General features: G+C 28.3%; 54 protein-coding genes and 1 other annotated feature (1 of these 55 running past the window's edge). Of the genes, 39 read left to right on the top strand and 15 right to left on the bottom strand.

All coding sequences use genetic code 11. From position 1 onward, the window contains the following. From QK892_RS09320 to QK892_RS09295, 6 genes are all read left to right on the top strand, one after another. Positions 1 to 484, top strand: partial view of a response regulator transcription factor gene (locus tag QK892_RS09320; protein WP_317273274.1) — the final stretch only. It extends 1,106 nt beyond the left edge of the window; only the last 484 of its 1,590 coding nucleotides appear in the window; its start codon lies beyond the left edge, outside the window; it ends in the stop codon at positions 482 to 484. 160 nt (positions 485 to 644) lie between these two features. Further along, a complete protein-coding gene (locus tag QK892_RS09315; protein ID WP_317273273.1) occupies positions 645 to 1,958 on the top strand; it encodes an extracellular solute-binding protein in 1,314 nt (437 codons plus the stop codon). Positions 1,959 to 2,066: 108 nt separating this feature from the next. Then, complete coding sequence (locus QK892_RS09310) at positions 2,067 to 2,969, top strand: carbohydrate ABC transporter permease (RefSeq protein WP_317273272.1); 903 nt, start codon at positions 2,067 to 2,069, stop codon at positions 2,967 to 2,969. A 5-nt stretch (positions 2,970 to 2,974) separates the two neighbouring features. Further along, positions 2,975 to 3,817 (top strand): carbohydrate ABC transporter permease, encoded by an 843-nt coding sequence (locus QK892_RS09305; RefSeq protein ID WP_317273292.1) that lies wholly within the window; start codon positions 2,975 to 2,977, stop codon positions 3,815 to 3,817. Positions 3,818 to 3,847: 30 nt separating this feature from the next. Then, positions 3,848 to 5,608: a sensor histidine kinase gene (locus QK892_RS09300; RefSeq protein WP_317273271.1), complete on the top strand. Its 1,761-nt coding sequence runs from the start codon at positions 3,848 to 3,850 to the stop codon at positions 5,606 to 5,608. Between the two features lie 7 nt (positions 5,609 to 5,615). After that, positions 5,616 to 7,187 (top strand): response regulator transcription factor, encoded by a 1,572-nt coding sequence (locus tag QK892_RS09295; RefSeq protein WP_317273270.1) that lies wholly within the window; start codon positions 5,616 to 5,618, stop codon positions 7,185 to 7,187. A 393-nt stretch (positions 7,188 to 7,580) separates the two neighbouring features. On the opposite strand, the gene QK892_RS09290 is transcribed toward QK892_RS09295, so the two are convergent. After that, entirely contained in the window at positions 7,581 to 9,485 is a 1,905-nt protein-coding gene (locus QK892_RS09290) for an NAD(+) synthase (RefSeq protein ID WP_317273269.1), read from the bottom strand. 280 nt (positions 9,486 to 9,765) lie between these two features. Between QK892_RS09290 and QK892_RS09285 the strand changes: the two genes are divergently transcribed. From QK892_RS09285 to QK892_RS09270, 4 genes are all read left to right on the top strand, one after another. Then, positions 9,766 to 10,197: an NfeD family protein gene (locus QK892_RS09285; RefSeq protein ID WP_317273268.1), complete on the top strand. Its 432-nt coding sequence runs from the start codon at positions 9,766 to 9,768 to the stop codon at positions 10,195 to 10,197. Continuing rightward, complete coding sequence (locus QK892_RS09280) at positions 10,198 to 11,148, top strand: SPFH domain-containing protein (RefSeq protein ID WP_394855016.1); 951 nt, start codon at positions 10,198 to 10,200, stop codon at positions 11,146 to 11,148. Positions 11,149 to 11,441: 293 nt separating this feature from the next. Then, positions 11,442 to 12,374, top strand: a complete 933-nt coding sequence (locus QK892_RS09275) for an amidase domain-containing protein (RefSeq protein ID WP_317273267.1) — start codon at positions 11,442 to 11,444, stop codon at positions 12,372 to 12,374. 351 nt (positions 12,375 to 12,725) lie between these two features. Then, complete coding sequence (locus QK892_RS09270; protein WP_317273266.1) at positions 12,726 to 12,881, top strand: zinc-ribbon domain-containing protein; 156 nt, start codon at positions 12,726 to 12,728, stop codon at positions 12,879 to 12,881. A 231-nt stretch (positions 12,882 to 13,112) separates the two neighbouring features. Here QK892_RS09270 and QK892_RS09265 read toward each other — a convergent pair whose 3' ends face one another. Next, on the bottom strand, positions 13,113 to 13,304 hold the full coding sequence (locus QK892_RS09265) for a hypothetical protein (RefSeq protein WP_317273265.1): 192 nt from the start codon (positions 13,302 to 13,304) through the stop codon (positions 13,113 to 13,115). 14 nt (positions 13,305 to 13,318) lie between these two features. Then, the gene (locus QK892_RS09260; protein ID WP_317273264.1) at positions 13,319 to 13,507 is read right to left on the bottom strand and encodes a hypothetical protein; all 189 of its coding nucleotides are present in this window, start codon (positions 13,505 to 13,507) and stop codon (positions 13,319 to 13,321) included. A gap of 300 nt (positions 13,508 to 13,807) precedes the next feature. Between QK892_RS09260 and QK892_RS09255 the strand changes: the two genes are divergently transcribed. From QK892_RS09255 to QK892_RS09195, 13 genes are all read left to right on the top strand, one after another. Then, positions 13,808 to 17,548 (top strand): phosphoribosylformylglycinamidine synthase, encoded by a 3,741-nt coding sequence (locus QK892_RS09255; RefSeq protein WP_317273262.1) that lies wholly within the window; start codon positions 13,808 to 13,810, stop codon positions 17,546 to 17,548. Between the two features lie 355 nt (positions 17,549 to 17,903). Beyond that, entirely contained in the window at positions 17,904 to 18,383 is a 480-nt protein-coding gene (gene purE, locus QK892_RS09250) for a 5-(carboxyamino)imidazole ribonucleotide mutase (protein ID WP_317273261.1), read from the top strand. Beyond that, positions 18,383 to 19,087 carry a phosphoribosylaminoimidazolesuccinocarboxamide synthase gene (purC, locus tag QK892_RS09245; RefSeq protein WP_317273260.1) on the top strand — a complete coding sequence of 235 codons (705 nt, stop codon included), beginning with the start codon at positions 18,383 to 18,385 and terminating at the stop codon, positions 19,085 to 19,087. Before purE ends, purC begins: the two co-directional genes overlap by 1 nt. 147 nt (positions 19,088 to 19,234) lie before the next feature. Then, a complete protein-coding gene (purF, locus tag QK892_RS09240; protein WP_394855015.1) occupies positions 19,235 to 20,641 on the top strand; it encodes an amidophosphoribosyltransferase in 1,407 nt (468 codons plus the stop codon). A gap of 21 nt (positions 20,642 to 20,662) precedes the next feature. Further along, a complete protein-coding gene (gene purM, locus QK892_RS09235; protein WP_317273258.1) occupies positions 20,663 to 21,664 on the top strand; it encodes a phosphoribosylformylglycinamidine cyclo-ligase in 1,002 nt (333 codons plus the stop codon). Then, a complete protein-coding gene (gene purN / locus QK892_RS09230; protein ID WP_317273257.1) occupies positions 21,652 to 22,260 on the top strand; it encodes a phosphoribosylglycinamide formyltransferase in 609 nt (202 codons plus the stop codon). Before purM ends, purN begins: the two co-directional genes overlap by 13 nt. A 111-nt stretch (positions 22,261 to 22,371) precedes the next feature. After that, positions 22,372 to 23,874, top strand: a complete 1,503-nt coding sequence (gene purH, locus QK892_RS09225; protein ID WP_317273256.1) for a bifunctional phosphoribosylaminoimidazolecarboxamide formyltransferase/IMP cyclohydrolase — start codon at positions 22,372 to 22,374, stop codon at positions 23,872 to 23,874. 160 nt (positions 23,875 to 24,034) lie between these two features. Continuing rightward, on the top strand, positions 24,035 to 25,288 hold the full coding sequence (gene purD, locus QK892_RS09220; protein ID WP_317273255.1) for a phosphoribosylamine--glycine ligase: 1,254 nt from the start codon (positions 24,035 to 24,037) through the stop codon (positions 25,286 to 25,288). Between the two features lie 160 nt (positions 25,289 to 25,448). Next, a complete protein-coding gene (locus QK892_RS09215; RefSeq protein ID WP_317273254.1) occupies positions 25,449 to 25,598 on the top strand; it encodes a hypothetical protein in 150 nt (49 codons plus the stop codon). A gap of 199 nt (positions 25,599 to 25,797) precedes the next feature. Next, on the top strand, positions 25,798 to 26,763 hold the full coding sequence (locus QK892_RS09210) for a tRNA dihydrouridine synthase (protein ID WP_317273253.1): 966 nt from the start codon (positions 25,798 to 25,800) through the stop codon (positions 26,761 to 26,763). A 465-nt stretch (positions 26,764 to 27,228) separates the two neighbouring features. Next, complete coding sequence (locus QK892_RS09205) at positions 27,229 to 29,133, top strand: acyl-CoA dehydrogenase family protein (RefSeq protein ID WP_317273252.1); 1,905 nt, start codon at positions 27,229 to 27,231, stop codon at positions 29,131 to 29,133. Between the two features lie 47 nt (positions 29,134 to 29,180). Beyond that, positions 29,181 to 30,386: an FprA family A-type flavoprotein gene (locus tag QK892_RS09200; RefSeq protein WP_317273251.1), complete on the top strand. Its 1,206-nt coding sequence runs from the start codon at positions 29,181 to 29,183 to the stop codon at positions 30,384 to 30,386. Between the two features lie 149 nt (positions 30,387 to 30,535). Then, complete coding sequence (locus tag QK892_RS09195) at positions 30,536 to 31,552, top strand: oxidoreductase (RefSeq protein ID WP_317273250.1); 1,017 nt, start codon at positions 30,536 to 30,538, stop codon at positions 31,550 to 31,552. 64 nt (positions 31,553 to 31,616) lie between these two features. Here the strand turns inward: QK892_RS09195 and QK892_RS09190 are convergent, their stop codons facing one another. Next, positions 31,617 to 32,081 carry a GreA/GreB family elongation factor gene (locus tag QK892_RS09190; protein ID WP_317273249.1) on the bottom strand — a complete coding sequence of 155 codons (465 nt, stop codon included), beginning with the start codon at positions 32,079 to 32,081 and terminating at the stop codon, positions 31,617 to 31,619. An 81-nt stretch (positions 32,082 to 32,162) separates the two neighbouring features. Further along, positions 32,163 to 32,546 carry a VOC family protein gene (locus QK892_RS09185; protein ID WP_317273248.1) on the bottom strand — a complete coding sequence of 128 codons (384 nt, stop codon included), beginning with the start codon at positions 32,544 to 32,546 and terminating at the stop codon, positions 32,163 to 32,165. Positions 32,547 to 32,684: 138 nt separating this feature from the next. Between QK892_RS09185 and QK892_RS09180 the strand changes: the two genes are divergently transcribed. From QK892_RS09180 to QK892_RS09150, 7 genes are all read left to right on the top strand, one after another. Beyond that, positions 32,685 to 33,239 (top strand): cysteine hydrolase family protein, encoded by a 555-nt coding sequence (locus QK892_RS09180; RefSeq protein WP_317273247.1) that lies wholly within the window; start codon positions 32,685 to 32,687, stop codon positions 33,237 to 33,239. A gap of 134 nt (positions 33,240 to 33,373) precedes the next feature. Continuing rightward, complete coding sequence (locus tag QK892_RS09175; RefSeq protein WP_317273246.1) at positions 33,374 to 33,715, top strand: zinc ribbon domain-containing protein YjdM; 342 nt, start codon at positions 33,374 to 33,376, stop codon at positions 33,713 to 33,715. A gap of 53 nt (positions 33,716 to 33,768) precedes the next feature. Continuing rightward, positions 33,769 to 34,026: a binding site (T-box leader), on the top strand. Between the two features lie 76 nt (positions 34,027 to 34,102). Next, positions 34,103 to 35,452 carry a branched-chain amino acid transport system II carrier protein gene (gene brnQ / locus QK892_RS09170; RefSeq protein ID WP_317273245.1) on the top strand — a complete coding sequence of 450 codons (1,350 nt, stop codon included), beginning with the start codon at positions 34,103 to 34,105 and terminating at the stop codon, positions 35,450 to 35,452. A gap of 303 nt (positions 35,453 to 35,755) precedes the next feature. Beyond that, a complete protein-coding gene (locus tag QK892_RS09165; protein ID WP_317273289.1) occupies positions 35,756 to 36,220 on the top strand; it encodes a GNAT family N-acetyltransferase in 465 nt (154 codons plus the stop codon). Between the two features lie 148 nt (positions 36,221 to 36,368). Then, positions 36,369 to 37,340: a YbgA family protein gene (locus QK892_RS09160; RefSeq protein WP_317273244.1), complete on the top strand. Its 972-nt coding sequence runs from the start codon at positions 36,369 to 36,371 to the stop codon at positions 37,338 to 37,340. 98 nt (positions 37,341 to 37,438) lie between these two features. Beyond that, a complete protein-coding gene (gene tlp, locus QK892_RS09155) occupies positions 37,439 to 37,693 on the top strand; it encodes a small acid-soluble spore protein Tlp (RefSeq protein ID WP_317273243.1) in 255 nt (84 codons plus the stop codon). A gap of 155 nt (positions 37,694 to 37,848) precedes the next feature. Beyond that, on the top strand, positions 37,849 to 38,268 hold the full coding sequence (locus tag QK892_RS09150; protein WP_317273242.1) for a PPC domain-containing DNA-binding protein: 420 nt from the start codon (positions 37,849 to 37,851) through the stop codon (positions 38,266 to 38,268). A 232-nt stretch (positions 38,269 to 38,500) separates the two neighbouring features. Here the strand turns inward: QK892_RS09150 and QK892_RS09145 are convergent, their stop codons facing one another. Beyond that, positions 38,501 to 39,235, bottom strand: a complete 735-nt coding sequence (locus QK892_RS09145; RefSeq protein ID WP_317273241.1) for a GntR family transcriptional regulator — start codon at positions 39,233 to 39,235, stop codon at positions 38,501 to 38,503. Positions 39,236 to 39,550: 315 nt separating this feature from the next. Between QK892_RS09145 and QK892_RS09140 the strand changes: the two genes are divergently transcribed. Further along, entirely contained in the window at positions 39,551 to 40,741 is a 1,191-nt protein-coding gene (locus tag QK892_RS09140; RefSeq protein ID WP_317273240.1) for a phosphopentomutase, read from the top strand. 44 nt (positions 40,742 to 40,785) lie between these two features. Here the strand turns inward: QK892_RS09140 and QK892_RS09135 are convergent, their stop codons facing one another. The 3 genes from QK892_RS09135 to QK892_RS09125 all read right to left on the bottom strand — a co-directional run bounded on the left by QK892_RS09135 (position 40,786) and on the right by QK892_RS09125 (position 43,477). Continuing rightward, positions 40,786 to 41,295 carry a flavin reductase gene (locus QK892_RS09135; protein WP_317273239.1) on the bottom strand — a complete coding sequence of 170 codons (510 nt, stop codon included), beginning with the start codon at positions 41,293 to 41,295 and terminating at the stop codon, positions 40,786 to 40,788. A 67-nt stretch (positions 41,296 to 41,362) separates the two neighbouring features. Then, positions 41,363 to 42,403, bottom strand: coding sequence for a tRNA dihydrouridine(20/20a) synthase DusA (dusA, locus tag QK892_RS09130; RefSeq protein ID WP_317273238.1), 1,041 nt, complete (start codon positions 42,401 to 42,403; stop codon positions 41,363 to 41,365). A gap of 219 nt (positions 42,404 to 42,622) precedes the next feature. Then, positions 42,623 to 43,477, bottom strand: coding sequence for a GNAT family N-acetyltransferase (locus tag QK892_RS09125; protein ID WP_317273237.1), 855 nt, complete (start codon positions 43,475 to 43,477; stop codon positions 42,623 to 42,625). Positions 43,478 to 43,795: 318 nt separating this feature from the next. On the opposite strand from QK892_RS09125, the gene QK892_RS09120 reads away from it, so the two are divergent. The 6 genes from QK892_RS09120 to QK892_RS09100 all read left to right on the top strand — a co-directional run bounded on the left by QK892_RS09120 (position 43,796) and on the right by QK892_RS09100 (position 50,558). After that, a complete protein-coding gene (locus tag QK892_RS09120; RefSeq protein WP_317273236.1) occupies positions 43,796 to 44,554 on the top strand; it encodes an SDR family oxidoreductase in 759 nt (252 codons plus the stop codon). A 201-nt stretch (positions 44,555 to 44,755) separates the two neighbouring features. Next, on the top strand, positions 44,756 to 44,863 hold the full coding sequence (locus QK892_RS18425) for an NUDIX domain-containing protein (protein WP_394855017.1): 108 nt from the start codon (positions 44,756 to 44,758) through the stop codon (positions 44,861 to 44,863). 316 nt (positions 44,864 to 45,179) lie between these two features. Continuing rightward, positions 45,180 to 45,365 (top strand): DUF6440 family protein, encoded by a 186-nt coding sequence (locus QK892_RS09115; protein ID WP_317273235.1) that lies wholly within the window; start codon positions 45,180 to 45,182, stop codon positions 45,363 to 45,365. A 242-nt stretch (positions 45,366 to 45,607) separates the two neighbouring features. Then, positions 45,608 to 47,032, top strand: a complete 1,425-nt coding sequence (locus QK892_RS09110) for a 6-phospho-beta-glucosidase (RefSeq protein ID WP_317273234.1) — start codon at positions 45,608 to 45,610, stop codon at positions 47,030 to 47,032. Between the two features lie 128 nt (positions 47,033 to 47,160). Continuing rightward, positions 47,161 to 49,167 (top strand): molybdopterin-dependent oxidoreductase, encoded by a 2,007-nt coding sequence (locus QK892_RS09105; protein WP_317273233.1) that lies wholly within the window; start codon positions 47,161 to 47,163, stop codon positions 49,165 to 49,167. Between the two features lie 20 nt (positions 49,168 to 49,187). After that, positions 49,188 to 50,558, top strand: a complete 1,371-nt coding sequence (locus tag QK892_RS09100; protein ID WP_317273232.1) for an MATE family efflux transporter — start codon at positions 49,188 to 49,190, stop codon at positions 50,556 to 50,558. Positions 50,559 to 50,648: 90 nt separating this feature from the next. Here QK892_RS09100 and QK892_RS09095 read toward each other — a convergent pair whose 3' ends face one another. From QK892_RS09095 to QK892_RS09070, 6 genes are all read right to left on the bottom strand, one after another. Further along, on the bottom strand, positions 50,649 to 51,353 hold the full coding sequence (locus QK892_RS09095) for an ABC transporter ATP-binding protein (protein WP_317273231.1): 705 nt from the start codon (positions 51,351 to 51,353) through the stop codon (positions 50,649 to 50,651). A 3-nt stretch (positions 51,354 to 51,356) separates the two neighbouring features. Next, the gene (locus tag QK892_RS09090) at positions 51,357 to 52,115 is read right to left on the bottom strand and encodes an ABC transporter ATP-binding protein (RefSeq protein ID WP_317273230.1); all 759 of its coding nucleotides are present in this window, start codon (positions 52,113 to 52,115) and stop codon (positions 51,357 to 51,359) included. A 3-nt stretch (positions 52,116 to 52,118) separates the two neighbouring features. After that, complete coding sequence (locus QK892_RS09085; RefSeq protein ID WP_317273229.1) at positions 52,119 to 53,066, bottom strand: branched-chain amino acid ABC transporter permease; 948 nt, start codon at positions 53,064 to 53,066, stop codon at positions 52,119 to 52,121. 9 nt (positions 53,067 to 53,075) lie between these two features. After that, positions 53,076 to 53,951, bottom strand: a complete 876-nt coding sequence (locus tag QK892_RS09080; protein ID WP_317273228.1) for a branched-chain amino acid ABC transporter permease — start codon at positions 53,949 to 53,951, stop codon at positions 53,076 to 53,078. Positions 53,952 to 53,976: 25 nt separating this feature from the next. Next, entirely contained in the window at positions 53,977 to 55,119 is a 1,143-nt protein-coding gene (locus QK892_RS09075; RefSeq protein WP_317273227.1) for an ABC transporter substrate-binding protein, read from the bottom strand. Between the two features lie 305 nt (positions 55,120 to 55,424). Beyond that, the gene (locus QK892_RS09070) at positions 55,425 to 55,865 is read right to left on the bottom strand and encodes a GNAT family N-acetyltransferase (RefSeq protein WP_317273226.1); all 441 of its coding nucleotides are present in this window, start codon (positions 55,863 to 55,865) and stop codon (positions 55,425 to 55,427) included. Positions 55,866 to 56,037: 172 nt separating this feature from the next. Here QK892_RS09070 and QK892_RS09065 point away from each other — a divergent pair, with 172 nt between their 5' ends. Together QK892_RS09065 and QK892_RS09060 are read left to right on the top strand one after the other, a co-directional pair. Then, positions 56,038 to 56,934 (top strand): hypothetical protein, encoded by an 897-nt coding sequence (locus QK892_RS09065; RefSeq protein WP_317273225.1) that lies wholly within the window; start codon positions 56,038 to 56,040, stop codon positions 56,932 to 56,934. A gap of 1 nt (position 56,935) precedes the next feature. Next, positions 56,936 to 57,520 (top strand): hypothetical protein, encoded by a 585-nt coding sequence (locus QK892_RS09060; protein ID WP_317273224.1) that lies wholly within the window; start codon positions 56,936 to 56,938, stop codon positions 57,518 to 57,520. The last annotated feature ends 151 nt before the right edge of the window (positions 57,521 to 57,671 follow it).

The following is a 57,671-nucleotide window of genomic DNA, read 5'->3' as shown; positions in this document are numbered from 1 at the left end:
TATAGCTAAAAATATAGATGAAAATGTGGATCAGCAAAAAATAGTACAAGATATAAGCCTAGGAATATTCAAAGAACATATAAGTAGAGGAAGTTCTAAGCATCTAAAGAAGTTTTCTTTAGAGTTCTCAAATTATTTGGCTCAAATTAGACAAAGTAATTCTCAAGGGATTTTACATCATATAGATAAAGAAATATCGGAACATTATATGGAAAAGTTAAGTTTAAAGTCCTTGGGAGAGAAGTATTACATTAATAGTGCTTATTTAGGACAAGTATTTAAAAAACAGTATAATATGTCATTTAAAGATTATTTAAATTCTTATAGAGTGGATAGAGCGGAAGAGTTACTTATTAATAGTGATGAAAAGATATATAAAATTGCAGAATTAGTTGGTTATAATAACACAGATTATTTTATTAATAAATTTGTGCAACTTAAAGGAAAGACACCACTGCAATATAGAAAAAAATTAAAAGTATAAAAGTAATAAATTTTAATTTTATAAATATACCCCATCAGTAAATGTTTACAAAAACATAAAAAATTATATATAAAAGATAGAATTTTAAATTTCTATATAAAGTTTATAATGTTAATATATGTAAGTAGAATAAATTATAAGTTTATGGGGGTATTTGTAAATGAATAAAAATTTAAAGAAAATGCTATCCGCTGTAGCAAGTCTTTTTATTGTTTCAACCTTAATGGTGGGATGCAATAAGCCTGGAGATTCAACAACAGGCGGGGGAGAAACTGAAAAAACAAAACTTACATTATGGCAAATCCAAACTGCAGAAGCTAAAAATGTTATACATCGTGCTGTAGATAGATTTACTAAAGAAAATCCTCAATATGAAGTAGAAATAGTTGATATGAGCAATGATTCTTACAAACAAAAGTTAGCTATGGCTATGAGTTCTAATCAAATTCCAGATATATTTATTAACTGGGGTGGAGCAACATTAATAGATTATGTGGATTCTAATTTAGTTGCAGATTTAACTGAGTATATGAATAAGGACAACTATAAAGATAAATTCCTTAATGCAGCTATCGAGCAATGTTCTGTTAACGGAAAGATATATGCAGTTCCAGTTGAAGGAGTATCAGTAGCAGGATTCTACTATAATAAAGAAATTTTCCAAAAGTATGGATTAGAAGAACCTAAGACATTAAGTGATCTAGAAGCTATATGTGATAAGTTAAAGGAAAATGGAGTAACTCCTTTTGCACTAGCTAATGCAACTAAATGGACAGGCTCCATGTATTATATGTACTTAGCAACTAGATATGGTGGATTAGAACCTTTTGCAGATGCTGTTTCAGGAAAAGGAACTTTTGAGAATGAAGCATTTGAATTTACTGGTAATAAGATTCAAGAATGGGTTAATAAGGGATACTTTAATAATGGATTTAATGGAATGGATGATGACAGTGGACAAGCTAGACAGCTATTATATAAGGGTGAAGCAGGTATGGAATTAATGGGTTCATGGTTTACATCTACTGTTTTAGGAGAAAATCCAGAATTTAAAGATAAACTAGGATTTTTTGCTTTCCCAGCTGTAGAAGAATCAAAAGCTGATCAAACAATTATGGCAGGAATAATTGGTGATAACTTATATTCAGTATCACAAAATTGTAAAGATAAAGAAGGCGCATTTAAAGTTATTCAAGCTTTACTAGATGATGAAGCGGTACAAGATCGTAAGGATTTAGGAAGAATTGGAGTATTTAAAGATTTTAAACCTGAAGATCCATTAACTCAAAAGATTTTTGATGAAGTACAAAAATCAGCAGGGGTTCAATTATGGTATGATCAATATTTACCAGCAGAAGTTGCAGAAGTTCATAAGTCAACTTCACAAGAAGTATTTGGATTAACAAAGACACCAGAAGAAGCTAATAAAGAATTACAAGCAGCTATGAAGGCATATAACGAAAAAAATAAATAATCATATTAGTAATAAGGCTATTATAAATACATTGTATTTTGCAAATGATTTGATAAAATAATATGTTTTTGTAATAGCCTAAAAATTAATATAAAGGAGAGAAATAGCATGCAAATTAAAACTATTAGCTTAGCTAAAAAACGTGATTTAGAGGTGAAAAAGGCAACAATTATATTTTTAGTACCAGCATTTATATTTCTTCTAGTATTTATAGTGTATCCAATATTCTATTCCATTAGGTTGAGTACCTATGAGTGGAATGGAATTGGTCAAAATAAGTTATTTATAGGATTAGAAAACTGGAAAGAGCTTTTAAATGATACTATTTTTAGAAAGGCTTTATTAAATAATATAACAATAATGGTGTTGTCCATATTAGTTCAATTACCAATTGGAATGCTTCTTGCAACATTCCTAGATTTTGGTGGGAAAAAGTTAAATGTATTTAAAGTAATTTGGTTTATACCAATGTTAATGTCTTCAGTTGCTATTGGATATTTATTTAGATATGCATTGGATGCTAATACTGGAATCATTACTGGAATTTCGAAGTTTTTCGGGGGGAATTCTATAGATTTGTTAGGAAACCCTAAAACTGCTCTCGTAACCATAACAGTTGCTATATGTTGGCAATTTATACCTTTTTATATGGTTTATTTTTTAGCAGCATATACTAATATTCCTTCAGAGTTATATGAAGCAGCAATTATTGATGGTGCTACAAAAAATCAATATTTTTGGAAGGTAGCTTTACCTTTGCTAAGGCCAGCTATAAAAAGTGCAATTATATTATCAATGGTTGGATCCTTAAAGTATTTTGACTTGATATATGTTATGACAGGAGGGGGACCGGGATCTGCCTCTGAATTGATGGCAACATATATGTACAAAAATGCATTTGCATCACAAAGAATGGGATATGGATCAGCAATTGCAACAGGGATGTTTATCATTATAACAATAATATCACTATTTACAATTAAAATATTAAATAGAGAGGAAGAATTGTGATTGCTATGAAAAAGAATATATCTATAAAAAGTATTTCAATTAAATGTTTTGTTGGATTGTTAGCAACATCATGGCTGATAATTACTATTGTTCCCTTTATTTTTATGTTATTAGCAGGATTTAAGGAACAATTTGAATTACTTATGGGAAGTGTTTTTGATTTACCCAAAAGTCTATATTTAAATAATTATATTGAAGTATTTAAAGGCAATATACTAGTTTATTTTAAAAATAGTGTAATAGTATTAGTAGTTTCTCTCGTGATTTTACTTGTATTAAGTGCATGTGCTTCATATCCGCTATCAAGATTTAAATTTAAATTTAGAAAGCCGATTTATTCAGTAATAGTTGCATTAATGTCAGTTCCTATACATGTAACACTATTACCAATATTTATTATGACAACAAAAATAGGTTTATATGATAGCATTTGGGCATTAGTTGGACCATACGTAGCTTTTAATTTACCTATTTCAATTTTTATTTTAGTCACATTTATGAATGAAATTCCTAAGGAGTTAGAAGAAGCAGCAGAAATAGATGGATGTAGCAAATATAAAATATTTATTTATATAATTTTTCCTTTGATAAAACCAGGACTAGCTACCTTAGCAATTTATAATGGAGTTAGTATATGGAATGAGTTTAGCTTTGCTTTGACTTTAACTCAATCATTACAGAATAGGACTTTGCCTTTGTCCATATGGGAGTATCAAGGGCAGTACACTATGAATGTACCTATGATAATGTCTGTTCTTACAATTTCCATGTTACCAATGATAATTGCATTTGTATTTGGAAAGGATAAGTTAATTAAAGGTATGATGGCAGGAGCAGTTAAGGGATAATAGTATCAATAACTAAGAGAGGATAAAAATATGAATAAATTAATTATGAAATTTATGAATAAATTATATTCTAAAAAGTTTAATTATAAAGTAACTATGTTTTTTATTTTCTCGATTTTAGTTACTAATACTTTATTGATTTTTACTGTTTATCAACTTGCAGGAAAAGAAATTACAAAAAAGTCAAGTGCATTTGTTAAAGGACAATTTGAAAAAATAACAGAAAATTTAGATATAACATTAAATAACTTTATAGAGATATCAAATATAATTTCCTCAGATAGTAGTGCTAAGGATTTTGTTACAAATTTCGATGAAACATCTCCTAAATATAATAATGATGCAAGTGAGGTTTATAGTTTAATAAGATATATTTTAGATTCAAATGGCTATATTGATTATATAGGTTTAATTAAGTTAAATGGTAAGGGAATAGTTTATGTAGGTGAACAATGGACAAATGATAGTTTTAGAGAAAAGATAATAGAAGGATTTAATAAATCTATAAGCAGTAATTTTTATAACTGTTATATTAATATAGAAAAAAATGTTTTTAATGAAGATAAACATGTTTTAAATATTTATCAACCGGTGTATGAAAAATATATTTTTAATAAATATGCAGGTATTCTTGTAATTGGGATAGGTGAAGATCATATTAATGAATTTTATTCTAATCTAGATAAGGAACTATCAGTCAGTACTTATTTAACATATAAGAATGGAAATATAATATCTAGTGAATATAAAGATTTAATTGGATTAAATAGTCAATATAAGGATATTTTAAAAGAAGATAATGGCGAAAAAAGTGTAAATAACAAGGTAGTTATATATAAGGAAATTGATGACTGGGATTGGTATATGGTTGGTGAGATACCTAAAGAAGCCTTATTAAAAGATACTAATGATGTAATATTGATAATTATTCTATGGGTGTTAATTACGAACTTAATAATAGGAATAGCTTTTTATAAATTTAGTAAAAAGCTGTATAAACCAATGGATTTAATTATAAAGAAGATGGAAGAGGTATCTACTGGAAATCTTAATGCCAGAATAAATGAAGAGTGGCAAGGTGAAGATTTTAAACAACTATCAAATGGATTTAACATTATGATAGAAGAAATTAATATGCTTATGGATAGAGTGAAGAAAGAGCAAGAAGAAATTAAGCAAATTGAACTAAATAAACTACAATCACAAATACAGCCACATTTCTTATATAATACTTTAGAATGTATACATTGGCAGGCACTATCAGATGGGAATCAAATTGTATCACGTATGGTAAAAGCACTTGCAAATTATTATCGCCTATCTTTAAGTAAAGGAAGAGATTTAGTTACTATTTCAGAAGAATTATCTAACATAGAAAACTACTTAATTATTCAAAATACTAGGTATAGTAATATTATTGAATTAGAAATAGATATTGATAACAAAATAAGAGGAATTTTAATACCTAAAATAACACTACAACCACTAGTTGAAAATTCTATATATCACGGAATAAGAGTCAAAAATAATACTAAAGGGAAAATTATTATAAGTGCATTTGAGGAAAATAATAAGATAGTCATATCTGTTATTGATAATGGAATTGGTATGAATGAAGAGAAAATTAATAACATAAATAAATCTATATCTAAATTAGATGAAGATATTGGATATGGCATTAAAAATGTTAATAAAAGAATAGAAATGATGTTTGGCATGGAATATGGGTTAGTCTATAAGCAAAATAAATATGGTGGAACTACAGTAGATATTGTTTTACCAAAGGGGTGAATATATAATGTATAAAGCTCTAGTTGTTGATGATGAAGAGATGATACGAAATGGAATATGTAAATATATTAAGCTTAGTGAATTAAAAATAAGTGAAGTTAAAATGGCATCATCAGGAATTGAAGCATTAAGATTAATGGAAAAAGAAAAGTTTGATATTATGATAACTGATATTTGTATGGGTGAAATGGATGGATTATCTTTGGTGAAAAGGGTAAATTCATTAAATGAAAAAACTAGAATAATAGTTTTAACTGGTTATGATAATTTTGAATATGCTCAAAAATGCTGCAAAATGCAAGTAGATGACTATATATTAAAACCTGTAGATGAAATAGAATTAAAAAATACAATAATTAAATTAATAGAAGATTTAGATGGTGAGAGAAAAGAGTATTTCAATGAAAAAATAAATAATAGAATAAAGGGAGTAGCAGAGCAATTAAAGATTGAACAAACTATGCAAAATATTATTTATGAAAAAGTAAAGATAGACAATGGAATAGAACTACTAGAATATTGTAATTTAGAAGAAAAAGTACAAGTTGCAATAGTAGTCCCATTTATAGATGATAATCCAATGTGGAAACAACATTTTGAATTATTAAATTTATCATTAAAAAATGCATGTATAGAATTTTTTGATTCTAATAAAGAAGGAATAACCTTTGAAGATAAAAATAAAAATATAGTAATTGCCATGTTCTTAGGAGATAACATAAAAAAAGCAAGTGAAAAAATAGAAAGCTTAGGTGAGTATTTAAAAAATGAGTATAATATTAAGCTTAAAATAATACTCGGGAGTATAGTAAAGGGTTTAAGTAAAATTAATATATCTTATAATGATGCATTTTTATTATTAAATAAAGAAAAGTCAATTAATTTAGATGAACATATTGAGAAAGGTTTAAACTTATTTAATAATAAGATACAAAAAATTAAGAATACAATAATGGAAAATATAGATAACTTAGAGAAGGTAATGGATACTTTTCAAGCTTATATAGATATAGTTAAAATCTATAATTTATCTAATTCATTAGTGAAGAAAACATGCTTCGATATCGGATGTGGAGTATATTTTTCTTGTATAAGTAAGAATATAGAAATTAAAGATAATATCTTTAATTCATTTTTAATATCTCTTCAGAATTGTAATATAGATGATGAAGTGAAAATAACAAGAGATTTTATTTTAAATCTTCTCAAAGCAGATATAGGAGCAAGTCATGAGATAATACGAAAGGCTAAATTGTATATTAATGTACACTTAAATGAAGAAATTTCAGTTTATAGTATTGCAGAAATGCTTTATTTAACTCCAACATATTTTTCAAAGTTATTCAAGAATATAACAGGAGAAGGTTGTAATAGTTATATTATACGTAAGCGTACAGAAAAGGCAAAATCACTATTAAATACGACTGGTATGAAGACAAGAGAAATCGCGTCTTTAGTTGGATATAAAGATACTAATTATTTTTCTCTAGCATTTAAAAAACAAACTGGAATGTCCCCAACTGAGTACAGAGATAACCTAGTGAAAAATCAAAAATTCACTTTAAATAAATTATATTAAAAATTACCATTGTTTGAGCGAATGCGAGTTATGGTAATTTAGGGATTTTCAATAACCTAATTATTAAAAATTAGATTTCATTTAACTCAATTTAAAGATATAAAAAATCACATTATGAGAAGGTACTCATTATTACAAGGTATTAGAGTTTTATAACTTATTTAATTATAATGATGACATTTAACTCAGTTGATATAAAAAAGAAAGAGATTTTATGGAGAGTAGTATTATCATAAACTGTTGGAGTTTTATAATTCTATGTTTCAAAAGACCGTTAAGAATTACCATTGTTTGAGTGAAACGAGTTATGGTAATTTAGGGATTTTGAATAAATAGAATTATAAAAACTCCCAGTGAAATGATACTAACTACTTGAAATACAATCTCTTTCTTTTATTTAAATGAGTTAAATGAAGCATCAGAAGGCATTCGCCAATCACCACGTGGACTCAATGAGATACTACCAACCTTTGGACCATCAGGTAATGCACTTCTCTTAAATTGTTGAGTAAAGAATCTATAAATAAATTTATCTAACCATTTTTGTATTTCTTCTTTACTATAGTCATTTTTAAAGGCTTCTTCTGCTAAGAATTGAATTCTTTCCTTAGAAGAACCATGTTTAATAAAATGATATAAGAAAAAGTCATGTAATTCATAAGGACCAATTATATCTTCTGTTTTTTGAGCTATTTCTCCTTTATCATCTTTAGGAAGCAATTCTGGACTAACAGGAGTATCTAGTATATCTAATAATGTTTCAGATACTTCTTTAGTTGATTCCTTTTCAGCTACATATCTAACTAAGTATCTAACTAAAGTTTTTGGAATAGATGGATTAACAGAATACATACTCATATGATCTCCATTATAAGTACACCATCCAAGAGCAAGTTCTGAAAGGTCTCCAGTACCAATTAATAGTCCACCTTCCTTATTAGCTATATCCATAAGGATTTGAGTTCTTTCTCTTGCTTGAACATTTTCGTAAGTAACATCATGAATATCTTTATCATGACCTATATCTTCAAAATGTTGTAATGCCGCTTTTACTATATTTATTTCTCTTAAATCGCAACCAAGTTCTTTACATAGTGTCAAAGCATTATTGTAGGTTCTATCAGTTGTTCCAAATCCAGGCATTGTAATGGTAATGATATTTTTGTTATCTATACCTAAAAGTTTAAAGGTTTTTACAACTACAAGTAGTGCTAAGGTAGAATCAAGTCCACCAGATATACCTATAACAGCTTTTTTCAAATTAGTATGTTCCATTCTCTTTGCTAGTGCAGAAGCTTGAATACTAAATATTTCTTTGCATCTTTCTTCTCTTTGTTTTGCATTAGAAGGCACAAATGGATGCTTATCTATATATCTATCAAAATTATCTATCGTATTTTCGTTATAATTAAAGTTAATTATTTTGGCATCAAAAGGTGTAATCCTTGAAGCATCTCTATAACTTATGTTTTTAAGTCTTTCACTATTTAATTTAAATATATCTATATATGAATAAATAACTTCATTATCTCTTTGGAATCTTTCATTTTCCTTAAGCATTGTTCCGTTTTCAGCAATAAGTAGATGACCACTAAATAGTAAATCTGTGGTTGATTCATGAACTCCAGCTGAAGAGTAAATATATGCAGACATACATCTAGCACTTTGATTTGAAATTAAAGATTCTCTATAATCTTTTTTACTTACTAGCTCATTAGAAGCAGATAAATTTCCTATAATATTTGCTCCTAAAAGTGAAAGATAAGAACTAGGAGGAATAGTAACCCAAAGATCTTCACAAACTTCAAATCCAAATGTGTACTTACAAGAATTAAAGATTAAGTTAGTTCCAAAAGGTACATCTTTTTGAAAATCAAAATCAACTTTTTCATCAATTATGCCAAGACCTTCACTAAACCAACGTTTTTCATAAAATTCACTATAATTTGGAATATATGATTTTGGAACAATTCCAAGTAATTTTCCATTAAATATTATGTAGGCACAATTAAATAATACATTTTTAAAGTTTAGAGGAGCTCCTACAGCTATTAACATATCTAAGTTAGAACTTTTTTCAATTATTTTATTAATAGCTAAATTTGCTTTTTCTAAAAGGCTATATTGCATAAATAAATCACCACAGCTATATGAAGTAACGCATAATTCTGGGAAAACTATGGCTTTTGCTTTATTTTTAGATGCTTCCTCTAAGCATAAAAGTATATTTTCTAAATTATATTCAATATCTGCTACACGAGTAATAGGACATGCAGCAGCAACTTTTATAAAATTCATAAAATCTCTCCAATCTAAATAGTAATAATAATATTTTAACTCTTTTAAGATAATAAATTCAAAACTACTATTTAAATAATAAAAGGAAAACTATAGAAAATCAATGATAATAGAAGAAAAGAGATAAAAAACTAAATAATAAGGTTTAAAATACTATATAATAAGATAAAATAAATATTGAAAAAGGTTTTAAAATATAATATAATAAATTTATAAAATAAAGGAATTTCAAGTTTTTTCTAAAAATGATATAATATAAATATATAAAAGGAGGGGGAATATGGGCATAGTAATTTTATGGATTATCATAGCAGCAGTAGCAATTCTAATAGATATTGCAACAAGTAGCTTTTTATTTGTTTGGTTTACTGTAGGAGCAATTGCAGCTATGATAGCAGAAGTGTTAGGGATATCATTTGGTGTTCAGGTTATTATTTTCTTAGTAGTAAATTTAATTACAGTTTCACTTGGATATCCTTGGGCTAAGAAAAAGTTTAAAACATCAGTTAAAAGAACACCTTTAATGGAGGAAACCTATATCGGAAGAGTTATGAAAGCTGAAGATGATATAGAGAAAAGAGCAAAAGTTAAAGTTGACGGAATTTATTGGACTGTACAAAATACAGGTGCAGAAATTAAAGCTGGAGATAACTTTAAGATTATAGGAATAGATGGCATAAAATTAATTATAGAGAAAGAGGAGGAAATTTAAATGGATAGTATAATTGGATTAGTTATTTTGGGAGTGATAATACTTTTTATTCTAGTTACAATTTTATCATCAATAAAGATAGTAAATACAGGATACTTATATGTAGTAGAAAGATTTGGTCAATATCATAAGACATTAGAACCAGGATGGCATTTCATGATTCCTTTTGCAGACTTTGTAAGAAAAAAGGTTTCAACAAAGCAACAAATATTAGATGTTCCACCACAATCAGTTATTACTAAGGATAACGTTAAAATATCAGTTGATAATGTTATTTTCTATAAACTTTTAAATGCAAAAGATGCAGTATATAATATAGAAGATTTTAGATCAGGTATAGTATATTCAGCAACAACTAATATGAGAAATATCTTAGGTAATATGTCCTTAGATGAAATTTTATCAGGTAGAGATAAAATTAACCAAGATCTTTTAAGTATAATAGATGAAGTTACAGATGCATATGGTATAAAAATTCTTTCAGTTGAAATTAAGAATATTATTCCACCTGGAGAAATACAAGAGGCTATGGAAAAGCAAATGAAGGCTGAAAGAAATAAGAGAGCAATGATTCTTGAAGCTGAAGGGCAAAGACAATCTCAAATAGAAAAGGCTGAAGGGGAAAAGCAAGCTAAGATTCTTGCAGCTGAAGCTGAAAAACAAGCAAATATTAGAAGAGCTGAAGGTTTAAAAGAATCTCAATTACTTGAAGCAGAAGGTAAAGCTAAAGCTATAGAAGAAATATCCATAGCAGAAGCAGAAGCTATAAGGAAGGTAAATAAGGCAATTATAGAATCAGGTACTAACGAAACAATTATTGCCTTAAAGCAAGTTGAAGCTCTTAAAGAAATGGCTAATAATCCTGCTAATAAGCTTATATTACCAAATGAAACATTATCTTCACTTGGAAGTATTGCTGCAATCGGAGAAATGTTAAAAGGAAATAATTAAGTTTTTAACTTTTAAATTAATAATAAGAATTTACGATGAATTTTATTCTTAAGTATAAAATTAGCTAAAGACTCCTATTAATAGGAGTCTTTTTTTAAAATTAAGATAGTATATGTATATTTATTTTTTATAAAAGGGAGAAGAGGGTATGTATCTATATAATGAAACACCTATCATTAATAATCGCAATTTTTCTTGGTATTTTTGGTTTCATTAAAATAAATTATTTGTAATAATTTTATTTTTATTTCAAAAGATATAATAGAATATGAATTTATCTGGAGAAATAAATTATGAAAAGTTTTATAAAAAATAAAAAAATAAAATCCTTATTATTAGTATTAATTATAGTATTAGTATTAGTGAATACAAGTATTTATAATAAGTTTATATTAGTTGAAGCTAAAAAGAATAGTAATAATTATAATAGGGAGTTAGCTAGAGAATATGCAATTAAATGGGCTATGTCAGTTAATAAAAAATATTATAATTATATAAATGACGGTGGAGATTGTACTAATTTTGTATCTCAAGTTTTAAGAGCTGGAGGTATGGAGTTTGTAGGTACTAAGAAAAATGCTACAAGCATTAATTCTTGGTTTTACTATTCGTCTGATTTACCCAATAGAACTTCTACATGGACTTCTGCTAATGCATTTAACTTACATTTTGGTAAGGAAGGGAAAAGAGTATATAAATATAGAGAGTATAAAATTGAAGATGCTTTAAAAAAATGGGATGATATTTATTCAAGCATATATGCTGGAGATATTGTTCAATATTCAAGGCCTAATAATATAGCATTTCATTCTCAAGCAATTACTGATGTAATAGATAATGATACAATATATTTTAGCCAGCATTCCAATTCAATAGAAAATTTCTATAAGAATGGTAATTTAAAATACTATTTATTAGGAAAACCAAATGATTATAATTTATTAGTATATAATATTAAAGAAGAAAAAAGTTTAAATAATGGAATGAGAAATAAGGCTTTAGAAACTGAAAAAAATTATAATAAAGAGCTAAAAGAAGCTATTGAAATAATCAGAATAAGTATAGAAGATACAAGATTTGATAATAAAGATTATAAAAATGAAGAAACGGATGAATTCATAAATAAAATGGAAAAAAGAGTTGAAGATATTGAATTACAAATGAATATGCGTTCAAGATCATCAAAAGAATTATTGGAATCATTAATGGATAGAAATGGACTCTAAGTAAAATAAAAAAAATATAAGTTTTAAGAATATAAAATAAGGAAATTGACAAAAATAAAGATGACCTTAAGGGGTTACGTAGGTTTCTTTGCCGGTGGTATATGCTGCCGGTATTTTTTATGAAATTATACATAGGATTGCCATGTGAGTAAGCTTTTTTAATTCCTAAATTCACTATTTTTATTCAAAATAAATTTAAATTTATGTAGATTTCTTTTGGCAAATATGATATTATATTTACGTAGTCAATGTGACTAAAAAATAATTGTTTAAAGATTTTGATAGATAATGATATTCTCCGTTATAGAGATTAATATTACTATAATAGTCTTTAAAATGGAGGGTTTAAAAATGGAAGATAAGAAAATATTATGTAAAGATTGCGGAAACGAATTTGTGTTCACAGTTGGAGAACAAGAATTCTACAAAGAAAAAGGATTCGATAACGAACCAGTAAGATGTCCAGCTTGTAGAAAAGCTAGAAAAGCTCAAAACAATAGAAGATAGTTAGTTAGACTGTAGGGTTACCTACAGTCTTTTTTGATTTTATAGAGATTTACGTATATGAGTTATTTCATATCTAAATTAGTAGGTATAAAAATATTATCCTATGAATAGTCTTCATAATTCCGAATGAAATGAGGAATTATTACCTTCAGTATAGAAGGAGATAAATATTATATGACGGTGACTTGGAACGAAGTGACGGAATAAGGAATATAATATTTATCTCCTTTTTTATTTATAGCCATAAGTTGAGGTTCTAGTAGCATTTAGAGCCTTATTTACATTAGCCAAAGTATCTTGAATTAATTGTTTATTATTATCTTTTTCTACAGTGTCAATTGCATCATGTAATAGTTCTTGAGCATGTGTAATACTAGTCAGTGCTAGTTTTAATTCATCTTTAGCATTAGGTTTATGTCCCATAAAAAACACTCCTTTTACTCTTTATAATTTCTTAAAGCTTCTTGAGTAGAATCAACAGCGCTACTTACAGCTTTAAGAGCCTCATGAATCTCATTTCTATTATAAGATTCTTCAGCATTTAAGTAGGCAGTATTTAAATGATTTTCACAATTACAAAGCTCTTCTAAAGTTAATTTTAAATTATCTTTTGCGTTTCTTTTCATAATATAACACCACCTTTTTAATGTCTTTATTAGTATTCCTAGAAAATAAAAATAAATGACAGGTATTAAATAAATTTTGTAGCTAAAAGTGGAATGAAAAGGATGTTAGATTCTGACTAAAATACTAAATGAAAAGTCTAATGTTCGGATAAGGTAGATTTAATTATAAAAAAATTGAGGCAAAAGTTGACAATGATATGATAAGGTGTTAATCTTAAGATATAAATACGAAAGAATATTTTAAAATATAAAATAATGTTCGGATTCAATCGTATGACTTTGGAGGTGTGAAGATTCACAATGAAATGTATATTTGTAGAAAAAAAGAAGGGTTATGATATAGAAGGGAAAAGTTTACTAGATGATTTTAGAATTAATCTAGAAATAAGTTCATTAAATTCAGTAAGGATAATTAATAAATATACATTAGGAGAAGTTGAAGAAAAAGATTATAAAAAAGCTATATATACAATTTTTTCAGAAAAAACATCGGATATATTATATGAAAATAGCTTTAATATTAAAAAAGATGAAATTGCTTTTGGTGTTGAGTATATACCAGGGCAGTATGATCAAAGAGCGGATTCAGCCTCTGAATGTTACCAAATATTAACTTCAGGTGAAAAGATTGAGGTTAAGTGGACAAAAATAATAGTTCTAGGTGGAGAAATTACTAAAGAAGAAGTTGAAAAAGTCAAGAGATACTATATAAATCCTGTTGATTCAAGAGAAGTAAGTATAAATGATTTAGAATTATCATCTAAACCGCCTAAACCCAAAAATGTAGGCGTTGTAAAGGGATTTATTAATAAAACAGATGAAGAAATAAATGAGTTACATAGAAAAATGGGATTAGCCATGAGTTTAGATGATATTAAGCTTATTAGGAATTATTTTAAAAGTGAACAAAGAGATCCAAGTATTACAGAGATAAAGGTTATAGATACTTATTGGTCAGATCACTGTAGACATACTACTTTTTCAACAGCAATAGAAAATGTGAGTATTGAAGAAGGAATTTATACAAATCCAATAATGAAGTCCTACAATGCATATTTAAAATCAAGAGATTTTGTATATGAAGATAAAGATAAAGACAAAACACTTATGGATATTGCTGTTATTACTATGAAAGAAATGAGAAAAAGAGGACTTTTACACGATTTAGATGTATCAGATGAAATTAATGCATGCTCAATAAAGGTTAACATTGAAACTAATATGGGGAATCAAGAGTATTTAGTAATGTTCAAGAATGAAACACATAATCATCCTACCGAAATTGAACCTTTTGGAGGAGCAGCTACCTGTCTTGGTGGAGCTATTAGAGATCCTTTGTCAGGAAGAACATATGTATATCAAGCTATGAGAGTTACTGGATGTGCAGATCCAACAGTTAGTGTTGAAAAAACTTTGAAGGGAAAACTTCCTCAAAGAACTATAACATTAGGAGCAGCACATGGATATAGCTCCTATGGAAATCAAATAGGGCTTTCTACAGGACAAGTTGCTGAAGTTTATCATCCAAATTATGTTGCAAAAAGAATGGAAATTGGTGCAGTAATAGCAGCTGCCCCTATAGAAAATGTAGTTAGAGAAGAGCCTAAGCTAGGGGATGTTGTAATTTTGTTAGGTGGACGAACTGGTAGAGATGGCTTAGGAGGAGCAACAGGATCTTCTAAGGAACATACTGAGGAATCTATAAATGAATGTGGCGCAGAAGTTCAAAAAGGAAATCCAGTAACAGAAAGAAAAATTCAAAGATTATTTAGGAATAAAGAAGTAACTAGAATGATAAAAAGATGTAATGATTTTGGGGCTGGTGGAGTATCTGTAGCAATTGGAGAATTAACTAGAGGATTAGATATAGATTTAGATAAGGTACCTAAAAAATATGATGGATTAGATGGAACGGAAATTGCAATTTCTGAATCCCAAGAGAGAATGGCAGTAGTAATTAATAAAGAAAATGAAAAGAAATTTATAGAGTTAGCTAAGAAAGAAAATTTAGAAGCGGTAAAGGTTGCTGTTGTCACAGAGTCAGAAAGACTTAGGATGTTTTGGAGAGGTCAAAATATAGTTGATATAAAAAGAGAATTCTTAGATACCAATGGAGCAACGCAGACTACAAATGTAAAAGTAAAAGCTCCAGAAAAATATCCTTTTTTAATTAAGGAAGAGTTAAATGTAAAAGAAGAGTGGATTAATACATTAAGAAAGTTAAATGTAGCATCACAACAAGGTTTAGTAGAGAGATTTGATTCAACAATTGGTGCTGGAACAGTACTTATGCCTTTTGGTGGAAAATATCAAAAGACACCAGCAGAAGGGATGGCAGCAAAGATTACAGTATTAAACGGAGAGAGTAAAGATGCTACATTAATGACATTCGGATTTAATCCAGAAATGGGAATGTGGAGTCCGTATCATATGGCATATTATTCTATTATCGAGGCTATTACAAAGCTTTCAGCTATGGGTGGGAATTATAAAAAGGCTAGACTTACATTACAAGAGTATTTTGAGAGATTAGGAAAAAATGAGACTAAATGGGGAAAACCATTTGCAGCTTTACTTGGAGCTTATCAAGCTCAAATGGATTTAGGAATACCTGCAATTGGAGGGAAAGATTCTATGTCAGGAACCTTTGGAGAGATAGATGTTCCACCATCACTTGTTGCATTTGCAGTAGATGTTGAAAAGGCAGAAAATATTATTTCTCCAGAGTTTAAAAATATAGATTCTAAATTAGTGCTATTAATAGCAAAGAAAAATGATGATATGACACTAAAGGTAAATCAGTTTAAAGAAAACTTAGATAGACTAAATAATTTAATCTTAGATAAAAAAGTTATATCTGCTTCAGCAATAAAATTTGGGGGATTAGTAGAAGCAATAACAAAAATGTCTTTAGGAAATAAAATTGGGGTAGAAATTGAAGAGTTAAATAAAGAAGAATTGTTTGGACTAAACTATGGAAGCTTATTATTAGAAGTAAAAAAAGATGTGGACATAGATAAAGAATTTGAAGGTTGCGCTTATAAAGTAATAGGTAGAACAATAGAAAATGGGGCTATAATTTTAAATAAATATGATATTAACTTTAATATAGACTTTTTAGAAGAAGTATTAGAAGAAAAATTATTAAAAGTTTTTAAGATAAAAACTGAAAAGAAAAATGAAATTATTAAAACAGATTTATTTGAAGCTAAAGAAATAAAGAAACCAATGATTAAGATAGCTAAACCAAGAGTCTTCATACCAATATTTCCAGGCACAAATTGTGAATATGATAGTGCTAGAGCTTTTAAAAGAGAAGGGGCAGAAGTTACTGAAATAATTTTTAATAATATGAACAAGGAGCTTTTACATGAATCTATTTTAAGTATGGAAAAATCAATTAGAGAAAGTCAAATTATTATGTTGCCAGGAGGGTTTTCAGCAGGTGATGAACCAGATGGATCAGGTAAATTTATAGCAAATGTATTTAGAAATGAAAGAATTAAAGATGCTGTAATGGACTTGCTAAAAAATAGAGATGGATTAATGCTAGGTATATGCAATGGCTTCCAAGCACTTATTAAGTTAGGATTAGTACCTTATGGAGAAATAGTTGATATAGAAGGTGATATGGCAACATTAACATATAACGAAATTAATAGACATATGAGTTCAATAATTAGAACAAGAATTACATCTAATAAATCACCATGGTTTAGAGAGGTGAATGTTTCTGACATACATTCAATTGCTATTTCTCATGGAGAAGGAAGATTTGTAGCACCAAAAGAGTTACTAAAAAATTTAGAAGCAAATGGACAAATAGCAACTCAATATGTTGATTTAGACGGAAATATATCTATGGATATGCCATATAATCCTAATGGTTCAATGTTAGCAATTGAAGGAATAACGAGTCCAGATGGAAGAGTCCTTGGTAAGATGGGGCATTCAGAAAGAATAGGAGACAATCTCTATAAAAATATACCAGGAAACTTCGATCAAAAGATATTTAAATCTGGAGTGAATTACTATAAGTAAGGCTCCAAATCTATGATTTGGCTTAGCCGAACTTACACCTAAGAACGAATGTGAGTAGGTGCTACCTATAATAATGCATAATGCGTAATGCAAAATGCATAATTAAGGAATAAACTCCTGGGGAGTTTAGGAAAATGAAAAAATGAAGATTCTCTTTTGCATACGCAAAAGAGAAATGAAAGAATGAAATAGGGATTAGCATTTTTGATAAAGCGAAATCAGCATGAAGAAATGAAATAATTAATGTTTAAATTCCTTAAATTTATAAATTTTCATAATTCAGCTTGCCTGAATTATTTCAACAATTATGCATTATCAATTATGCATTAATAATTAATAAAAGGGTGGTTTTTATATGAAAGTAGCAATATTCTTTGGAAGTAAATCTGATACTGATGTGATGAAGGGAGCTGCAAATTGCTTAAGAGAGTTTGATATTGATTTTCAAGCATATATATTATCAGCGCACAGAGTTCCTGAAAAACTAACTGAAACATTAAGAGAAGCAGAAGAAATTGGATGTGAAGTAGTTATTGCAGGAGCAGGTCTTGCAGCACATTTACCAGGTGTTATAGCTTCTCAAACAACTATGCCAGTTATAGGTGTTCCAATTAATGGGGCTGTTGAAGGGGTAGATTCTTTATTTTCAATAGTTCAAATGCCTAAATCAATTCCAGTAGCTACAGTAGGAATAAATAACAGTTATAACGCTGGCATGCTTGCAGTTCAAATGCTTGCTATAAAGGATGAATCTTTAAGAGAAAAATTAAAACAATTTAGATTAGATATGAAAAAGAAATTTATAGAAGAAAATGGACAAGGAGTAGAGTTATAATGAAAAAATTAGAAATGTTATATGAAGGAAAAGCAAAGAAAATATATGCTACAGATAAGGAAGATGAAGTTATAGTTTTTTATAAAGATGATGCTACTGCTTTTAACGGTGAGAAAAAAGGACAAATAGAAGATAAAGGTGAGTTAAATAACTCAATAACTTCAATGATATTTGAAATGTTAAATGAAAAGGGAATTAAAACACATTTCATTAAAAAATTGAATGATAGAGAACAATTATGTAAGAAAGTTGAGATAGTTCCATTAGAAGTTATAGTTAGAAATGTAGCGGCTGGTTCAATGGCTAAGAGGTTAGGATTAGAAGAAGGATACGAACTAAAAACAACAGTGTTTGAATTATCATACAAAGATGACTCCCTTGGAGATCCATTAATTAATGATTATCATGCAGTTGGAATAGGTGCAACTACATTTGAGGAATTAAATGAAATTTATGAAATTACTGCTAAGATCAATGAAATACTAAAGGAATTATTCATTAAACAAAATATTAGACTAATAGATTTTAAATTGGAATTTGGTAGATATAATGGGGAAGTATTATTAGCAGATGAAATATCACCAGATACATGTAGATTTTGGGATGCAACTACAGGGGAAAAACTAGATAAAGATAGGTTTAGAAGAGACCTTGGAAATGTAAAAGATGCTTATGTGGAAATATTAAATAGAATACAGAAATAATGCATAATGCGTAATGCATAATTAAGGTAATAACTCAGCATAGCTGAGTTATTAAAATTCAATTTTCAGAAATTCAGCAAGGCTGAATTTCAACAATAATTATCCATTATGCATTATTCATTATTAATTAAAGTTGGGGGTGTTTTTTTGAACTCTAAATTAGATTTTGATCTTAGTAATGATAAATTTAGAGAAGAGTGTGGTGTTTTTGGAGTTTATTCAAATAAATCTTTTGATGTTTCATCTATGATATATTATGGATTATATGCATTACAACATAGAGGACAAGAGAGTGCTGGGATAGCAATTTCAAATGGAGAATCAATTGATATTCATAAGGGTATGGGACTTATTACAGAGGCTTTTACTAGTGAAAATTTAATTAAGCTCAAAGGAAATATTGGGATTGGGCATGTTAGGTATTCAACTTGTGGTGATACTAGGATTGAAAATGCTCAGCCACTGCTTAGTCAGTCGAAGCTTGGGTCTATAGCTATGGCTCATAATGGGACTTTAGTAAATGCAGATGTAATAAGAGAATTATTAGAAGATGGAGGGCATATTTTTCAAACTTCTATAGACTCAGAAGTAATAGCTACTTTAATAGCAAGAGGTGCTAAAAAGGGAATAGAGAGAGCGATATTTGATGCTATCCAAGCTGTAAGAGGCTCTTTTGCAATGGTAATACTAACTGAAGATAAACTTATAGGTGTTAGAGATCCTCATGGAATAAGACCTTTATGCCTTGGGAAAATAGAGGATGGATATGTTTTATCATCAGAAAGTTGCGCATTAGATGCAATAGGGGCAGAGTTGGTTAGAGATATTGAGCCAGGTGAAATTATAATAATAGATAATAATGGAATTAAATCTTATAAGTATTCTGAAAATACTCAATGTCAAACATGTGCCTTTGAATATATATATTTTGCTAGACCAGACTCTATTATAGATGGGCTTGATGTTCATTATTCAAGAGTAAGAGCTGGTGAAGAATTATATAAAGAACATAAAATAGAGGCAGATATAGTTGTAGCTGTTCCAGATTCGGGCATACCAGCAGCTATTGGATATTCAAAAGCATCAGGAGTACCTTATGACACAGGTTTTATAAAAAATAGATATGTAGGAAGAACCTTCATAACTCCATCTCAAGAAATTAGAGAAAAAGCTGTAGCAGTTAAGTTAAACCCATTAAAAGTAAATATAGATGGTAAAAGAGTTATATTAATTGATGATTCTATAGTAAGAGGAACTACTTCAAAGTATTTGGTAGATTCCTTAAGACGAGCAGGTGCTAAAGAAGTACATTTTTTAGTTGCTTCTCCAATAGTAAAATTTCCATGTTATTTTGGAATAGATACTCCATATAGAAGTGAATTAATTGGAGCAAAAAAATCTATAGAAGAAATTAGAGAAGCCATAGGAGCAGATACACTTAGTTATTTAAGTATGGAAGGAATGTATAGATGCTTCAAAAAGGATTGTGGATATTGTGTTGGATGCTTTAATGGTATTTATCCAGTAGCAACTCCAATAGAAGGAGCAAAATAACTCTGAAAGGTAGTGTGTGAAATGATAACTTATAAAGAAGCAGGAGTTAATATAGAAGAGGGATATAGATCAGTAAAATTAATAAAAGAATATGCAAGTAGGACCATGAGTGAATATGTATTGAATGGTCTTGGAAGTTTTGCAGGGATGGTTGAACTTCCTGAAGGATATAAAAAGCCAGTTTTAGTATCAGGAACAGATGGAGTAGGAACAAAACTTGATATTGCATTTAAAACTAAAAAATATGATACCGTTGGTATAGATTGTGTAGCTATGTGCGTTAATGATATTTTATGTCATGGGGCTAAGCCATTATTTTTTCTTGATTATATAGCATGTGGAAAGCTTGAAGCAGAAGTGGCAGCTGATTTAGTTAAAGGAGTTTCAGAGGGATGCGTACAAGGTGATTGTGCTTTAATTGGTGGGGAGACAGCAGAAATGCCAGGGTTTTATAGAGCTGGAGAATACGATATGGCTGGATTTGCAGTTGGAATAGTGGATAAAGATAAGATAATTAATGGAAAAAATATCAAAGTGGGAGATAAGTTAATTGGAATTGCATCTTCAGGATTACATTCAAATGGATACTCTTTAGTAAGAAAGTTATTTACAGATTTAAATGAAGAGATAGATGGAAAAGAAGCATGGAAAACATTGATAACACCTACAAAGATTTATGTGAAGCCAATTTTAAAATTACTAGAAAGATTTGAAATAAAGGGAATGGCTCACATTACAGGGGGAGGATTTATTGAAAATATTCCAAGAATGTTTAATGAAGAAGGGTTAACAGCGGTTATAAAGAAAGATAGTTATCCATTACCTTTAGTATTTGAGAAAATAATTGAAAAAGGTGTTGATAAGAATCATATGTATAATACATTCAATATGGGGATTGGATTTGTATTATGTGTTAATGAAGAAGATGTGGATAGCATTAAAAAAGCGTTAATTGAAATGGGAGAAAAAGCTTATGAAATAGGCTATATAACATCTGGAGGTGAAGGCTATTGTTTAAGATAGCAGTACTTGCATCTGGGGGAGGTACAAACCTTCAATCAATTATAGATTCTATAGATAATGGAACATTAAATTGTAAAATAGAAATGGTTATAGGAAGTAGAGAAGGAATATATGCACTAGAAAGAGCAAAAATTAAGGGGATAAAAAATTATATAATATCTAAATATGAGTATGGAAATAAAACATGCGATAAAATTCTAGAATTAACTAAGGGGAAAGTTGATTTAATAGTTTTAGCAGGCTATCTATCAATCCTTCAAGGCGATATATTAAAAGAATTTAAAGATAAAATAATTAATATTCATCCATCATTAATACCAAGTTTTTGTGGACCTAAGATGTATGGATTAAAAGTACATGAGGCAGTAATAAATTCAGGAGTTAAATTTACAGGATGTACAGTGCACTTTGTTAATGAAGAAGTTGATGGCGGAGCAATAATTCTTCAAGAAGTAGTACCAGTATATTTTGAAGATACAAAAGAAGAATTACAGAAAAGAGTATTAGAAAAAGAACATAAATTATTGCCTAAGGCAATTGATTTAATAAGCAAAAATAAAGTGGAAATTATAAATGGAAAAACAAGAATAAGTTAATAGTTAATAGTGAAGAAGTAATAGATGTAAAATGAAAGAAATTCCGAAGGAATTTCAACAATAATTACGCATTACGCATTATGCATTATCCATTAATTAGGAGGGGTTTTTATGATAAAGAGGGCTTTAGTTAGTGTTTTCGATAAAGAGGGAATTTTAGACTTTTCTAAGTTTTTGCAAGAAAAAGGAGTGGAAGTGATATCTACTGGTGGGACATATAAGCATCTTAAGGAAAATGGCATTAAAGTAATAGAAGTTAATGAGGTTACTAATTTTCCGGAAATGTTAGATGGAAGAGTAAAGACACTTCACCCATATATCCATGCTGGTATTCTTGCTATAAGAGACAATGAAGAACATATGAAGACAATTAAGGAACGAAATATAGAAACAATAGATATGGTTATAGTAAATTTATATCCTTTCTTCCAAAAGGTTAGAGAAGATTTAAGCTTTGATGAAAAAGTAGAATTTATTGATATTGGTGGACCGACTATGCTTAGAGCAGCTGCTAAAAACTTTAAAGATGTCGTTGTAATATCTGATAAAGATGACTATAAAGTAGTTATGAAGGAAATTGATGAAACTGGAGATGTTTCAGTAAAATTAAGAAAGAAATTAGCAGGAAAAGTATTTAATTTAATTAGTGCTTATGATGCGGCTATATCAAATTTCTTACTTGAAGATGAAGAATATCCAGAATATCTTTCTATTTCATATAAGAAAAAACAAAGCTTAAGATATGGAGAGAATCCACATCAAAGTGCAGCTTATTATAGCTCTAATGAATTTGATGGAGCAATGAACAGTTTTGAAATATTGAATGGTAAGGAATTATCTTATAATAATATAAAAGATTTAGATATTGCTTGGAAGGTTGCATGTGAATTTGAAGAAGTTTCCTGTTGTGGCCTTAAACATAATACTCCTTGTGGAGTTGCTATAGGGAAAACACCTTTTGAAGTTTATAAAAAAGCTCATGATGCAGATCCAACATCAATATTTGGGGGAATAGTTGCGATAAATAGAAAAGTAGATAAAGAAACAGCAGAAGAAATGATTAAAACATTTTTAGAAGTGGTAGCAGCAACAGATTACGATGAAGATGCTTTAGAAATATTAAGAGGTAAAAAGAATTTAAGAGTAATAAAATGTACTAATAAACCAAAAGCTCAAAAGTATATGGTAACTGTAGATGGTGGTATTTTAGTTCAAGAAGAGGATTATAAATTAATTGATGATTTAAAAGTAGTTACTGAAAAAGTTCCAACTGCTGAAGAAATGAAAGATTTAATATTTGGAATGAAGGTAGTTAAATATGTAAAATCTAATGCGATAGTTACAATAAAAGATGGAGTAGCAATTGGAATTGGTGGTGGACAAGTTAATAGAATATGGGCTACAGAAGAAGCACTTCAAAGAGGTGAGGGGGCTTATGTATTAGCATCAGATGCTTTCTTCCCATTTAGAGATGTAGTAGATGAATGTGCGAAGAACGGAATAAAAGCTATAATTCAGCCGGGTGGTTCAATTAGAGACCAAGAATCTATAGATGCGTGTAATGAGCATGGAATAGCCATGGTGTTTACAGGAATAAGACACTTCAAGCACTAATCGAAGATTAGTGCAATTAATAATGCATAATGCATAATTGATAATTGTGGAAATAACTCAACAGAGTTGAGTTATTAAATTTAAGAAATTCCTTAGGAATTTCATCATTAATTATGCATTATGCATTACGCATTATTCATTAATTATAGGGGGGTATTTGATGAAAATATTATTAATTGGTTCTGGTGGTAGGGAGCATGCATTAGCTTGGAAATTTGCTAAGAATAATAGGGTGGAAAAAATATATGTAGCTCCTGGCAATGGGGGAACTGCTATAGAATCTAAATGTGAAAATATAAATATAGGTATAAATGATATAGATGAACTTATTGAATTTGCTTTAAATAATTCAATTGATTTAACAGTGGTTGGGCCGGAAGAACCTTTAACTAAGGGGATAGTAGATAAGTTTAACGCTAAAGGACTTAAGATTTTTGGACCAAGTGAGAGAGCAGCAAAGCTTGAAGGAAGTAAGAGTTTTTCAAAGGATTTTATGAAAAAATATGGGGTTAAAACTGCTGAATACGAAGTGTTTTATGATTCTGCTAAAGCTTTGGATTATTTAGAAGAATGTAATTATCCAATAGTAATTAAGGCAGATGGATTAGCAGCAGGTAAAGGTGTTTCTATTTGTGAAAATAAAGAAGAAGCAATAAATACAATAAAATCATTTATGATAGATGATATTTTTAAAGGCGCTGGAGAAAAAATAGTGATAGAAGAATTTTTAGAAGGAGTTGAAGCATCAATTCTTTCAATTACTGATGGAAAGAATATTATTCCATTTATCTCAGCAAAGGATCATAAACAAATTTTTGATGGAGGCAAGGGTCCGAACACCGGAGGGATGGGTGTTTTAGCACCAAATCCATATGTGACGAATGAGGTTTTAAAAGAATTTGAAGAAAATATTATGAATAGAACCTTAGTTGGTATAAAAGAAGAAGGGTTTGATTTTAAAGGTATTATATTTTTTGGCTTAATGATAACTAAGAAAGGTGTATATCTTTTAGAATATAATGTAAGAATGGGAGATCCAGAGACTCAATCTGTTCTTAATTTGATGGAAAGTGATTTACTTGAACTTATAGAAGCATCATTAATAGAAGAACTACATAATGTAGAAATTAAATGGAAGACTGGTACTTGTGTAAATATTGTATTAGTTTCAAAAGGTTATCCGGGAAGTTTTACAAAAGGATATGAAATAAAAATAGATGAAGAAGTAAAGAATAAAGTTTTTTTAGCTGGTGCGAAGATTGAAGATGAAGTTTTAAAAACAGATGGTGGAAGAGTACTTTCGGTTATTGGAGTAGGTGAAACTATTGATAGTGCACGAGAGGATGCATATAGGGCAATCAAAAAAATTCAGTTCAAAGATAGATATTTTAGAAAAGATATAGGACTATTATAATATAAAGTTGAAAATGTAGAGCTACTGTTTCACTAATATTTGAAAATAGAATAATATTAAAAATAAAAAATATTGTAATAAATAATAAGATTTTTCTCAATAATATAAATGAGTTACAAAAGTAATTATAAATAACTATAAAAAATTATTGGAGGAAAGTATGAATAGAGAAAATAGAAATCAAGCTTATTCTAGAGCTAAGGAAATGATGATAGCGGGTGAGTCTTGGGATAAAATAATGGAAGAAACGAGACTAAGACAAAAGGATTTAAAGAGAATTCAAGCTTCAGAAATAAGTCCTAAGTTTTAGATAACGATATGTCTAAAAAATTTCGGTTTTAGTTAATATGCTATAAAATTAGGGTTGTCGTAGGCAACTCTAATTTTTTTTATAAGATGAAATGAAGCTTAGTTAAATAATAAACTCTATAATTATAGTAAAATATATGGAGAAGTAAAAGGAAGGTTGATATAATCACTATAGTATAAATGAAAAGGAGTTATATTTTATGAAATATTATTTAGCACCAATGGAAGGAATTACAGGACATGTATATAGAAATTCTTATAATAAGTATTTTAAGAATATAGATAAATATTTCACCCCTTTTATCGTTCCTAATACAAGTAAAAGTTTTAAAACTAAAGAACTAAGAGATGTTTTGCCCGAGAATAATAAAGGACTAAATGTTGTCCCTCAAATACTTACTAATGATTCTGAAGGATTTATAAACACGTCTAGAAAGTTACAACAATTAGGATATAATGAAGTTAATTTAAATTTAGGGTGTCCATCTGGAACAGTTGTGTCAAAAAATAGAGGGTCAGGTTTTTTAGCGAAAAGGGAAGAGCTTGATAAATTTTTAGATGAAATATTTAAAATTCATGATATGAAAATTTCTATAAAAACTAGAATAGGAAAAGATAGCCCTGATGAATTTTATGAACTTATGAAAATTTATAATAAATATCCTGTAGAGGAATTAATAATTCATCCTAGAACTAGAGAAGATTTCTATGGGAATAAACCAAATTTAGATGTATTTAAAGACGCTTTAAACTTGAGTATTAATCCAGTATGTTATAATGGTGATATTTTTACATCTAAAGATTATGATAATCTTATAGATGATTTTCCAAAAGTAGAGAAAGTGATGTTAGGAAGAGGCATATTAGCTAATCCTGGATTATTAAATGAAATTAAAGATAAGACGTTTTTAGATAAAAATGTATTGAAAGAATTTCATGATGAAATATTAGATAATTATAGGGAAGTTTTTAATGAAGATAAAAATGCTATTTATAGAATGAAAGAGTTATGGGGCTATATGATATATATTTTTTCTGATAATAAAAAATATATAAAAAGAATAAAAAAGGCTCAGAGGATTGAGGATTATAATGAAGCAGTTTTAAGTTTATTTAGAGAAGCAGATATAATAAAAGGTGCTGGTCTTTTTAGTGATAATAAATAATATTAGAAAACCTCCATACAAATAATAGTGTTTATATATTTTTTAACAATTTAAAAGTTAGGTGTTAGCCTAACTTTTTTTTATTAATTATAAAACTTGAAGGGTATAAAAATGCATCTAAAAATAACGTTTGAAGAAAAAAATATAAAAAAGGAAATTTTTTGCATAATATATTTAGAAAGTAAAAAAATAACATTTGAAATATTGTTATTTTAAAAAAAGAGAGTGGATAAATTTACTAATAATAATAAATAGAATATATAAAAAATATGAAATTGTAAATATTTTCAGAAAAAATTGACAATGAATATTACTAGTTTTATAATAATTATTATTAGAAAATATACGAAGTTTGTTAAAGTATCTTTTATTTATACTTTAATATTTGCAGAAAAAGTTTAGCATTTATCAATAATGCAAATGTGTTTTTATAAAACAAAACACTAAAAAAAAGGAGGCAAGGTTATGTTTTTTAAGACTACAGACCAACACGAAGCTTTTCGTGCAAAAATAAGAGAATTTGCAGAGGCGGAAATACGTCCACAGGCATTTTTGTGGGACAAGGAAAGTATTTTTCCAACAGACGTTGTAAAAAAAATAGGTGAAATGGGTGTTATGGGAACTCCTTATCCTAAGGAATATGGCGGCTTAGGCAATGATGTTATAAGTTATGCTATCGCTGTAGAAGAACTTTCAAGAGTTGATGGTGGAACTGGAGTTATTTTATCAGCACATGTATCTTTAGGAAGTTACCCAATATTTGCATTTGGAACTGAAGAACAAAAACTAAAATATTTAGTGCCGTTAGCAAAAGGTGAAAAAATAGGTGCTTTTGGATTAACAGAACCTAATGCAGGAAGTGATGCAGGCGGAACAGAAACAACAGCTGTCTTAGATGGAGATTATTATATTTTAAATGGTAATAAGATATTCATAACTAATGCAGATAAAGCTGATACATATGTTGTATTTGCGGTTACTACCCCAGACATTGGAGTTAAAGGTATAAGTGCATTTATAGTTGAAAAAGGTTGGGATGGATTTACTTTTGGTGATCATTACGACAAACTTGGTATTCGTTCTTCTTCAACTGCAGAATTAGTTTTCAATAATGTTAAGGTTCCAAAGGAAAACTTATTAGGAAAAGAAGGCGAAGGGTTTAAAATAGCTATGCAAACTTTAGATGGTGGGCGTATAGGAATAGCAGCACAAGCTCTAGGAATAGCACAAGGTGCATATGAAAACGCTTTAGCATATGCAAAAGAAAGAATTCAATTTGGAAAACCTATAGCGCAGCAACAAGGTATTTCATTTAAATTAGCAGATATGGCAACTAAAATAAGAGCTGCAAGACTATTGGTATATAGTGCTGCTGACTTAAAAGAACATCATGAATCATATGCTATGGAAGCTGCTATGGCTAAAATGTATGCTTCAGATATATGCTTAGAAGTAGTTAATGATGCATTACAAATCTTTGGTGGATCAGGATACTTAAAAGGTATGGAAGTTGAAAGAGCTTATAGAGATGCTAAGATTTGTACAATTTATGAAGGAACTAATGAAATTCAAAGAGTAGTTATTGCATCACATATAATTGGAAGGATGCCAAAGAATGATAAGAAGGCTAAGAAGAAGGCTGACCCATTGACAGGTGCGCGTAAGAAGGTTATATTTAAGGAAGGTACAGCTAAAGAAAATGTAGACAAGCTTGTTGAGGCGTTAAAGGCTGATGGATATGACTTTACTGTGGGAATTGACATAAACACTCCAATATCAAAGGCCGATCGTGTAGTAAGTGTAGGTAAAGGAATTGGAGAAGAAAGAAATATGGAATTAGCAAAAGCTTTAGCGATTCAAGTGGGTGCTGCTATTGGATCATCACGTCCTGTAGCTGAGTCATTGAAATACTTACCTTTAAATCGTTATGTTGGAATGTCTGGACAAAAATTTAATGGAAATCTTTATATAGCATGCGGTATATCAGGCGCTGGACAACATTTAAAAGGAATTACTGATGCGACAACTATTGTTGCTATCAATAATAATCCGAATGCGCCAATCTTTAAGAATGCGGATTATGGTATAGTTGGCGATATGATGGAAATAATGCCATTATTAACAGCTGCGTTAGATAATGGAGAACCTAAGAAGGAAGCTCCTCCTATGAAGAAGATGAAGAGACAGGTTCCTAAGAAGACTGCACCTACATGGAAGTATCATGTATGTAGTGGTTGTGGATATTTATATGATCCAGCAGTAGGTGATGAGGAAAATGAAGTAGTACCAGAAACTCTATTTGAAGCCCTACCAGAAGAATGGATTTGCCCTGATTGTGGTGAAGAAAAATCTAATTTTATAGAGGCATAATCTTTAGCTAAAGTTTAAATTTTCATAGTCAAAAGGAGGATTAATTTATGTTTTGTGTAAGAAAGGTAACTGAAGACCTTTATTGGGTAGGCGGCAATGATAAACGTCTAGCTCTATTTGAAAATATTCATCCAATTCCAAGAGGAGTTTCATATAACTCATATTTATTATTGGATAAGAAAACAGTATTATTTGATACTGTAGATTGGGCAATATCTAGGCAATTTTTAGAAAATATTGAAGCTGTTTTGAAAGATAGAAAATTAGATTATCTGGTAATAAATCATATGGAACCAGACCATGCAGCTTCTATTGAAGAAATAATTATACGTTATCCAGAAGTAAAAATTATTGCTACAGAAAAAGCATTCTTGTTAATGAGACAATTTGGTTTTAATGTAGATGGAAGAGAAATAGAAGTTAAAGATGGGGATACAAAATCATTTGGTAAACATGAAATTAAATTTATAACTGCGCCTATGGTTCATTGGCCAGAAGTTATGGTTAGTTTTGATACTAAGGATGGAATTCTTTTCTCAGCTGATGCATTTGGTTCTTTTGGAGCATTAGATGGCAAGTTATTTAATGATGAAGTTAATTTTGAACGTGATTGGATTGATGATGCAAGAAGATACTATACTAATATAGTTGGTAAGTATGGTCCTCACGTGCAAGCATTACTTAAAAAAGCAAGTGCTCTTGATATTAAGATGATATGCCCATTACATGGTCCAGTTTGGCGTACAGATTTAGGATATTTTATTGACAAACACGATAAATGGAGTAAGTATGAGCCAGAAGACAAGGCTGTAATGATAGTATATGCATCAATGTATGGAAATACAGAATCAGCAGCGAATGCATTAGCAACTAAGTTTGTTGAAAAAGGAATAACAAATGTAGTTATGTATGATGTATCAAATACTCATGTATCTACATTAATTGCTGAAACATTTAGAGTTAGTCATATTGTTTTAGCATCAGTAACATATAATTTAGGAATTTATCCATTAATGCACAATTACTTAGAAGATATGAAAGCTCTTAACCTAAAAAATAGAACTTTTGCTCTTATTGAAAATGGTTCATGGGCTACTAAGTCAGGTAAGTTAATAGAATCATTCCTAGATGGAATGAAGGGAATGGAAATCTTAGATGACAAGATTTCATTAGTATCTTCAATGAAGGAAGATAATCTTGTAGATATGGATGCGCTTGTTGATGGTGTAATTGAATCTATGAATAAACAATAAAATAATAATACTTATAAAAAGTCTGCAATACTTTATTGCAGACTTTTTTTTATAATAATACACTTAATTATTAGCTTTATTATAGAAAACTGCTATTTCTATGTACTATTTGATATAATAATATAAAAGTAAAAATTAGGAGGAAGAGAATGCTTACTATAGGATATATAGGGAATGGGAAAAGTACAAATAGATATCACTTACCATTTGTACTTCAAAGAAAAAATATAAAGGTAAAAACTATTTATCAAAGAAACCCTAAGAATGAGGCCTGGGATAGAGTAGATGGGGTAAACTATACGTCTAATCTAGATGAATTATTAAATGATAAAGATATACAATTAATCGTAGTTTGTACAAGACAAGATAGTCATTATAATTATACTAAATTAGTTTTAGAAAATAATAAACATTGTTTAGTGGAAAAGCCTTTTATGGAAACTTATGATGAAGCTAAGGAAATATTTGATCTAGCAAAATCAAGAAATTTGATTGTACAAGCTTATCAAAATAGAAGATTTGATAGTGACTTCTTAACGGTTCAAAAGGTTATTGAAGAAGGAAAACTTGGCGATTTGTTAGAATTAGAGATGCATTTTGACTATTTTAGACCAGAAATTCCAGAAGGCAATTTTAAATTTTCACCATATGAATCTTTTTTATATGGACATGGATGTCATACTTTAGATCAAGTAATAAGCTATTTTGGTAGACCTGATAACATTCACTATGATGTAAGACAATTACTTGGAACAGGTAGAATGAATGATTATTTTGATTTAGATTTATATTATGGAACTATTAAGGTATCAGTTAAATCTAGTTATTATAGAATAAAACCAAGGCCTAGTTTTATTGTATATGGTAAAAAAGGATGCTTTATCAAGGAAAGTAAGGATAGACAGGAAGAACATTTGAAAATGTTTTATATGCCAACTAATAGTGATTTTGGAGTTGATATATTAGAGCATTATGGAGTATTAACTTATATAGATGATGAAAAAAATATTCATGAGGAAAAAGTTAAATCTGTAAATGGAGATTATGGTAGGGTATATGATGATTTATATGAAGTCATAATAAACAATAAAGATAAAAAAATAAAAGATGAAGAAACTTTATTACAATTAAAGATACTAGAAGAAGGTATTAAAAATTTACGATAATGTTTATATAAATAATAAATATAAAGGTGAATTCAAAAAATGAATTCACCTAAATTATTATGAATTATAATATTTCTAATATCTCAACTGTATATTTATCTTCAGGAGCTGTTACTTCAACTATATCTCCAATTGATTTACCTTTCAAGGCTAATCCAAGATCAGACTCTATACTAATACACATATTTTCAGGATCAGAATCCATAACAGTAACTAGAGTTACAACATCATCAAAATCATCTTCGATAAACTTAATTCTAGCCTTACTATTAATTCCTAATACAGATTTATCTATTTCGTCGTCTGCTATAATAGTAGCCGTAGAAATCATATTTAATAAATATTGAATTCTATTATCATTTTCTCTATAGTTAGCACAAGCTTCTTTATATTCCGCATTTTCGGATCTATCACCATGAGCTGCAGCTACAGCTTTCTCTTTAGCTATTTCTGCCCTTTTTACAGTCATTCTATATTCTAATTCTTCTCTTAACTTTTTTATGTTCTCCACAGTAAGCGTATTATTCATAGAAATTAATCACCTCTTAAAATATCATGATCATATTATATAACATAAATAGTTAAATTTAAATTTTTATTTCGTTAGAATTTACACAGTTATCTCTATCTGATTTCCTTCTATTCCTAAAATACAGCTTTCATAATAGCCATCTCCTGTTGTTCTAGGACCACTAATAACCTCATAGCCATCATTTTTCAATATTTCTGTTAGGATATCTACTTTTTCTTTACTACCTACACTAAAAGCAAGATGTATAAAACCTGTTCTTGCTAAATCTTTAGATACATCAGTCATATTAGGTCTGGTCATAATTTCTAGTCTAGTATTGTTTTCAAAACTTAAAAAGTAAGATTTAAAATTGGTTTTTTCATTGTGATAGATATCATTACTTCTCGCATCGAAGTATTTAACAAAAAAATCCTTAGCTTTTTCTAAATCATTTACATACATTGCTATATGTTCTATCTTCATAATTTATTCCTCCTAAATTTATAATAGCTATATTTATACTTAGTAATAGAATATAATTTAATAAATTCATAATATTTATATTATAATATATCTAATAGAAATATTATATAGATATTTAGATAAGCTTGGGAGGGTATAATGAAAAAGTTATTAGTTATTATCGATTATCAAAAGGATTTTGTTGATGGAGCCTTAGGCTTTGAAAAAGCAGTTACATTAGAAGATGGTATTTATAATAAGGTAAATCAATATTTGAAAGATGGATATAAAGTTTTATTTACCTATGATACTCATGAAGAAAACTATTTAAATACAAGAGAAGGTAAAAATCTACCTGTAGTGCATTGTATTAAAGGGACAGAAGGACATAAGTTATTTGGAAGACTAAATGAATTCGAAGGAAATAAAAATGTATTTAGTTATGATAAATATGGATTTGGTTTATCTCCTGAAGATATGATTAAAATCTCAAAGGATATAGGAGAAGACATAGATGAAATTGAGATAGTAGGAGTAGTTACTAATATTTGTGTAATTAGTAATTTCGTAATGTTTCAATCTCAATATAGAAATGCAAATTTAATTGTAGATGCAAGTCTTTGTGCAAGTTTTGATGAAAGCTTACATACTAAGACTTTAGATGTAATAGTAGGTTTACAAGGTAAGGTAATTTATAAGAATAAAATAGTATAATAATTGTAAATATAATGTTGTTATGATAGTATAAAAATATATAAGTTTTTCTTATATATTTTTTTGTTAAGAAAAATAATTTAATTAACAAATTGTACGAATTTAAATATTAAACTAATGGAGGAAATGAATTAATGATGAATTTACCAAATTGCCCAAAATGTAATTCAGAATATACTTATGAGGATGGAAGCCTTTTAATATGTCCAGAATGTGCATATGAGTGGACTTTAAATACTGAAAACACTTCAGATGAAGATGAATTAATAGTTAAAGATTCTAATGGAAATATTTTGAAAGATGGAGATTCAGTTACTATAATTAAAGATCTTAAGGTTAAGGGAAGCTCAGCTCCATTAAAACAAGGAACTAAGGTTAAAAATATAAGATTAGTAGAGGGAGATCATAATATAGATTGTAAAATTGATGGATTTGGAGCAATGAAGCTAAAATCTGAATTTGTTAAAAAAATATAGAATTTGACATATATATTAATTCGGTGTACTATTAAATAAGTAAATAATGGAAATAAAATTCTATGAAGAGAAAAAGTAAATTATTATTTTGTTCAACAGAGAGTTGGTAAATGCTGAAAGCCAATGTTCAAAAGATAATTGAAAATCATCTCTGAGAAGCAATGCTGAAATAATAGTAAGCATTGACGGAGTCTTTCACCGTTAAAAGATAAGCGTATTGTTAGATATGTTAGCTAAGTGCTATAAATATAGTATATAATAAACTATATTTATAGAATTAGGGTGGTAACTCGGATATTTCCGTCCCTTGTATTAAGGGGCGGTTTTTTTTATTTTTCAAGAATTTATTTCTGTTTTTTATATTAAAATTATATTTGGAGGCTTAACATGAAAAACTTAACAAGGAAAGATTTATTATTCATTGGACTTATGCTTTTTTCACTATTTTTTGGAGCAGGAAACTTAATTTTCCCACCATCTATGGGAGAAGCAGCTGGAAATAAAACCTGGATAGTTTTATTAGGATTTTTTATTACAGCTGTTGGATTCCCAGTATTAGGAGTTGTAGCTGTAGCTAAATCAGGGGGGCTTACTAATTTAGCTAAAAGAGTTAATCCCATTTTTGCAACAATATTTACTATATTAATATATTTGTCAATTGGACCTGGATTAGGTATTCCTAGAGCTGGTAGCCTACCTTTCGAGATGGCTGTTGCACCATATTTGCCAGAAAATTTTTCTTTTAAATTAGCTTTATTTATATATACACTTATATTCTTTGCTATATCATATTGGTTATCAATGTCACCTGGTAAATTGGTAGACCGTATGGGAAAAGTATTAACACCAGCATTATTAATACTTATTCTAGTTATGGTTATTGGGTCTTTTATTAAGCCTATAGGTGGATATGGTATTGCTACAAATGGATATGAAGTATCTTCATTTTTTAAGGGATTTTTAGATGGATATTTAACAATGGATACTATAGCAGCATTAAATTTTGGAATAGTAATTGCAGTAGCTATAAAATCTAAAGGGATAGAAGATGATAAAAAAGTAGTTTCACTATCTATAAAAGCAGGGGTAATAGCAGGAGTATTACTTGCTATTATATATGCGATGTTAGCACATTTAGGTGCTACAAGTGGTGGAAGGTTTGGTTTAGCTGAAAATGGTGCTCAAACACTAACTAATATAACAACTTATATATTTGGGAAACCAGGAGCAATATTACTAGCACTAATATTTACTTTAGCATGTTTAACTACTTGTGTTGGATTAATTTCTTCATGTAGTCAATATTTCTCAACATTAACAAAGAAAATATCATATGAAAATTGGGTAAGAATTTTAACTGTTTTCAGTATGCTAATAGCTAATATGGGGTTAACTAAGATACTTAGTATATCCGTTCCAATATTAAATGCTATTTATCCAATTGCTATAATGCTTATTGTACTTTCTATGTTTGATTTTATATTTAAGGGAAATAAATATGTTTATGGATTAACTATATTATTTACTGGATTAGTAAGTATTATTGATGCAATAAGACAAGTTGGATTTGCTAATTACAGTTTAGTAAAGCTATTGTCATATTTACCTCTATATAAGGAAGGATTAGCATGGATAGTTCCTTCTATTTCAGGAATTTTAATAGGGCTAATATTTAAATATATTAAAGATGGAAGTTTTCAGGTTAAAGGTAAGATTGAAGGGGAAATAAGTAATTAAATTGTTAATAGATATTTTATGTATTTTGGTACTTTATAATAAATATATAGAAAATAATTTATAGCATAAAAATACATTTTTTAGAGTACAAATATCAATGAATAAATATTTTGATTTTCATATAATTAACATATACAGATAAATATTTCTGTATGGGAGGTTATAAATATGAATACAAAAAACATTAAGATTAGAAAAGCGAATATCAACGATGTAAATCAAATAGCAAGATTAATCTATTATACAGAAGTTAATCCTGATTATGTATGAGGAGGAGAATCTAAAGAAGAAACTTTAGATAATATAAAGAAACTTATAGAAACTAAGGAATCAAGATATAGCAAAGATTATATAACTGTTGCTGAATCAGATCATAAGATAGTAGGTGCAATAATTTTAATTCCTTATGATAAATTAGATAAGTTAAGTATTGAGACGGATATAAAACTAATTAATAAGATAGATGGATTACATGGTAAATTATTATATATAATAAATTCAATTAAGTATATTGTATTTAGAGAATGTAGAAGAGGAAATCTTTATATTTCAAATATAGCAACAGATGAAAAGGCTAGAGGGTTAGGAGTAGGGAAAATGCTTATGATGTATGCAGAACAGGTCGCTAAGAATGAAGATTTTGAAGGAATATCTTTACTTGCTAAAAATGAGACTGTTACTAAGTTCTATGAGAAATTAAACTATAAAAAAATTTTTGATAGAGTACTTCTAGGTGAAAGAGTAATAAAAATGAATAAAGTAATTTAAAATAAATAAGGTGCTGTGATATGACAGCACTTTATTTTTTACAAATTTTATTATAAATCAACCTAATAATAAAAGAATAATATTTATCTATGGAGAAATAATAAATAAAGATTTACCTATCGATATATAAGTTTTTAGAGGTGAATATATGTTAGATATTAATAAACCAACCATATTGATAAGCAAATGTATAGAAGGGGAGCCATGTAGGTATGATGGTGCTATGATAAAAGATCCTTTTATAAGCAGATTAAAATCTTATGTAAATGTTATTGAAGTATGCCCAGAAGTAGGAATAGGTTTATCTACTCCAAGAGATAGTTTAAGGTTAATAGGAGATAAAAATATTATTAATTTAGTATGTTCTAAAACAGGAGAAAATTTAACAGATAAGATGATTAGTTTTTCAAATGATTTTTTGAAAAGCATTGATAAGTCTAGGATACAAGGAATTATATTAAAGGGAAGGTCTCCATCTTGTGGTATAAAGGACGTGAAATTATATAATGGTATTGGAAAAAGTAGTATTATAAATAGAAATACTAGTGGGATTTTTGCACAAAAACTAATGGAAGAGTTTGGAGAAATTGCAATTGAAGACGAAGGTAGATTAACAAATTATAATATTAGAGAAAAATTTTTAACTTGCCTTTATGCAAATTTTAACTTTGGCAAGGTTGAAGAAATGAATAGTGTAAATGAGCTTATTAAATTTCAAAGGCAATATAAGTATTTATTAATGGCATATAGCCCAGCAAGGCAGAAAGAACTAGGGAAAATCGTTGGTTCTGCTACAAAAGCAGATATAGAAGATTCAATTAAAGAATATAAACATGTATTATCAAAAGCATTGTCTATTAGCCAAAGACCAATGAGGAACGTAAATATGTTACTACATTTGTTTGGATATTTTTCAAAGGAGTTAAGTAAGGAAGAAAAAGCATTTTTTTTAGATACATTAGAAAAATATCAAAATAAGAAAGTACCATTTTCTTTACCTTTGACTATTATTAAATCTTGGGCCATAAGATTTAATAATGACTATCTGTTAGAACAAAAAATTTTTGAAAGTTTTCCTATAGAATTAGTTGATGTTACAGACTCGGGAAAAGGAATATAATTTAGTGTATTTTGGTAAGTGCTGTTTACGTAATTTAGTATAAAATATTATTGAGTGTACATCCTATAAGTGTAAGTTCATTTATAGGAGGAATTAAAATGAAAAATAAACCTGATGATAGAAGCGATAATGTAGAAAGAATACAAGAAAATATAAGTAATGTAATAGAAAATATTAACTTAGCAAATGATATGATTGAGAAAACCGATGATCAAAAAACAGTAACAGATTTAGAAGAAAGAAATGAAAGAAGAGAAAAAGCTTTAACTGCACTTCGTAAGGAAATTAAAGATGAAGCAATAGCAAATGAAGTTAAATCGAGAATTCATTCAAACAAAAATTCATTTGAATAATACAGTAATAACATAATTTTTAAGATGCATATTAAGTGAATGTGCGTCTTTTTTATTTTAATCTTATGATTAAATGTGTTATTCAGATCTATATTTTTATGATAATATTAAGATATATTAAAATAAATATAATTAGTATAAAGGGAGTTGAGATAATGGAATATAGAGTTTTTGGTGAAACGATTGTATTAAGGTTAGAAAAAGGTGAAGAAGTTATTGAATCAATTAAAAATCTTTGTGAAAAAGAAGATATTAAGGCAGGTTCAATTTCAGGGCTTGGTGCAAGTAATCACATAGTAATTGGCCTCTTTAAAGTAGATGAAAAGAAATACTATTCAAATACTTTTGAAGAAGATTTTGAAATTACAAATTTGACAGGAAATATATCTAGGATGAATGGTGAAGTGTACTTGCATATACATGGTACCTTTGCAGATATAGAAGGAAAGTGTATAGGTGGACATTTAAACAAGGCAGTTATAAGTGCAACATCTGAAATTATAATTAATAAGATAAATGCGGATATAGATAGAGAATTTAGTAGTGTAGTAGGATTGAATTTAATTAAATTTTAGAATAAACATTTTTAAATATATATAAATTTATGAAAATTCAAGGGATTGTCAAAATAATATATTGACATAGATTTAATATCAAGGTATGATTATATCAAGAAGAAATTGATAATTATTATCAATTGATTAATAAGGATGAATTGGTTTAAATCATTTTTCTCATTATTAAGTACGAACCCCTAAAAAAAGAATCCTAGAAGCGGTAGGATTCTTTTTTATATGCTTAAAAGTATTATTTTGATGTATGAATTTTAATTGATGTATTCAATAAAGGTAGGTAATGCTTATTAAAAGCAATTGGATATTTATCATCTTTATATATAGATTCTTCAATTAAATAATATTGTTTTTCAGAAGAAATAGAGTATTTCTTTGTTGCAAATTTACCTGAAGACGAAAATTTAACATCTATAGAACTACAGGAACATTTATTGTAAATATCATTTTCTATAAAATTAAGTAGATTATTATTATCATTTAAATCTATATCAAAATTAGATATAGTTTCAATGGGAATAACGGTAAAAGTATATGCAAGAGCATTTCCATTACTCATATACCATCTATCAATACTTACTGTAGCAGCAGTTTTTTTACCTAAAATTTCTATAAAATAATCAGATGGAGGTTCTATATGAAAGTTTATTTCTACACAATCTATTTTATTTTCTAAGGACTTATATATAATATGCCCAAATCGTTCAAGTCCAATATTCATATTTTTTTGATTTTTAACTATAAAGTTTCCCTTGCCACGAATGTTTTTTATTAAGCCATCGTCTTGTAATAATGATAATGCTTGACGCAAAGTGGTCCTACTTACACCTAATTCTTTAGCTAAATCAGGTTCTGAAGGAAGTCTATAATTATCAGGAAAATCCTCTTCTTTTATCATTTTAAATAGTGTATTATATACTTCAACGTATCTTAAAATTTTTGTTTTTTTCATAATATCAGAATTAATCATAATGAAACCTCTCTCAATATAAATAGACAAGTTTGATACAAGTCTGTTTTATTTATTATAACATAATTCTATAATGAATTATCAAATTTTTTCAGTAAGATATCAATAAAATGCAAGGGTGAAAACGTTGACCGATACTAGGGGTTGTAGTATTATAAATATATATAATAGACAAGTTAAAGACAAGTTTTAGCATATATCATATATTATAATTGGTTATAATATAATTAAGATGAAATTTAAATAATTAAATTATAGCAAATAATTAATAATATATTTATGTAGTCTTTAAGTGAATTTGAAAGGAGTAATAATATGAAAAAATATAAAAGAATTTTTACTATTGTAATAGATTCATTAGGTGTTGGAGAGATGGAAGATGCAAAAGAATATGGTGATGTAAATGTTGATACACTAGGTCACATAGCAGATTCAGTAGACTCTTTTAATGTACCTAACCTTGAAAGAATGGGGATTGCTAATTTACGTCCAGTAAAACATTTAAAAGCACAAGAAAATCCATTAGGATATCAAATGAAAATGAGAGAAGCTAGTACTGGTAAGGATACTATGACAGGTCACTGGGAAATAGCAGGATTACACATTACTAAGCCATTTCAAACTTTCACTGACACAGGATTCCCACAAGAATTACTAGATGAATTAACTAAAAGAACAGGTCATAATATAGTAGGAAATAAAAGTGCCAGTGGTACAGAAATATTAGATGAGTTTGGTGAACATCAAATGAAGACTGGAGATATGATAGTATATACTTCAGCAGATTCAGTTTTACAAATATGTGGACATGAAGAAACATTTGGATTAGAAGAATTATATAGATGTTGTGAAATTGCAAGAGAACTTACTTTAAAAGATGAATGGAAAGTGGGAAGAATAATTGCAAGGCCATATGTTGGAAATAAAAAAGGTGAATTTAAGAGAACAAGCAATAGACATGATTATGCTTTAAAACCATATGGAAGAACAGTATTAAATGAATTAAAAGATAATAACTATGATGTTATTTCTGTAGGAAAAATAAATGATATATTTGATGGTGAAGGTATAACAGAATCTCATAAGTCAAAGAGCTCTGTTCATGGAATGGAACAAACATTAGAAATAATGGATAAGGACTTTGAAGGATTATGTTTTGTAAACTTAGTTGATTTTGATTCACTATGGGGACATAGAAGAAATCCACAAGGATATGCAGAAGAATTAGAAAAGTTTGATGTTAATTTAGGTAAAGTTTTAGAAAAACTTAAAGAAGATGACTTATTAATTATAACTGCAGACCATGGAAATGACCCAACATATACTGGATCAGATCATACAAGAGAGCATGTACCTTTCTTAGCTTATTCACCTTCAATGAAAGGGAATGGAGTATTAGAAACTACTGATAGTTTTGCAGCAATAGCAGCAACAATTGCAGATAATTTTGATGTTAAAATGTCAAAAGAAACAATTGGAGAATCTGTTTTAGAAAAATTAAATTAATATATAGATATATATTTAAAGGAGCTGTTTATCAGCTCCTTTTGTTATTGTTTTATTAAAATTTTTTCAACTTCTGCAATATATAGAGTATGGTAATCTTTTTGTGGATAGCATTGTTTTTCAATAGCATTATCTATAAAACATTCTGGTTTAAACTCTTGAGCGTATAATTTCTTACATATTATAGTAAGCTTGGCTTCTTCAAAAGTTGGAGTGCTATCAACATAAGAAACTGTTAAATTTGTTTTAGAAAGTTTATCTTCATCTCTGCCAGAAACTGTTCCTAAGTAACTTAAATCTTTTCTATAGCTTTCATCAAAGAAGGTAAGTGAAAATGTAGAAGAAGCATCTAAAAATTCCTTATTAAATCTTTGAGGTCTTACAACTATATAAGCTACATTTTTATTCCACATAATGCCTAGCCCACCCCAAGAAGCGGTCATAGTGTTTACCTTATTGTCCTTAGCAGCTGTGATAAGCATCCAATCCTTGCCTATTAGTTTAAATGCACTTTGGTCTAAATTTTCTGGTTTAATTTCTTTATAATTACTCATAAAAACTCCCCTTTATATTTAATAATAAATATATTATTTTTTAAACTAAGTTATAGAATTTAAAGATCTAGTCCCATAAAATATCCTGTGGCATTGTTTCAAGAATATTATTTAAAACATCTAGTATTGTTTCTTTTTTTACATTTGAAGAAGATAAAAGTTGTTTATATCTCTTACTACCTTTTTCACCTTGGAATAAGCTATGAAGAGGAGATACTAAAGAGTGAACACTATTTCCTTTTTCAAGTTCTTCAATTATGTAAGGAATATAAGATTTAATAGCCTCACCTCTAGAAATAGGTTTTTTATCTTCAAAGCCATCATATAGTTTATAAAAGTTAGCTAATAGATAACAGTCTTCGTATGCTGATCTTCCTATCATAACTCCATCAACTTTTGTTAAAGCATCTTTAATTGATTCAATTGTTTTAAATCCACCATTAATTTCTATATTTAAATAATCAAACTCTTTTTTAATTCTATAAACCATATCATAATCAAGTGGTGGAATTTCTCTATTATCTTTTGGACTTAAGCCTTTTAAAATAGCAGAACGAGCGTGAATAGTATATCTGTCAGGTCTAGCTTTAGAAATAGTATCTAAAAATTCTAATAAATCATCATATCCACTCATTATAATTTTACTCTTTGTATCTTCTAAAACTCCAGTTCCATCTATACCAATTCTATGTTTTATAGTTATTGGTTTATTAGTAGCTTCTTTCATAGCACAAAGAATTTCATAAACTAAATCCTTTGAGGACATTAAGGCAGCTCCCATTAAGTTCCCTGAAACTCTGTCTGAAGGACAACCGCAATTTAAGTTAATTTCAGCATAATTATATTCTTCAGCAAGCCTAACAGCCTTATAAGCATCTTCTGGGTTTGAAGCTGCAATTTGAAGAGCTACTTGGCCTTCTTCTTTTCTAAAACCTAATATTTTGTCTCTATCTCCATTAATTATAGATTGAGCAGTAACCATTTCTGTATATAAAAGAGCTTCTTTAGTTAGAAGTCTTGAAAAATATCTAAAGTGTCGGTGAGTTTTATCTACCATAGGAGCTATACTAACCTTTGGTGTAGTAACATTCGAAATATATTTTTCCATCTTTTGTTTCCTTTCGCATGTATTAATGAAAGAATGAAAAAATTAAAAATGAAAGAATTAATGTTGTTTTGCTAAGCAAAACTTTAAATATATTTATGCGAAGCATATTTATTAAAAAAATCCGATAAGGATTTTTCACCTTAATTATTTCATTTTTTCATTCTATAATTATTTCATTTAAATATTATAGCATATAAAATATAAATAAAAAAATCTCACTTATAATTCTAATAACATTTCATATTGTCCAACGTAATTAGTAAATCCAATAGATAAGAGCATTTTTATAAGAGGCTCATAGTTGCTATCTACATTAAGAAGTGATAGTGTATTTGATTGCGTATTTTTATATAAATCATAGATTATATTTTTTCCAATTCCCATTTTTCTATAATGCGGATGAACAGCTATTTGAGGAATATCTCCAGTAATTTTATTTACAACTCCATAACCAATAATTTTATCAGTATCTTTTACTAAAGAGAATATAAAATTAGTAGGAGTTGATTTTATAGATTCAATAGAATTTTGCCAAGATGGTTTAATATCATTAAATTTACTTAATTCATTCCATTCATCGTCACTTAATATAGGTTTATTATCAATAAGATATGTGTTTTTAGCAGTATAGGATAATTTATCTAACTTATAGCAATCAAAGCTTCGTATAACTTTAAATCCTTGTTTTTTATATAATTCAAAAGCAACTGTATTAGTTTTTATAACTTCAAGTAAATATTGGGTAACATTGTTTTTCATGAGTTTTTTTCTTAGATTATTGAACATGGCAGTGGTTATTCCTTGATTTCTATATTCTTTAATAACACCTGTACCAGTATCGTATGCAGTTTTTTTATTATTCCAAACTCTTAATCCATTAAATATAAATCCAACTAAGATATTATCCTTAAATGCACCAATTGAAATTTTAGAATCATATCCTCTTCGTATTAACATATCCTCAAATTTTGAAAGAGGAATATCAAAATTCACTTCATAATCAGAAAAAGCTTTGACAAATGATTTGTGTAAAATATTCATAGGTATGTTTTCTAAGCTTGAGTAGGTAAACATAGTATAACCTCCTAAACAATAGTGTTTATATAATTTTATCATAAAAATAATAAGGGTGTATTTAATATGTATATTAATAGAAAATATTGACAAAAAAGTCGTGATAACATATACTTAAGTAGTATTTGGAATAAAATGTAATTCAACAAAATAAGTTGTAAATAACTACATTATTATTATAGCAAAGTATGAACTAGTATATATTCCTATAAATAATAGAGATAACTTAAGATAGAATAGTTTGACAATTAACAAACTATATAGTTATAGATAATTTATTAACTTAATAATAAATATATTTTTTGGGAGGTAGTATATATGAAACTTAGTGGTAAGGTTGCTGTAGTTACAGGTGCAAGTTCAGGAATGGGGAAATCAATTGCTCTTTTATATGCGAAAGAGGGGGCAGCTGTTGTTGTAGTTGCAAGAAGAAAGGAAAAACTAGATGAAATAGTTGAAATGGCTAAGGAATATGAAGGTAAGATAATTGCAATGCAAGGTGATGTTTCAAGAAAAGAAGATAATGAAAAAATGATTGATTTAGCTATTGAAAACTTTGGGAAAATTGATATTTTAGTTAATAATGCAGGTGTTATGGATGAAATGATGCCAGTTGGTGAAGTTGAAGATGAATTATGGGAAAAGGTAATGGGTATTAATTTAGATGGTCCATTTTATGCTTGTAGAAAAGCAGTAAATTTGATGGTAAATCAAGGCGGTGGAATTATAATTAATGTTGGATCTATAGGCGGATTAAATGGTGGTAGAGCTGGTGCTTCTTATACTGCTTCTAAATATGCATTGTTAGGATTAACAAAAAATATTGGCTTTATGTATGCTGATAAAGGTATTAGATGTAATGTTATTTGTCCTGGTGGAGTAGATTCTGAAATTGGAGTAGGTATTAGTCATCCAAGTACATTTGGATTTTCTAGAGTTAGACTAGGGATGGGAAACGTACCTAGGTCAGGATCTCCAGATGAAATAGCAACAATAGCTTTATTCCTTGCAAGTGATGATTCAAGTTTAATTAATGGAGCAGAAATAGTTGCAGATGCAGGATGGACAGCATTCTAAGAAAAAAGTGAATAGCTAATCAAATAGAGTATTATAGATATGGAATGAATAGAATAATAAGTAATTCCATATCTTTTTTATATATTATAAATTTAGGGGGAGTTAAGTATGAGACAATTTCCAACACATATAGTTGCAGTAGATGGAATTATTGAAAATGATAAAGATGAAATTCTTTGAGTTAAGAATAGAGTTAAAAATATTTATACTGTACCTGGTGGACAGGTTGAAATTGGTGAAAATCTAATAGATGCCTTAAAAAGAGAGATAAGAGAAGAAGCCAACTCCATATTTAATAAAACGATTTGATGCATATTTAAATTTTAAAGGGAATGTTAAATACTTAGAATATATTACTAAACCAGAATATGAGTTAAAAGAGAACGTTATTTTTAACTAAAGCTCAGCGATAATCGCTAGACTTTTTTAATTAAACTACTATATATGTATAAAATTGCTCTTGATAGAAAGTTACTTGCTTTAGAGTTATTTGTATCTTAAGAAATAGTTTGTAAAATATAAGTAGAATATATTTGTAAATAGTGATAATATAGTATAAGTTAAATGTATATTAATATATTATTTAATAATTTAAGTGAACTATGAATTTGTGGGGGTGATTAATATGTTAGGAAAAGATAAAAAAGATAAAAGATTTGTTATTAAAGAGGAACAAACTGTTGCATTAATTCCACTATATGTAATTGTTGATACTGAAACAGGAGTTAATTATTTAATGTCCGTTGGAGCAGGTCATAATACTATGATACCATTGCTAGATTCAGAGGGGAAAGTAATTGTAGATAAATAAATTTTTTAACTAAGATTAAATAATAAAAAATGCGCTAACCATAATAGATTGTTTAGCGCATTTTCATTTATGAATATAGTATCAGGTTGCTACTATCAGTTTTCAAAATTTAGTGTCAAATAGCGAGAAGAAAATTTCAAATTTTGAAAAAATATTAGTATATATCTATATAATAATTAGTATATAGATATATACTAATATTTTATGGAAAAATTAAAGAATATATAATGGGAGGAAGAGATATGGGTTTTAAAAAAGACTTTTTATGGGGTGGAGCAACTGCGGCTAACCAATGCGAAGGTGGATATAATGAAGGTGGAAGAGGTCTTGCTAATGTGGATGTAGTTCCTATAGGGAAAGATAGATTTCCTATTATTGCAGGAGAAATGAAGATGTTTGATTTTGATGATGAACACTTCTATCCAGCAAAAGAGGCTATTAATATGTATCATACTTTCAAAGAAGATATAAAGTTATTTGCTGAAATGGGTTTCAAGACATATAGATGTTCAATTGCTTGGAGTAGAATTTTCCCAAATGGCGATGATGAAACTCCAAATGAAGAAGGACTTAATTTCTATGAAGATTTATTTAAAGAATGTCATAAATATGGGATAGAACCTTTAGTAACAATAACTCACTTTGATTGTCCAATGAACTTAATTAAAAAATATGGTGCATGGCGAAATAGAAAGATGGTAGATTTCTATGAAAATCTATGTAATGTTATTTTTAATAGATATAAGGGATTAGTTAAATATTGGTTAACATTTAATGAAATAAATATGATACTTCATGCACCATTTATGGGAGCTGGAATATGCTTTGAAGAAGGAGAAGATAAAGAGCAAGTTAAGTATCAAGCAGCACATCATGAGTTAGTAGCAAGTGCTATAGCAACTAAGATTGCACATGAAGTAGATCCTAATAATAAGGTTGGATGTATGCTAGCAGCAGGAGATACTTATCCATATACATGTAATCCAAATGATGTTTTAATGGCTATGGAGAGAAATAGAGAAAACTATTTCTTTGTGGATGTTCAATCAAGAGGTGAGTATCCAGCATATGCACTTAAAGAAATGGAAAGAAAAAATATTAATATTAAGATGGAAGAGGGAGATAAAGAAATATTAAAGAAACATACAGTAGATTTTATATCCTTCTCCTATTATTCTTCAAGATGTGTTAGTGCAGACCCAGAAGTTAATAAGATAACAGAAGGAAATATATTTGCATCGCTTAAAAATCCTAATTTAAAAGAAAGTGAATGGGGATGGCAAATAGATCCAGTTGGACTTAGAATAACTTTAAATACACTATACGATAGGTATCAAAAACCATTATTTATAGTAGAAAATGGGTTAGGAGCTGTTGATACTCCAGATGAAAATGGATATGTAGAAGATGATTATAGAATAGAATATCTAAGAGAGCATATAAAAGCTATGAAAGATGCTGTTGAATTAGATGGAGTTGATTTGCTTGGATATACAACTTGGGGATGCATTGACTTAGTAAGTGCTGGAACTGGGGAAATGAAAAAACGTTATGGGTTTATTTATGTAGATAGAGATAATGAAGGAAATGGAACTTTAAAGAGAAGTAAGAAAAAGAGCTTTGATTGGTATAAGAAAGTTATAGCATCAAATGGTGAAGAGCTTTAATAATTAATATATAATATTAAAATAGAAGCTATTTTAAATAGCTTCTATTTTAATTTATAAAAAAGATATATAATAGTATTAATTTAAAAGATGAATATAATTATAAAGGTTATATATTAGGGGGAAATATGGAAGTATTAAGTCATGGTTGTACATTAGATTGCTTTGACTGTTGTAAATTTAATATACATGTAGAAAACAATGAAATATTAAAGATAACAGGGGATAAAAGCCATCCATTTACAAAAGGTTTTGTTTGTAAAAAAGGTCTTGCTCATTTAGATAGATTACATCATAAAGATAGAGTATATAATCCTATGTTAAAAGTAGATGGAGAATGGAAGGAAATTTCTTTTGAAGAGGCATTATTGTTAATGGCTGAAAAGCTAAATCTATATAAAGAAAAATATTCATCAAAATCTATACTATATTATGAACAATATGGTAATGGAGCATTACTTAAAAGCATGGGAGATTTATTTTTTAATTTCTTCGGAGGAGTAAGTAAGTCTAAAGGTGGACCCTGTTGGAGTGCAGGAATAAAAGCACAAACTTTAAATTTTGGAGATGTAAGAAGTCATTCACTAGAAGATATGTTTAATAGTAAATCAATATTTGTATGGGGGAAAAATCCAGCTTTTACATCAATACATACAATGCAAAGTATAAAAAAAGCAAAGGCTAATGGAAGTAAAATAGTTGTTATTGATCCTATTTACACAAAGACAGCTGAAATTGCTGATAAATATGTTAGAGTAAAGCCTAATGGTGATGGCGCTTTAGCACTTGCTATGGGAAAAGTAATAATAGAAAGAGACTTATATGATAAGAATTATCTTAGCGATTATGTAAATGGATTTGAAGAATATAAAAATTATGTGGCTACTTTAAAATTAGAAGATTTAATCGAGGCTTCTGGAGTAAGTAAAGATGATATAGAAGAATTAGTTGATTTATACACTAATAAATATTCTACAATATTATTAGGATATGGTATGCAAAAATATAAAAATGGAGGTAATACCATAAGCTTAGTAGATATATTAGGAGCTATAACTGGCCAAATTGGGTTTAGTGGCGGTGGTATAAATTATGCTAATAAAGTTTATCCTAATGTAATTAATTCTGATCCATATAATAGTGAAGAAGGTTGTGAAAATAGATTTTTTTATGTAAGTGAAATGGCAGATTTTATAAATGATTCTCTGGAAGGTAAAGATTATTATGATGATGAGAATATTTATATAAAAGAAAATAATTCAAAAAGTAAGTTAAGAAAATTTGATGTTCCTATAAAAATGGCTGTTGTTACTAAATCAAATCTTTTAAATCAGTTAGCTAACTTAAATGAATTAAAAGACGCTTTTTCTAAAGTTGAGTTTAAAGTTTGTTTTGATATGTTTATGACTGATACTGCTAAAGAATGTGATTTGTTTATTCCAACTACTAGTACATTAGAAAGTGAAGACTTAATTTATAGTTCTATGACAAACCCTTATATTATTTATAATGAAAAGGCAGTAGAACCTAAGAATAAGTTTATGGATGAATATGAATTTTTTAAAGAAGCAGCTAGAATTTTAAATATGAAAAAGTATCCTTATGTAGATAAATATAATTATATAACAAAGGTAATAGCCCCTTTAAAGAAGTATAATGATGAAATTAGTATAGAGTATTTAAAAAATAATCATTTTACTATTCACAATTCAATAGCTTGGGAAGATAAAAAATTTGAAACTGATTCAGGAAAATTTGAAATTTTCTTTAATGATAAATTGTATAAAGAAAATAATTATAATAATGAATTTACATTATTGACCAATCATACAAGAGATAGCTTATCTAGTCAACATATTATGGATAAAGAGGGGATAGCAGTTGCGTATATAAATGAAAATATGGCTAAAGAATTAAAATTATCTAATGATGAAATAGTGATATTAAAAAATAAAAATGGGGAAATAACTGTGAAACTAAATATTGATAATATGGTAGCAGATTTTGTTGTTTTAATGTATGTTGGATGGTGGGCTAAGCATGGAAATCCAAATTTTTTAACTGAATCAGGAATATCAGATATTGGTGGACAAGTAACCTATAATGAAACAAAAGTAGAAATAATAAAGAAGTAACAATCATGTAAGGAGGCTTTATGAACATTACATACGTAAAAAGTATATTTGAAGATAAAAAATTTATGAAGAAAACAATAGCAATTAGTATTCCTATTGCTATGCAATTACTTTTAAATACAGTTTTAAATCTAGTAGATACAATGATGATAGGTTCACTAGGACAAGGAACTATAGCAGCAGTAGGTCTTGCTAATAAGGTGTTTTTTGTTTTTACATTATTACTATTTGGAATAGTTAGTGGATCTTCAATATTAACAGCGCAATATTGGGGGAAAAGAGATATAAAAAATATTAGAAAAGTTCTAGGAGTTTCACTTATTATAGGACTTGCTGGCTCAATAGTTTTTATGTTAGCAGGAATTTTTATACCTAATAATGTCATGAGAATTTTTACACCAAGTGAAGGGACAATATCTATTGGAGCAGCTTATTTATCGATAGTTGCATTTAGTTATCCACTAACAGCTATTACTAATTGCTATATTTCTCTTCTAAGATCAACTAATAAAGTTAAAGCTCCAGTTTTTATTAGTGTAATTTCAATTTTAGTTAATGTGGTCCTGAATTATACTTTGATATATGGTAAGTTTGGGGCTCCAAGGTTAGGGGTAGAAGGTGCAGCAATTGCAACAGTTATAGCAAGATTAGTAGAATGTTTATGTATTTTATCTGTCGTATATATAAGTAAAGGTCCTGCAGCAGCAAAGCTAAAAGAACTAATTGATTTTAATAAGGAATTTATAAAAAAGTATTTTGTTACAGTTTCGCCTGTTATAGCTAACGAGTTTATATGGGGGCTAGGTGTGACTATGTATTCCTTAGTCTATGGAAGAATGGGAGATGAAGCAGTAGCATCAATTACTATAACACAAAATGTTGAGCAAATTTGTATTGTATTATTCCAAGGGCTTAGTTCCGCTACAGCAGTAATATTAGGAAACGAATTAGGAGCAAATAAGTTAAAAGAGGCAGAAAAACATGCGAAAAGCTTCTTTGTTATTCAATTAATGCTAACAGTAGTTATGGGAATAGTCTGTATTTTGATAAGAAGACCTCTGATAAACTTATTTTCAGTAGATAATAATGTGGCCAGTGATATTACAAAATGTTTAACTGTTTTTATATGCTATTTGCCTTTTAGAATGTTTAATTTTGTTAATATCGTTGGAGTTTTAAGAAGTGGTGGGGATACAAAAGCATCATTACTTTTAGATATGACAGGAGTTTGGTGTGTTGGAATACCTTTTGCATTCTTAGGAGGAATAGTACTTGGTTTACCAATATATTATGTTTATGCAATGATATCTATTGAGGAAGTATATAAATTTATTTTAGGATATAAAAGATATAAGCAAAAGAAATGGCTTAGAAATATAGTAGGAGTATAAATTCCTTCCTTTAGTTTTGAAGTGGCTATATATGGTTTGCGTTGACTTGGAGCAAGCGACGGAATAAGCAAACCATATATAGCCACTTTTTTATTCACCAAGGTAAGCGCTTTTAATACTTTCATCATTTAACAAATCACTGGCTTTTCCAGATAAAACAATTTTTCCTGTTTCCAATACATAAGCTCTATTTGCAATTGATAATGCCATATTAGCATTTTGTTCTACCAGCAAAATTGTTGTACCAGATTTATTAATTTCAACGATAGTATCAAATATATCTTTTACAACTAAGGGAGCAAGTCCCATAGAAGGTTCATCTAAAATTAACATTTCTGGTCTATTCATTAAAGCACGACCTATGGCTAACATTTGTTGTTCACCACCAGAAAGAGTACCAGCTATTTGCTTTCTTCTTTCTTTTAATCTTGGAAATTTAGAAAATACCATTTCCATATCAGATTTAACTTCACTTTTATTTTTCTTTAAATAAGCACCTAACTCTAAATTTTCTTTTACTGTAAGGTTGGCAAATATTTTTCTTCCTTCAGGAACATGAGATAAACCAAGAGAAACTATTTTGTGAGAAGGAACCTTCTTTAAGCTACCATCTTTATAGGTAATGGTTCCTGATTTAATAGGTTCAAGACCTGATATAGCTCTTAGTGTTGATGTTTTTCCAGCACCATTTGCTCCTATTAAAGTAACTATTTCACCTTTTTTTACTTCTATAGATAAATCTTTTAGGGTATGAATACCATCATAGTATAAGTTTATATTGTCTACCTTAAGCATATTCTAAGCCCCCTCTCCAAGATAAGCTTCAATTACCTTAGGATTGTTTTTTATTTCATCAGGTGTACCTTCTGCAATTTTCTTACCATAGTCAAGAACTACTATTTTTTCACAAATACCCATAACTAACTTCATATCATGTTCAATTAAAAGGACAGAGATATTAAATTTATCTTTTATCCAATTTATTAAATCCATAAGTTCTGCTGTTTCTTGAGGATTCATACCAGCAGCTGGTTCATCTAATAAAAGTAAAGATGGATTAGTTGCAAGTGCTCTTACTATTTCAAGCTTTCTTTGTTCTCCATAGGAAAGGTTTTTAGCAGTTTCACTAGCTTTTTTATCTAATGAGAATATTTTAAGAAGTTTTAAGCTTTCTTCTTCAATTTTTTTCTCTTCTTTTTTAAATTTAGGTGTTCTTAAAATAGAATCAAATAATGAGTAATTTATTCTATAATTAAAACTTATTTTTACATTATCTAATACTGTAAGATTAGAAAATAATCTTATATTTTGAAATGTTCTAGCTATTTTTTTCTTAGTTATATTATAAGGTTTAAGACCATTAAGATTTTCTCCAAGATAACATATGCTCCCATTAGTTGGAGTATATACACCAGTTAACATATTAAATACTGTAGTTTTACCAGCACCATTAGGACCGATTAAACCAACGATTTGCTTTTCATCAATAGTTAAATTAAATTCTGATACTGCTTTTAATCCACCAAATTCAATTGATAAGTTTGAAATATCTAACATAGTTTAAACCTCCTTTCCTTTTTTATATTTTTTGAATATTTTTAACGATAGCTCTTTATTACCTAAAAGTCCTTCAGGTCTAAATATCATAAGAACAATAAGAGCAAGAGGGTAGATAATCATTCTATATTCGGCAAAGCCTCTAAGCAATTCAGGTAAGAATGTTAATACTCCAGTGGCTATTATTGAACCAGATAGTGATCCCATACCTCCAAATACAACATAAGTTAAATAATCTATAGATTTAACAAAGTTAAAAGTAGAAGGTTGGATATATCCCATATAGTGAGCATATAATGAACCAGCTAAGCCAGCAAAAAATGCTCCTATAATAAATGCCATCATTTTATATTTAAAAGTATTTATCCCCATAGCTTCAGCAGCAATTTCATTTTCACGTACAGTAATCATTGCCCTTCCTTGAGAAGAATGAAGGATATTATATATAATTAAAACAGTTAAAACAGCAAATACAAAAGCAGTGGTAAAGCTTGTGTTTTTTGGTATGCTTTTAAGTCCTGTAGCACCACCAACGGCTTCAATATTCATTATAACAACTCTAATTATTTCGCAAAAAGCTAAAGTAGTAATAGCAAAATAGTCACCTTTTAATCGTAGAGTTGGATAACCTATTAAGGCTGCAAAAATAGCTGCAATAATAGCTCCAATTAATAATGCTATAAAAAATGGAATGTTTGCTTCTTTAGTAAGCATAGCTGATATATAAGCACCTATTGCCATAAAGCCAGCATGTCCTAAACATAATTGTCCAGTAAATCCAACTATTAAATTTAGAGAAACGGCTAAAATAACATTGATTAGTGTTAAAATAATTATTCCAGTATAATAAGGTTTAATAATTTTAGTAGAGGTAAGACTAAATAAAATTACATAAGCTAAAATAATAGCACCTAGTATTAATAAATTCTTTCTATTAAAAAAATCTTTCATTACAATCACCTACACTTTCTCATTAGATTTTTTACCTAATAGACCAGCAGGTTTAATTAGAAGTATTATTATTAATATTCCAAATACAATAGCATCTGAAAAAGTAGTTGAAATATATGCCTTAGATAAAGTTTCTAATAAGCCTATTGATAAACCACCAATTAATGCTCCAGGTATACTTCCGATTCCTCCAAGTACTGCTGCAATAAAGGCTTTTAAGCCAGGCATAACACCTATGTAAGGTGTTATGCTAGGATAGGAAATTGCAACTAAAACACCAGCAATACCTGCTAATGCTGATCCAATAGCAAAGGTAAGAGAGATGGTGTTGTTTACGTTAATTCCCATTAATGAAGCAGCTTCTATATCATAAGAAGCTGCTCTCATTGCTTTTCCAACCTTAGTTTTATAAACAATAAATTGAAGGAGAAGTACAAGGAGTGCAGAAACTGCAAACATGAATATTGTTTTCCAATCTAAATGTAGCCCTAAAAGGTTAATAGGTTTAAGGTTTATAAGCTCTGGAAAATGTTTTGGAGCTGTTCCTACAAATTTACTCATAATGTTTTGTAAAAATAATGATACACCAATAGCAGTAATTAATAATGCTATTCTTGGAGATTTTCTTAAAGGCTTATATGCAACTTTTTCTATTAAAATACCAAGTAGTGCAGAAGCAGTCATTGCTATCAATAATGTAGGTAATAAAGGTAATTCCAAAACACTTGATGCATAGAAACCAGCAAAAGCACCGATCATATAAATTTCACCATGAGCAAAATTTATAAGTTGTATTATTCCATAAACCATTGTATAACCTAATGCTAAGAGGGCATATACGCTACCTAAAGCTAAGCCATTTATTAATTGTTGTATAAATTCCATAATTACTCCTCCTTATATAAAAGCATTAAGGATTTAACTTATCAGCTAAAATTTTATTTTCACCCTCTAATTTGATAACTGCAGCACCTTTAATAGCAGATCTTTCTTCATTAAAACTAATTTTTCCAGTAACACTTTCTAGCTCTATTTTAGCTAATTCATCTTTAATAGCTGTACCATCTGTGCTGTCAGCATTTTTAATTGCTTCCACTAAAACTCTAGCAGAATCGTAAGCTAAAGCTGCAAAGGCATCTGGTTCTTTATTGTATTCTTTTTTATAAGACTCAACAAAGTTTTTAACTATTTCAGAAGTATCACCTGAATAGTAGTGATTAATATAAAGAGCACCATTAACAGCCTCTCCACCGATTTCAACTAATTCTTCAGATTCCCAACCATCTCCGCCTAAGAATTGAGAAGTAATAGAAATATCTCTAGCTTGTTTAGCTATAAGACCAACAACATTATAATAATCAGGTAATACTATAACATCAGGATTAGATCCCTTAATCTTAGTTAATTGTGCTTTGAAATCTGTATCTCCATCATTGTAAGATAAGTATTCAACAACAGTACCACCATTTTTTTCTAAAGTTTCTTTGTAAGCTTTTGCTATACCTATTGAGTAATCAGAACCAGCATTGTATAAAACTGCAGCTGTCTTCTTATTTAAATTATCTGTAGTATATTTAGCTAATATGTCACCTTGGAAAGAGTCGATGAAACATCCTCTAAACATAAATTCTCCACCTTCATTAGTAATTGAAGGTTCAGTTCCTGTAGGAGTTATCATAGGAATTTGTCTTTCTGTTGAATTTTTAGCTATAGCTAATGTAGCTCCAGAGGTAACTCCTCCTAATATAGCAGATACTTCATCTTTATCTACTAATTTATTAAATGCTTGCATTGCTCCATCAGGAGTAGCCCCATCATCTTCAAATATCAATTCGATTTTTTTACCATTTATTCCACCAGCATCATTAATCTCTTTTATAAATAAATCTGCACCTTCTTTAGCAGAATTACCATAAGTAGATGCACTTCCAGTTAATGGACCAATTCCTCCTATTTTAATTACTTCGCTGTCTGATCCAGAACTTCCACATCCAACTAAAACTGATGTAGACATCATTAATGCTAAAAGTCCTGAAAGTAATTTCTTTTTCATAAAAAATCCCCCTTTAAATTCATTGCTAACAAAATGTTAATTTAATAAACACTTTATTAATAAATTAATGTAAAATTAACAATTATAATATTGATATATTAACATAGTCAGACAAATATTACAATATAGATATTTAATGTTTTTACAAAAAATATAAAAATTGGTATGTATGGAGTATGTATACAGTTGTATTATGTAAAATAAGAGATTTATTAGATGTTGAAACTATTAATTTGAAAGCCATATATAATAATAATTAAATAAAAATAGCAACTCACATATTTGTGGGTTGCTATTATGAAGAATTATGTATCTATTCTAGTTATTTCTGTAAGAGCTTTATTTCTATAAATTAAGTCTTCACGAACAGTAAAGCCTTTTTTTTCCCAAAAGGAATTTCCTAAAATATTTTTATCAAATACTACTAAAGCAACTTTGTTTATTCCTTCTTTTTTAAAAGAAGTTAGGGCAGTATCTAATAAAATTGAAGCAATACCTTTATTACGTTTTTCTAGCAAAACTGTTACATGATAAATAAAGCCTCTACGACCATCATGTCCACCAAGTATTACACCAACGATATCATTCTCTTCTTCTGCAATAAAACAAGTATCTGGATTTCTATTTAAAAATCTGCTTATACCTTCTCTTGAATCATCAAGATTATTTAATCCCATATTAGGTGTATTTATCCATAGATTATATACACTAGTATAGTCATCCATTGACATTTTTCTTATATTCATATAACACTCTCCTTATTGTATATTTGCATAGAATTATATCATAGCTTACTTTTATGATGTAAATAAAATATATATTATTTATTGTACTATAACATAGAAGTAAGCTAAAATTATATTATCTTAGAATTAACTAAATAATTGTTGTTATTAAAATTTAAAAAGGGTGGATGTAATGAAAAATATTAAAACTGCTTTAAAGATTTCTAGTTTATTAATTTTGATTTCCTTTTTGCTTTCTATATTAATTCAAAATTATATAAAATTAGATAGTCCTGTATTTTTAAAGAATTATTTAGATGTAGATTATTATGAGTATAAAGATAGGTACTCTTTATCAGGAATTAATATTGAACTTAAGTATATTACTAATAATGGAGAAAATAAAAATGTTATATCTGTAGTGTTTGAAGAGGCTCCAGAATTAAACTTTTATGCTAGAGAAAATAATAATATAGGATTAATGCAAATGTATAATGATAGCAATTATAGTAATATTAATGTTGAAAAATATGGTTACTATAGCATCCACACTGTATATTTAGATTTTGAAATACCAAAGGAAAGTATTAAGTTAGATAATGTAATAAAGTTAAGTAAGGCAAAGATAACATTTGAAGATGGAGATTCTATAGATGTAGATTTAGGGAAAATAATATTAAGTAAGAATAGTCAAGAGGAATCGCTTTTAGAAAGACCTTCATTATCAGGTTCAAGTGATGGATATAGCCAATTATTTTATTGGGTTAAAGATTATATACAAGTTTCAAAAATTTATTCACTATTATTTGAAGATACAGAAGACTTATTTCAATATAATATTAACAAGGCAGGTAATTTAGAAGATAGAGATTTAATTTATAATGCTAAGGAAAATTTATTTTTTACATCTCAATTTAGCTATATTGATGATCCAATAAAAAAACTATATACCTATGATATAAAGCCAAATATGTACTATAAGGATAGAGAGGGTAAAGAGTATGTAGAAAGAATATATAATATCACGTATTCTCCTAATTTTAGTTTTTATAATATTTATAGATACTTAGTAGAAACGGGGGAAATATAAAATGATATTAGGATATAAAAAGATTTTTTGGGGAACTATTTTGACAATCTTTCATTTAAATTTAGGCACAATAGAAATATTACCTAATTTTATAGGATTTTTAATAATTTCAGCAGGGATAAAAGAAATATTATGTAAATATGATAATCAAAATATCAGAATGGCTTTAAAAATAAATAGGGTACAAGTCTATATCTCTTGTATTATTTTTATATCACCATTTATTATACCATCTATAGGATTTGATAAGTATTTCAATAATACTATTTTAACTACAATATGGTTTAATATAAACTACATTTTAGAAATTATATGCACAGTAAAGCTTTTAGAAGGAGCATCAGAGATTTTATCAGATAACTTTAATAATTATTGGGGAGATATATATATAAATAAAACAATCAGTTATATCTATTTAGACTCTATTGTGCTAATAGTATGCAATATAAATTTTATATTTATATCAGAATTAACAGCATTTTTAATCGCTATATATGCAATGATAATAAAGATATGGGTAGTATTTTCATTTAGGAAATTATATACTCATAAATTTGATGTGGGTTATAGATATATTAATAAATAAAAATACTTTTAGGAATAATACTTTTATAGAAGTATGGAGGTGTTATTAATGAATAAGGATATACTAGATAAATTAGAACTTAAAAATTTTGAAAATTTATCAGAAACTGATTTTAAGAAAAAAATAGTTCTAGATATGAATAAGGATTTAG

The organism is Clostridium lamae, assembly GCF_033043255.1.
Taxonomy (GTDB): Bacteria; Bacillota; Clostridia; order Clostridiales; family Clostridiaceae; genus Clostridium; species Clostridium lamae.
This window is presented reverse-complemented; position numbering and strand designations above follow the sequence as displayed.

What these genes read in the sequence shown, in the direction of transcription:
- QK892_RS09315 (WP_317273273.1), top strand. Translation starts at nt 645, where the DNA reads ATGAATAAAAATTTAAAGAAAATGCTATCCGCTGTAGCAAGTCTTTTT.
- QK892_RS09310 (WP_317273272.1), top strand. Translation starts at nt 2,067, where the DNA reads ATGCAAATTAAAACTATTAGCTTAGCTAAAAAACGTGATTTAGAGGTG.
- QK892_RS09305 (WP_317273292.1), top strand. Translation starts at nt 2,975, where the DNA reads ATGAAAAAGAATATATCTATAAAAAGTATTTCAATTAAATGTTTTGTT.
- QK892_RS09300 (WP_317273271.1), top strand. Translation starts at nt 3,848, where the DNA reads ATGAATAAATTAATTATGAAATTTATGAATAAATTATATTCTAAAAAG.
- QK892_RS09295 (WP_317273270.1), top strand. Translation starts at nt 5,616, where the DNA reads ATGTATAAAGCTCTAGTTGTTGATGATGAAGAGATGATACGAAATGGA.
- QK892_RS09290 (WP_317273269.1), bottom strand. Translation starts at nt 9,485, where the DNA reads ATGAATTTTATAAAAGTTGCTGCTGCATGTCCTATTACTCGTGTAGCA.
- QK892_RS09285 (WP_317273268.1), top strand. Translation starts at nt 9,766, where the DNA reads ATGGGCATAGTAATTTTATGGATTATCATAGCAGCAGTAGCAATTCTA.
- QK892_RS09280 (WP_394855016.1), top strand. Translation starts at nt 10,198, where the DNA reads ATGGATAGTATAATTGGATTAGTTATTTTGGGAGTGATAATACTTTTT.
- QK892_RS09275 (WP_317273267.1), top strand. Translation starts at nt 11,442, where the DNA reads ATGAAAAGTTTTATAAAAAATAAAAAAATAAAATCCTTATTATTAGTA.
- QK892_RS09270 (WP_317273266.1), top strand. Translation starts at nt 12,726, where the DNA reads ATGGAAGATAAGAAAATATTATGTAAAGATTGCGGAAACGAATTTGTG.
- QK892_RS09265 (WP_317273265.1), bottom strand. Translation starts at nt 13,304, where the DNA reads ATGGGACATAAACCTAATGCTAAAGATGAATTAAAACTAGCACTGACT.
- QK892_RS09260 (WP_317273264.1), bottom strand. Translation starts at nt 13,507, where the DNA reads ATGAAAAGAAACGCAAAAGATAATTTAAAATTAACTTTAGAAGAGCTT.
- QK892_RS09255 (WP_317273262.1), top strand. Translation starts at nt 13,808, where the DNA reads ATGAAATGTATATTTGTAGAAAAAAAGAAGGGTTATGATATAGAAGGG.
- purE (WP_317273261.1), top strand. Translation starts at nt 17,904, where the DNA reads ATGAAAGTAGCAATATTCTTTGGAAGTAAATCTGATACTGATGTGATG.
- purC (WP_317273260.1), top strand. Translation starts at nt 18,383, where the DNA reads ATGAAAAAATTAGAAATGTTATATGAAGGAAAAGCAAAGAAAATATAT.
- purM (WP_317273258.1), top strand. Translation starts at nt 20,663, where the DNA reads ATGATAACTTATAAAGAAGCAGGAGTTAATATAGAAGAGGGATATAGA.
- purH (WP_317273256.1), top strand. Translation starts at nt 22,372, where the DNA reads ATGATAAAGAGGGCTTTAGTTAGTGTTTTCGATAAAGAGGGAATTTTA.
- purD (WP_317273255.1), top strand. Translation starts at nt 24,035, where the DNA reads ATGAAAATATTATTAATTGGTTCTGGTGGTAGGGAGCATGCATTAGCT.
- QK892_RS09215 (WP_317273254.1), top strand. Translation starts at nt 25,449, where the DNA reads ATGAATAGAGAAAATAGAAATCAAGCTTATTCTAGAGCTAAGGAAATG.
- QK892_RS09210 (WP_317273253.1), top strand. Translation starts at nt 25,798, where the DNA reads ATGAAATATTATTTAGCACCAATGGAAGGAATTACAGGACATGTATAT.
- QK892_RS09205 (WP_317273252.1), top strand. Translation starts at nt 27,229, where the DNA reads ATGTTTTTTAAGACTACAGACCAACACGAAGCTTTTCGTGCAAAAATA.
- QK892_RS09200 (WP_317273251.1), top strand. Translation starts at nt 29,181, where the DNA reads ATGTTTTGTGTAAGAAAGGTAACTGAAGACCTTTATTGGGTAGGCGGC.
- QK892_RS09195 (WP_317273250.1), top strand. Translation starts at nt 30,536, where the DNA reads ATGCTTACTATAGGATATATAGGGAATGGGAAAAGTACAAATAGATAT.
- QK892_RS09190 (WP_317273249.1), bottom strand. Translation starts at nt 32,081, where the DNA reads ATGAATAATACGCTTACTGTGGAGAACATAAAAAAGTTAAGAGAAGAA.
- QK892_RS09185 (WP_317273248.1), bottom strand. Translation starts at nt 32,546, where the DNA reads ATGAAGATAGAACATATAGCAATGTATGTAAATGATTTAGAAAAAGCT.
- QK892_RS09180 (WP_317273247.1), top strand. Translation starts at nt 32,685, where the DNA reads ATGAAAAAGTTATTAGTTATTATCGATTATCAAAAGGATTTTGTTGAT.
- QK892_RS09175 (WP_317273246.1), top strand. Translation starts at nt 33,374, where the DNA reads ATGATGAATTTACCAAATTGCCCAAAATGTAATTCAGAATATACTTAT.
- brnQ (WP_317273245.1), top strand. Translation starts at nt 34,103, where the DNA reads ATGAAAAACTTAACAAGGAAAGATTTATTATTCATTGGACTTATGCTT.
- QK892_RS09160 (WP_317273244.1), top strand. Translation starts at nt 36,369, where the DNA reads ATGTTAGATATTAATAAACCAACCATATTGATAAGCAAATGTATAGAA.
- tlp (WP_317273243.1), top strand. Translation starts at nt 37,439, where the DNA reads ATGAAAAATAAACCTGATGATAGAAGCGATAATGTAGAAAGAATACAA.
- QK892_RS09150 (WP_317273242.1), top strand. Translation starts at nt 37,849, where the DNA reads ATGGAATATAGAGTTTTTGGTGAAACGATTGTATTAAGGTTAGAAAAA.
- QK892_RS09145 (WP_317273241.1), bottom strand. Translation starts at nt 39,235, where the DNA reads ATGATTAATTCTGATATTATGAAAAAAACAAAAATTTTAAGATACGTT.
- QK892_RS09140 (WP_317273240.1), top strand. Translation starts at nt 39,551, where the DNA reads ATGAAAAAATATAAAAGAATTTTTACTATTGTAATAGATTCATTAGGT.
- QK892_RS09135 (WP_317273239.1), bottom strand. Translation starts at nt 41,295, where the DNA reads ATGAGTAATTATAAAGAAATTAAACCAGAAAATTTAGACCAAAGTGCA.
- dusA (WP_317273238.1), bottom strand. Translation starts at nt 42,403, where the DNA reads ATGGAAAAATATATTTCGAATGTTACTACACCAAAGGTTAGTATAGCT.
- QK892_RS09125 (WP_317273237.1), bottom strand. Translation starts at nt 43,477, where the DNA reads ATGTTTACCTACTCAAGCTTAGAAAACATACCTATGAATATTTTACAC.
- QK892_RS09120 (WP_317273236.1), top strand. Translation starts at nt 43,796, where the DNA reads ATGAAACTTAGTGGTAAGGTTGCTGTAGTTACAGGTGCAAGTTCAGGA.
- QK892_RS09115 (WP_317273235.1), top strand. Translation starts at nt 45,180, where the DNA reads ATGTTAGGAAAAGATAAAAAAGATAAAAGATTTGTTATTAAAGAGGAA.
- QK892_RS09110 (WP_317273234.1), top strand. Translation starts at nt 45,608, where the DNA reads ATGGGTTTTAAAAAAGACTTTTTATGGGGTGGAGCAACTGCGGCTAAC.
- QK892_RS09105 (WP_317273233.1), top strand. Translation starts at nt 47,161, where the DNA reads ATGGAAGTATTAAGTCATGGTTGTACATTAGATTGCTTTGACTGTTGT.
- QK892_RS09100 (WP_317273232.1), top strand. Translation starts at nt 49,188, where the DNA reads ATGAACATTACATACGTAAAAAGTATATTTGAAGATAAAAAATTTATG.
- QK892_RS09095 (WP_317273231.1), bottom strand. Translation starts at nt 51,353, where the DNA reads ATGCTTAAGGTAGACAATATAAACTTATACTATGATGGTATTCATACC.
- QK892_RS09090 (WP_317273230.1), bottom strand. Translation starts at nt 52,115, where the DNA reads ATGTTAGATATTTCAAACTTATCAATTGAATTTGGTGGATTAAAAGCA.
- QK892_RS09085 (WP_317273229.1), bottom strand. Translation starts at nt 53,066, where the DNA reads ATGAAAGATTTTTTTAATAGAAAGAATTTATTAATACTAGGTGCTATT.
- QK892_RS09080 (WP_317273228.1), bottom strand. Translation starts at nt 53,951, where the DNA reads ATGGAATTTATACAACAATTAATAAATGGCTTAGCTTTAGGTAGCGTA.
- QK892_RS09075 (WP_317273227.1), bottom strand. Translation starts at nt 55,119, where the DNA reads ATGAAAAAGAAATTACTTTCAGGACTTTTAGCATTAATGATGTCTACA.
- QK892_RS09070 (WP_317273226.1), bottom strand. Translation starts at nt 55,865, where the DNA reads ATGAATATAAGAAAAATGTCAATGGATGACTATACTAGTGTATATAAT.
- QK892_RS09065 (WP_317273225.1), top strand. Translation starts at nt 56,038, where the DNA reads ATGAAAAATATTAAAACTGCTTTAAAGATTTCTAGTTTATTAATTTTG.
- QK892_RS09060 (WP_317273224.1), top strand. Translation starts at nt 56,936, where the DNA reads ATGATATTAGGATATAAAAAGATTTTTTGGGGAACTATTTTGACAATC.